Below are 56498 nucleotides of genomic sequence, written 5' to 3'. Positions count from 1 at the left end.
CGCCACGGCATCGAAATGCTGCCAGTGGAAACCGGGGCGGTCTCTCCTGAAGAAGAGCAAGCCACGCGCCAGCACCACGAGGCGCGTATCGCCCACCTGTTCCGCAAGACCGACCCGGACGCCGGCGCCGACTGGGCCACCAGCCTGCTGCAACGCTTCGTGCGCGACTTCCGCATCGGTCGCCCGGAGCACCACCATGAGTAATACTGTCAGCTACGACGACGTGGTGCGCAACCTCGACGACCTGCCCTCGCTGCCGGCGGTGGTAATGGAGCTGCTCAACAGCATCGACCAGGACGACGTCGATATCTCGGTGCTGGCCAAAAAGGTGTCGCACGACCAGGCGCTGACCGCCAAGACGCTGCGCCTGGCCAATTCCTCGACCTACGGCTTGCAAGTGAAAGTGACCACCATCCAGCAAGCGATTACTTACCTGGGTTTCCAGACCACCCGCAACCTGATCACGGCCGCCGCCGTCACCGGCTATTTCGCCCAGGGCCACTGCCCGGGCTTCGACGACAAGGCGTTCTGGCGCCACTCGATCGCCACCGCCGCCTGCGCCAAGGTGCTGGCGCGCCACATGCGCTTCAACCAGGACTACGCATTTACGGCCGGGCTGCTGCACGATATCGGCCGGCTGGTGCTGGTGTCGTGCTTCCCCAACCAGTATTCGACCGCGATCGCCTGGCGCGACGAGCACGACTGCTATCTGCTGGCGGCGGAGCGGCACGTGCTGGGCGTCGATCACGTGCAGGCCGGCGTGGCGCTGGCCGAACACTGGAATTTTTCCGACACCATGCGCCAGGCCATCGCTTATCACCACGACCCGGAAGTGCCGGGTGCGGGCTTTTTGGCGGCCATCATCCACGTGGCGGACGCAATGGTGCACGCGCTCGACCTGGCGCAGGTGCAGGACGACCTGGTGACGCAGGTGTCGAACGTGGCGTGGACAGCGTTGGGGTTGGACGAGGAAATTTATTTGCAGATATTCCGCGAGACGGAATTGCAGTACGACGAGATTTCGATGGTGTTGCTCAGCTAATCAGCTGATCGGCCGACCTGGCAGCCTCGGCTCCCTGCCATGCCGGTCAAAGACCGGCGCGACAGGTGCGGAGCGCGGGGCGCATTAGTGGTGTGCTACGTTTCCGGCCGAGGCCTTGTCGTTGTTGTTGCGGTCTTCAGGCTTCGGACGGCCCTGGGCGTCGGACAGGCGGTACTTGGTGCGGCGGTCGCCCATCAGGTCGCGCAGGTCGCGGATGCTCATGCCGGTCACTTCGTGCATGCGGATCAGCAGCGAGGCGCCTACCGGCAGGCGGTGGTGGCGGATCTTGCTGATGACCGGCGGCGCCACTTCCAGCAAGCGCGAGAGCGCAGCGTCGTTTTTCAGTTGCATCTTGCCCAGCAGAATGTCGAGCAGGTGGTTCGGGTTGTAGCTTTCCTGCGATGCGAGTGCGTGGTGTGCCATGATGTGTCCTCGTTGGTTGGGTGAACAGATATTGCTGGTCCGAACTTAAGGAAAACTTAGAGTTTTCAATAATTAACAAATGGACTTTTCCGGACCTTTGTCATGAATTGCATTTAAAGCAATATTATTCTATGCGCAAAAGCCGGGTTGTCCGATAGGCCGCCCGTATCAAGATTGTGCGGCATCAATCGCCATGTAGAAAACATGGCAACCATGCCATTCCAACACAGCGAGCGGCAGCGCGGCGCACGCAAGGGCGGCGGTCGGTCGTTTTACGCTAAACTAGCGGCTGCGCGCACCGGCGCCCCATCCTCCATAAAGCCCAACGCCATTGAAAACCAAGACCCCAGTCCAGCCGCACTACTTCGTCCCGGAGCCGCTCGATAACACGCGCCTGGCCCACCTGTGCGGCCCTCTCGATGAAAACCTGCGCCAGATCTCGGCGGCGCTGGACGTCACCATTTTCCGCCGTGGCGAGAAATTCATCGTCAGCGGCTACAACGCCGAACGGGCGGTGCAAATCCTCGAAAAGTTCTACGCCATCGCCAACAAGGTGGTGCCGATCGAGGAAGTACAACTGGCGCTGGTCGAGCAACGCGCCGGCCTCAACGCCGCTGCGGCAGCTGCCTCCACCCCGGATGCAGCGGCGCCGGTCAAGGAAGCCGCGCGCGCCGCTGCTGCCGCGCCGTTCGTCGAGCCCGACATCAACAGCCCGGTATTAAAAACCCGCCGCGCCGATCTGCGCGGACGCACGCCGCACCAGATCCGCTACCTGCGCAACATCCTCGAGCACGACATCAGCTTCGGCGTCGGTCCGGCCGGCACCGGCAAGACCTACCTGGCCGTGGCGTGCGCGGTCGACGCGCTCGAGCGCGACGCCGTCAAGCGCATCATCTTGACGCGTCCGGCCGTGGAAGCGGGCGAACGGCTGGGCTTTTTGCCCGGCGACCTGACCCAAAAAGTCGACCCGTACCTGCGCCCGCTGTACGACGCGCTGTACGACCTGCTCGGCTTCGACCGCACCCAGAAGATGTTCGAAAAGCAGGTGATCGAGATCGCCCCGCTGGCCTATATGCGCGGGCGTACCCTGAACCACGCGTTCGTGATCCTCGACGAGGCGCAGAACACCACGGTCGAGCAAATGAAGATGTTCCTCACCCGCATCGGCTTCGGCAGCAAGGCCGTGGTCACCGGCGACGTCACCCAGGTGGACCTGCACAAGAGCCAGAAAAGCGGCCTGGTCGATGCAGTCCAGGTGCTCAAGGACGTGCGCGGCGTAGCCTTCAGCCATTTCACCAGCGAAGACGTGGTGCGCCACCCGCTGGTGGGCCGCATCGTCGATGCCTACGAAACCGCGCAAAACCACGAGGCGGAAATCGCCCCCCTGCTCAAAACCACCGCCCTGAAAAATGTCCGAAAAAAATAGTCCACCGTTCAGTCTGACCTTGTCGGTGCAATACCCCGACCCGCGCCTGAAAGCCCTGGTCACCCGTGCCAAGCTCAAGCGCTGGATCGGCGCCGCGCTGTTCGCGCCGGCCGAACTGACCATCCGCTTTGTCGATGCCGACGAAGGCCGCACGCTGAACCGCGACTACCGCGGCAAGGACTACGCCACCAACGTGCTCACCTTCGCCTACAACGAAGGGGAAGAATTGCCGGACGACGCGCCGACACAGGCCGACATCATCCTGTGCACCGACGTGCTGGAAAAAGAGGCGGCCGAGCAGAACAAGACGGTGGAAGAACACACGGCGCACCTGATCGTGCACGGCGTGCTGCACGCCCAGGGCTACGACCACGAAGACGACGAGGAAGCGACCGAGATGGAAACGCTGGAGACTGAGTTGCTGGGAACGCTCGGTTTTGCCGACCCGTACGCCCAGGAAAAGACGGAACTTCCGCGAACATGACTGGTTTTTTTGACAAAAATCGCTGAACCACACCATTTGGTGTATCCTATACCCCTTCAAAACAATGGCTCACGCCTACTATGCAAGAGCACTCTAGTGGCGTCAAAACTGACGCCAAACCCCATCGGTCGCTGTTCGAACGCCTGACCGCATTTATCTCCCCCGAGCCCGAGAACCGCGCGGAACTGCTCGAGGTTCTCCATGACGCCCACGAACGCAACCTGATCGACGCCGACGCCCTGTCGATGATCGAAGGCGTGTTCCAGGTTTCCGACCTGTCGGCGCGCGACATCATGGTGCCGCGCTCGCAAATGGATGTGATCGACATTTCCCGCCCGATCGAGGAATGGATGCCGATCGTGCTGGAAACGGCCCACTCGCGTTTCCCCGCCATCGAAGGCGAGCGCGACAAGGTAATCGGCATCCTGCTGGCGAAAGACCTGCTGCGCTACTACGCCGAAGAATCGTTCGACGTGCGCGCCATGCTGCGCCCGGCCGTGTTCATCCCCGAATCGAAACGCCTCAACGTGCTGCTGCGCGACTTCCGCGCCACCCACAACCACATGGCGATCGTGGTCGATGAATACAGCGGCGTGTCCGGCCTGATCACCATCGAAGACGTGCTCGAGCAGATCGTCGGCGACATCGAAGACGAATACGACTTCGACGAAGAAGAAGACAACATCCTGTCGATCAAGGAAGGGCCGCGCGGTCCGCGCTGGCGCGTCAAGGCGCTGACCGAAATCGAGCAATTCAACCAAGAGCTCGATACCGAACTGCCAGACGACGACGTCGACACCATCGGCGGCCTGGTCGCCAAGCACCTGTCGCGCATGCCGCACAAGGGCGACGTGTTCAATTACCAGGGCTTGCGCTTCGAAGTGCTGCGTGCCGACGCGCGCCAGATCCACGTGCTGCTGGTGGAAAAACTGCCAGCGGCACCAAGCGGCGGCGACGACCTGTAATGCGCTTTCGCCGCGCCGATCCCAACGCCCCACCCAAGCCACAGCGCAGCACCCAGGGCCGCATGTTGATGACGGCCGTGGCCGGCGCGCTGTGCGTGCTGGGCTTCGCGCCATTCGGCTGGTGGCCGCTGGAAATTCTTGGTCTTGCCACCCTGTTTTACCAGGTACTGCGCAGCAGCAGCGTCAAAGCTGCCGGCCTGATCGGCTGGGCGTTCGGCTTCGGCTGGACTGCCGCCGGCATCCATTGGCTCTACGTTTCCATGCACGACCACGGCGGCATGCCGGCGCCGCTGGCGGTGCTGGCGGTGGCCTTGTTGGGCTGGGCCATGGGCTTTTACGTGGCGCTGGCGATGGGCACGGCCGCCTGGCTGCGCAAACAATGGGCGCTGCCGCTGCCGGCTGCCAACCTGCTGCTGCTGCCTGCCCTGTGGTCGCTGTTCGAGTGGCTGCGCGGCTGGTTGTTTACCGGTTTTCCGTGGCTGTCGTCGGGCTACGCCCACAATCACAGCCCGCTGGCCGGCTTTGCACCGATCATTGGCGTGTATGGCCTCGGCTGGCTGGCGGCGCTGATCGCCGGGGCCCTGCTGCTGGTCTTCCACCGCACCCGGCTGCGCGCCCTGGCGCTGGTCGTGGCGATCTCGGTCGCCGGCGTGGGCCTCAGTTTCATTGCATGGACCCACCCGGAAGGCCAGCCGATCTCGGTACGCCTGATCCAGGGCAATGTGCCGCAGGAAGAAAAATTCGACGGCTCGCGCGTCGCTGCCGTGATGCGCCAGTACCAGGACGCCATCACCGCCGCGCCGGCCGACCTGATCGCCACGCCGGAGACAGCCATCGTCATGCTGCCGCAGCAGCTGCCGCCCGACTACCTGCCCGGCCTGGCGCAGTTCATGCACCAGACCAATAGCAACCTGATCCTCGGCATCCCGATGGCAGACAGCCGCACGGCGTATTTCAACAGCGTGCTCGGCATCAGCGCCAACCCGGGCGCGGCGCAGGTCGCCGGCGGCTACTACCGCTACGACAAGCACCACCTGGTGCCGTACGGCGAATTCATCCCGTGGGGCTTCCGCTGGTTCGTCAACCTGATGTCGATCCCGCTCGGCGACCAGACCAGTGGCCCCGACATCCAGCCGGCGTTCCCGATCAAGGACCAGCGCGTGCTGCCCAATATCTGCTACGAAGACTTGTTCGGCGAGGAAATCGCCGCGCAACTGAATACCCCGGCGCAGGGCCAGCAACCGGCCACCATGCTGCTCAATGTGTCCAACCTGGCCTGGTTCGGCGACACCATCGCCATTCCGCAGCATTTGCAGATCTCGCAGATGCGCACGCTGGAAACGGGACGCCCGATGCTGCGGGCGACGAACACCGGCGCCACCGCCATTATCGATGGCCGCGGCGCCGTGCGCGAACAGCTGCCGGTCAACACCACCGGCACCCTGTCCGCCAACGTCCAGGGCATGGCGGGCACCACGCCTTACATCGTGCTGGGCAATAAACTGTTCCTGGCGCTGGTGCTGCTGTCATTGGGCGGTGCGTGGCTGTGGGCAAAACGGTCGCGGGCGCCGAAAAACGCTGCCACCTCCTGATAGATTAGCTCCAGCCCCCGTAAAACCCGCTAAAATTGCTCCTTTAGTGAAACTGCAACCCGCGCGCCTGCCCTGCTGGCGCGCCCTGGACCACACACGATGCTGACATTCCAACAAATTATCCTGACCTTGCAAACCTACTGGGACCAGCAAGGTTGCGCCCTGCTCCAGCCGTACGACATGGAAGTCGGCGCCGGCACGTTCCACACCGGCACCTTCCTGCGCGCGATCGGCCCGGAGCCATGGCGCGCCGCCTACGTGCAGCCATCGCGCCGTCCAAAGGATGGCCGCTACGGCGAAAACCCGAACCGTGGCCAGCACTACTACCAGTACCAGGTGGTGATGAAGCCGGCGCCGGAAAACATTCTCGACCTGTACCTCGGTTCGCTGGCCGCACTGGGCCTCGATCTCAAGCAGAATGACGTGCGCTTCGTGGAAGACGACTGGGAGTCGCCAACCCTGGGCGCCTGGGGCCTCGGCTGGGAAGTGTGGTTGAACGGCATGGAAGTGACGCAGTTCACGTACTTCCAGCAAGTGGGCGGTCTCGACTGCAAACCGGTGCTGGGCGAAATCACCTACGGCGTCGAACGCCTGGCGATGTACTTGCAGGGCGTGGAAAATATGTACGACCTGGTGTGGACGACCTGGGAAGAGAACGGCGCGGCCGGCGAACCGGTGCAAAAGACGCTGAAATACGGCGACGTCTTCCACCAGAACGAAGTGGAACAATCGGCCTATAACTTCGAGCACTCGAACACCGAGTTGCTGTTCGCGCAGTTCAACAACCACGAGTCGGAAGCCAAGCGCCTGATCGAAGCGCAGCTGACCCTGCCTGCCTACGAGCAGATCATGAAAGCCTCGCACAGCTTCAACCTGCTCGACGCGCGCGGCGCCATTTCCGTGACCGAACGCGCCGCCTACATCGGCCGCGTGCGTACGCTGTCGCGCCTGGTCGCGCAAGCGTATTACGAATCGCGCGAACGCCTCGGATTCCCGATGGCGCCTGCCGCCGCTGCCACTGTCGCCGAATAATCAGAATTGAATAACATGACTCAAACCCTGCTCATCGAACTGCTGACCGAAGAACTGCCACCCAAGGCCCTTGCCAAACTGGGCAAGGCGTTTGCCGACGGCATCGTCAACGGCCTCAAATCGCGCGACTACCTCGACGCCGACAGCGTCGCCACCTCGTACGCCACGCCGCGCCGCCTGGCCGTGGTCATCACCAATGTGCGCGCCACGTCGCCCGACAAATCGATCCGCGAAAAAGTGCTGCCGGTGTCGGTCGCGCTGGACGCCGCCGGCAACCCGACTGCGCCGCTGGCGAAAAAACTGGCCGCCCTGGGCTTCCCCAACCTGACCGTGGCCGAACTCGAGCGCGCGCAGGACGGCAAGGCCGAGAGCTTCTTCTACACCTACACCGCCGCCGGCAGCGCGCTGCAAGCGGGCCTGCAAGCTGCACTGATGGAATCGGTAGCCAAGCTGCCGATCCCGAAAGTGATGAGCTACCAGCGCCCGGACGGCGCCACCGTGCAATTCGTGCGCCCGGCCCACCGCCTGGTCGCGCTGCACGGCGCCACCGTCGTGCCATTGACCTTGCTGGGTTTGACCGCGTCGAACGTCACCGAAGGCCACCGCTTCCTGACCGCTCCCGGCCAGCGCGACGTCACCATCGATGACGCCGACAGCTACGCCGCCACGCTCGAAGCACAAGGTAAAGTCCTGGCAGGCGTGGACCAGCGCAAGGAAAAGATCCGCGCCGAACTGCTGGCCGCAGCCGGCGCCGACCAGGTCCTGATGCCCGAAGCGCTGCTCGACGAAGTGACCGCGCTGGTCGAGTGGCCGGTGGTATACGCCTGCCACTTCGAGGAAGAATTCCTGGCCGTGCCGCAGGAATGCCTGATCCTCACCATGCAGACCAACCAGAAATATTTTGCGCTGACCGACGCCGACGGCAAGCTGCGCTCGCGCTTTTTGATCGTCTCCAACATCGCCACCGACACGCCGCAGGCGATTATCGGCGGCAACGAGCGCGTGGTACGCCCGCGCCTGTCCGACGCCAAGTTCTTCTTCGAGCAGGACAAGAAAAAGACGCTGGAATCGCGCCTGCCGCTGCTCAAGAACGTCGTCTACCACAACAAGCTGGGCACGCAGGCCGAGCGCAGCGAACGCGTGTCAGGCCTGGCCGGCTTCATCGCCACCCAGATCGGCGGCGACACCGCCATGGCCACCCGCGCCGCCAAGCTGTCGAAGGCCGACCTGCTGACCGACATGGTCGGTGAATTCCCCGAGCTGCAAGGCATCATGGGCACCTACTACGCCCGCAACGACGGCGAGCCGGAAGAAGTGGCGCTGTCCGCGTCCGAGCACTACCAGCCGCGCTTTGCCGGCGACGCGCTGCCATCGACCGTCACCGGCACCGCCGTGGCGCTGGCCGACAAGCTCGAAACCCTGGTGGGCATCTGGTCGATCGGCCTGCAGCCCACCGGCGACAAGGACCCGTTCGCCCTGCGCCGCCATGCCCTGGGCGTGCTGCGCATGCTGATCGAAAAGCGCCTGATGCTGTCGATCAGCGGTTTGCTCGAAGCGGCGGCCCAGCAGTTCACCGGCGTGGCTGGCTTTACCGATCCGGCGCGCGAAGTGTCCGCCTTCATGATGGACCGCCTGCGCGGCATCCTGCGCGAACGCGGCTTTTCGCCGAACGAGATCGAAGCGGTCGTGGCGCAGCACCCGGACCGCCTCGACGACATCGTCCAGCGCCTGGAAGCGGTCAAAGCCTTTGCGGCCCTGCCGGAGGCAGCCTCGCTGGCTGCCGCCAACAAGCGCATCACCAACATCCTGAAAAAGAACGAGGCTGCGCTGGCTGCCGCCGGCGAAAGCGCCACCGTGGTCGATCCGGCCCTGCTGCAGGATGAAGCGGAGCAGAACCTGGCCGCAGCGGTGTCGCGCGTGCAGCCCGACATCGACGCCGCCTTCATCCGTGGCGACTTCGAAGACGCCCTGAAAACCCTGGCGCAACTGCGCGACGCGGTCGATGCCTTCTTCAACGACGTGATGGTGATGGCCGAGGACGTTGCCCTGCGCAACAACCGCCTGGCCCTGCTGTCGTCGCTGCACGGCATGATGAATCGCGTGGCCGACATTTCGAAGCTGGCGGCGTAGTGGGTGCGCCGGCCTTCAAGCTGATCATCCTCGACCGCGACGGCGTGATCAATCACGACTCGCCCGACTTCATCAAGTCGCCGGCCGAGTGGATCCCCGTGCCCGGCTCGCTCGAGGCGATCGCGCGCCTGAACCAGGCCGGCTACCGGGTGGTGGTCGCGTCGAACCAGTCGGGCATTGCCCGCGAACTGTTCGACATGGTCACCCTCAACGCCATCCATCACAAGATGCACAGCCTGGCGCAGCAAGTGGGCGCCGACATCGACGCGGTGTTCTTCTGCCCGCATTCGGCGGCCGACAACTGCGACTGTCGCAAACCGAAACCGGGCATGTTTACCGAGATCGCCCAGCGCTACAAGGTCAGCCTCAAGGGCGTACCGGTGGTGGGCGACTCGCTGCGCGACCTGCAGGCCGGCTATGTCAGCGGCTGCACACCGTACCTGGTGTTGACCGGCAAGGGCGAGAAAACCCAGGCCACCGGCGGTCTGCCGCCCGGCACGCAAGTGTTTGCCGACCTGGCCGCCATGGTGGCGCAGTTGCTTAAAACCGCGGCTGCACCGGCGCCGGCGCCTGCCATCAATCAATAAAGTATCTGGAGTCTGCATTGGGTCATCCGATTTTGTTTTTACGTTCGCTGCTGTTCACCATCGTGATGATCGTGGCGACCATCGTCTGGTCGCTGGTGTGCTTCCTGGCCGCGCCGCTGCCGTACAACAAGCGCTTCTGGGTGACGTCGCGCTGGAACGTGTTCATCGTCTGGTGCCTGAAGGTGATCTGCGGCATCCGCTACGAGATTCGCGGCGCCGAGAATTTTCCCGATGCGCCAGCCGTGGTGCTGTCGAAGCACCAGTCGGCCTGGGAAACCATCTTCCTGCTGCCTAACCTGCCGCGCCCGCTGGTGTTCGTGTTCAAGAAAGAGATTTTGTACATCCCGTTCTTCGGCTGGGCCATGGCGCTGATGCGCATGATCCCGATCGACCGCAAGCAGGGCAAGAACGCCTTCAAGCACGTGGTACGGATCGGCAAGCGCCGCCTGGCCGACGGCCAGTGGATCATCATGTTCCCCGAGGGTACGCGCATTCCCGTGGGCCAGACCGGCAAGTACAAGAGCGGCGGCACCCGGCTGGCGATCGCCACCGGCGCGGTGGTGGTGCCGATTGCCCACAATTCGGGCGAATGCTGGCCAAAAAATTCTTTTATTAAACGGCCCGGGCTTGTTACAGTATCGATAGGCAAGCCTATTTCTTCCGAAGGACAAACGCCGGACGGCATGATGCAACAGGTGGAAAATTGGATAGAATCAGAAATGCGCGTCATTTCGCCCCACGCCTACAACGCTGGCTCGACGACCTGACCACGCAGGCGCAGGCGGAGCCAACTCCCGCTCCAGCGGCGGCCCCGCCCGCCGCAGCTGCTGCTATCGACCAGCCCGACCTGTTCGGACGCGAGGCGCCGCCACCGCGTTCGGTGTACACGGCACCGGTCTGGTCGGTGCCACCACCGGCCGCCAAGCCGCCGCCGGTTTCTCCCTATATCACTCCGGCCGCGCCGGTTGCGCCACCCACCGTTGCAGTACCGGTCAAATCCCGCACGCCGGCGCCAACACCTGAACACAGCTCCAAGCGCCAGCTGCAAGTAGGCGAATTCATCCTCGAATACGAATTGCGCCGCTCGACGCGCCGCTCGATCGGTTTCATGATCGACGACGACGGCTTGCGCGTGACCGCGCCCAAGCGTGTGACCATCACCGAGATCGACAACGCCATCCGCACCAAGCAGGGCTGGATCCTGGCCAAGCTCCGCGAGCGCCGCGAACGGCGCGCCGCGCGCCTGCAAAAGCCGCCGGTGGAGTGGATCGACGGCGCCCAGCTGCCCTACCTCGGCGCCGACATCACCTTGCGCCTGCTGGTCGGCGGCCGCTACCGCAGCAGTTTCGACGCCGCCACGCGCGAGCTGACCATGGTGCTGCTGCCGGGCGCCACCGAGAGCGCCCTGAAGGAACGGGTCAAAGCCTGGTACCAGCAGGAAGCCAAGCAGCTGTTCGTGCAGCGCCTGGACCTGTACGCAGACCGCCTGGGCGTGCATTACAGCTCGTTCGGCCTGTCGTCGGCCGGCACGCGCTGGGGCTCGTGCACGGCCGACCGCAAGATCCGTCTGAACTGGAAGCTGATCCACTTCTCGCTGCCGCTGATCGACTACGTGGTCGCCCACGAGCTGGCGCACACGCTGGAAATGAACCACAGCGCCGCCTTCTGGGACACGGTGGGCCTGATCTACCCGGAATACGACGACGCCCGCAACCTGCTGCGCAAGCGGGCCCAGGAATTGCCCGTCCTCTTCAGCTAAAGCTTTGCCTGGCCGAAACGAGTGCGGCATAAAAGGTCGCCGTGTCAAAATGACACTTCATTACTCTCTTGCGAGGCTGCCATGGAAAACACATCCCCCCTCAACCCCGGTGACGACGCGCCCGCCGGCACGCCCGGCACCGGTGAAGATGTCTGCCCGATCTGTCACGGCAGTGGCCAGGTCGAGCAGGATGGCGATAACGTCTCGTGCGCCAATTGCGGCGGCACCGGCATGGTCATCGAGGGTATCGGTGGCGGGTGACCGCGCCGGGTTTACCGATTGAGCAGCGCTGGCAGCAAAGCCAGCGTGCGGGCCGTGGCGCCACGGTGCTGGTTGGCGAACGCCAGCGCCTTGGCGCCCATGGCGCTGCGCACTTCCGTGTCGTTGAGCAGGGTTACTGCCTGCGCCATCAGGTCGGGAGCGTCGGCCACGCGCACGGCGCCGCCTGCTGCCACCGCTTCCTGCGTGACCAGTTCGAAATTGAAGGTATGCGGGCCGATCAATACCGGCTTGCCGAGGGCGGCCGGTTCGATCAGGTTCTGGCCGCCCAGCGGCAGCAGGCTGCCGCCCACGAACGCAACGTCGCATACGTCGTAGTAGGCAAACATTTCCCCCATCGAGTCGCCGAGCACCACGTCGATATGGGCCGCCAGCGGCGTACCCAACTCCAACGTGCTGCGGCGCTGCACGTTCAGTCCCTGCCAGCCGATCAGTTTTTCCACGTCGTCGAAGCGCTGCGGATGACGGGGCACGATCAGCAGCAAGGTCTTGGCCGGCAAATCCGCGCGGGCGCGGCGAAACGCTTCCAGTATCAGGGCTTCTTCACCGTCGCGGGTGCTGGCGCACAGCAGCACCGGCCGCGTGCCAATAGCGGCACGCAGGCTGGCGCCCACGGCCAGCGCCGCTGGGGGCACCAACACGTCGAACTTGATGCTTCCGGTTACTTCCACGCGTGGCACACCCAGGGTGCGCACGCGCGCGGCGTCGGCTTCGGTTTGTGCAGCAACCAGCGTGATGCCCTGCGCCGCTTCGCGGATCAGCACACCAAGGCGCTGCGCCTTGCCCAGCGAACGCTGCGACAGACGCGCGTTGGCCAGCAGCACCGGCACACCGCGCCGGCCACAAATGGCGATCAGGTTGGGCCACACCTCGGTTTCCATCAGGATGCACACCGACGGCTTGAAATGCCGGATGAAACTGGACACCATCAGGCCGGTGTCGTACGGCAGGTACGCTTGCACCAGCCGCGCGCCATGCCTGGCGAACAGGGTGCGACCGGTCGCGCGGCCGGTGGGCGTCATATGGGTCAGCACCACGCGGCTGTGCGGATATTCGGCCAGCAAGGCATCGATCAGCGGCTCGGCGGCGCGGGTCTCGCCCACCGACACGGCGTGCACCCACAATACCGGCGCTGCGGCTGACGAAACAGCCTTACCGTAAAAACCCAGGCGCTCGGCCCAATGCTGGCGGTAGCCGGGTTCGCGGCGCCCGCGCAGCCACAGGCGCGCCAGCACCAGCGGCAACGCCAGCCACCACGCCAACGAATAAAGCAGGCGCATGTCAGGCCCCTGCCAGCAGGGTGCGGGCGGCGGTCAGCACCTGCGCCACCGTCGGCGGTGCGCCGGTGTCGCCGAGGTTGATGATGCGCGGCGACCAGTTGCCCTCGGTCTTCCAGCGCGGCGAGTCGGCGTAAATTTCGACCGTGGGCCGCACGAATGCAGCGGCGATATGGGTCAAGCCGGTGTCGACGCCGATCACCAGGTCGGCGCGGCGCGCCAGCAGCACGGCATCGGCCATCGACAGCTTGGGCAGCAGCTGCGCATTGGGCAGGCCGGCTGCCAGTTGCTCGGCTTCGGCCTTTTCTTTCGGTGAGCCCCACGGCAGCAGGATCGGCATAGGAGCAGGCTCGTCCGCCAAGGCGCGGCCCAGCGCGATCCAGTGCTGCGGCGCCCATTTCTTGGCGTCGCGCGCGGTGCCGTGGAAGAACACGGTATAGGCGGCCGGCATCCAGTCGGGACGCGGGGTGTCGGCAGCGAACGGCGCCAGGCCAAAGTCGGCTGGCGTATCGACAGGGTAGCCGAGCGCGGCGCCGGCGACGATGCGTCCACGCGCCACCGCGTGGGTACGCGGATCGGTCGGCACACTGAGGTTGTGGAAGATGCGCGAAACGCCTTCGTAACCGGAACCTTCGCTGCCGTTGGCCATGCCGACCTTGCGCCCGCCCTTGACGACGCGCGCAGCGCCCATGATCACGCCGGTCTTGAGCAGGCCCTGGGTGTCGAACACATAGTCGTATTCCTGCGCGCGCAAGGTGCGAAAAAATGCCTTGATTTCGGCCCGGGTCTCGGGCTTGCCCAGGCTTTTGCGCCAGCGCCGCAATGCGAATGGAATGATGGTGCGCACCCGGGGGTTGAGCCGCACCAGGCTGACAAAGCCCTCTTCCACCACCCAGTCGATATTGGCGTCCGGGAAGTGGCGGGCGATGTCTGCCACCATGGGCAGGTTATGCAGGACATCGCCCAGCGACGACACGCGCACCAGCAAAATATTCAACGGCTTGCCGCCGCGCGCTTGCGTCACCATGGGTTAGAACGGCAGTTCGGCGTCCGGCTTGGCGGCCAGGATCACGCTGCGGAACTGGCCCTGGATGCGCGCCAAAGCTGCCGGCGTCTCGGCTTCGAAACGCATCACGATCACCGGCGTGGTGTTGGACGAACGCGCCAGGCCGAAACCGTCCTCGTATTCCACGCGCAGGCCGTCGATGGTGATGATCTGCTTATTGCCCGGGAACTCGGCGTTGGCGCGCAGGTGGTCCATGACGATGAAGTTCTCGCCTTCGGCCAGGTGCAGGTGCAGCTCTGGCGTGCTGTCGGACTGCGGCAGCGCGTTGAGCAGCGCCGACGGATCGGCCTGTTTGGTCAGGATTTCCAGCATGCGGGCGCCGGCGTACAGGCCGTCGTCGAAACCGTACCAGCGGTCCTTGAAGAAGATGTGGCCGCTCATTTCGCCGCCCAGCGGGGCGCCGGTTTCCTTCAGCTTGGCTTTCACCAGCGAGTGGCCGGTCTTGTACATCAATGGCACGCCGCCCGATTTTTCGATGTACGGCGCCAGGTGGCGCGTGCACTTGACGTCATACAGGATCTGCTCGCCAGGATTGCGCGACAGCACATCTTCGGCAAACAACATCATCTGGCGGTCCGGATAAATGATCTGGCCATCCTTGGTCACCAGGCCCAGGCGGTCGCCGTCGCCGTCGAAGGCGAGCCCGATCTCGGCATCGGTCTCTTGCAGGCAGCGGATCAGGTCCTGCAGGTTTTCCGGGTGGGCCGGATCGGGATGGTGGTTGGGGAAGGTGCCGTCCACTTCGCAGAACAGCTCGATCACTTCGCATCCCATGCCCCGATACAGGTCGCCGGCAAACGCGCCGGCCACACCGTTGCCGCAATCGACGGCGATCTTGATCGGGCGCGACACCTTGACGTCGCCGATGATGCGCTCGAGATACTGGGCGCGGATGTCGTGGGTGGCGTAGGTGCCCGGCACGGCGGCCGTGGAACCATCGTGATCGACGATGCTCTGGTACAAGGCTGTGATCGAATCACCGTGAATGGCCTCGCCAGCCAGCACCATCTTGAAGCCGTTGTAGTCGGGGGGATTGTGGCTGCCGGTGACCATGATGCCCGACGCCGCACCGAGCACGTTGGTGCCGAAATACACCATCGGCGTAGCGACCACGCCCAGGTCGATCACATTGGCGCCCGCCGCCTGCAGTCCTTGCGCCAACGCAGCCGTCAGGGCCGGGCCCGAGAGACGACCGTCGCGGCCGATCACCACGGTATGCTCGCCCTTGGCCAGGGCGGCCTGGCCGAACGCCTGGCCGATCTGGCGGGCGACGCCCTCGTCGAGGGTTTTATCGATGATGCCGCGAATGTCGTAAGCTTTGAAGATCGTTTTGGATAAGGAAACCATAGTGTGTAGGAGCGCAGGTCGTGCCAGTGCCGGCGGCGCAGACCGTCAAGCAAGAGCGGATTAAAGGGAAGTGGCTGCAGCAGGATGAAGCATGATGTCAAACTGCGATAATGGTGACATAGTAAGTGCGATATCGACGACAGGCAAGCCCTGCCGCCGCAAGCCGAACATTTCAGTTACTTAAATTTTCAGGCCGGCGATATCGTTGCCGCCATCGACCCAGTCCTTGACCCATTTCGGCTGGCGGCCACGGCCGGTCCATTGCTGCGATGCGTCGGCCGGATTGCGGTAGCGCGCTGCGACCGGGCCGGTACGGCCACCACGCACGGGGAGGCTGCCCAGCAGTTCCTTGAGCGGCAAACCGACGCCGCGCGCGATGGCGTGGATTTGCTCGAGCGCCTCGGCCCTGCCCTGGGTGGCGCGCTGCGCCAATTCATCTTTTAACTGGTCCTGCAATTGACGTAATTGCGCGGAAGTTAATTTACTCAGGTCCATGTCGATCCTTTAAGTGATAACGAACTATTTTCGCCGGCAGAATATATTACCTCATCACGGAAAAGTCACGGTTTCTTATGCCGTATCATCCAGCGCGGGGCTTTAAAACGCACGATGCGCACATAAATCCAGATATAGCTGGCCATAAATACCAGGCAACAGCCCATTAACACCGGCGTGTTATTCCAGAACAGGGTGGCCGGTATCACTGCCGAGAGCGAGAACAGCCACAAATAAGGGGAAGTGAGCGAATTGCGGCGCACCAGCGCCCGCGCTTCCTTGCGCCCCACCGCCCATTGCACCACCCGCCGAAAGATCAGGCTATGCAAATGGATGCCATCGGGTATGGCCGGGGATTTTCCGCGAACAAACATTCTGCGGTACACCGAGAACAGGGTTTCAAATGCGGGATAAATTAATAACAATGCCGCGTACCAGGTTGACACCTCGGGATTACGCATCACCAGCAACAAGGCCAGTTCTCCCAGCATGAAACCGATGAAATAAGCGCCGCCATCGCCGAGAAAGATCAGCCCTACCGGATAATTCCAGATCAGGAAACCGGCGGTGGCGCCGGCCACCATCAGCGCGGCCACCAGCACGAAAGTATCGCTCACTTGCAACGCCACATAGCCGAGCGAGAGCAACATGCAGATGCACACCACGCTGGCCAGGCCATTGAAGCCGTCGATGATGTTGACCGCGTTGGCGATGCCGGAGACCGCCAGCACCGTCAGCGGCAAGGTAAACCACCAGTGGCTCAGCGCCAGCACGGCAAACGGCCAGTCGATGCGGTCGATGCGGGCGTCGAGCAGGAAGAACCCGAGCCCGGCGGCAATCATGGTCAGCAGCAGGCGCCGCGCCGGGCTCACCCGCCCCGTGTAATCCTCGATGATGCCGCCGGCGAACGCTACCGCCGAGCACAGCAACAAGCCTGCCAGCCATGCGCCCATGGTGGGCACGCGCCAGACGGAAATGGCGGAACTGAGCGCCACCGCCAGGAAAATCGACAATCCGCCGATGCGCGCCACCCGGTGCGCATGCACTTTCTGCACGCCGGCCACGTCATCGAGCGCGGCCCCGTGCAGCCGCGATTCCTTGATTACCAACAAGGTCAAGAGCGCGGAAGCGATAAAGCTCAACAAGAAAGAAAACATAGATGGTCCATGGTACCGAAGGCGCCTGCTACGTCCGACGTCCTGGTTGTCAGCACGTCAACGCGATTGTACCGGATCGCCGGTAGCCGTCGTGTATTGGTGGGGATCTATGCGCGCAGCAAGGGAGGGGGCGATGCGCGGCGCATAAAGGTGCGCCGCGATCTTAGCAGTGGAAAATCGGTAAAGCTTGCTTGCTTACCAATCGATACAAACTCGCCAAATTTGTAACATGTTGCTGCGATGTTACTGGCCCATGCACAGGTGCAGGGCCTGCTTCCAGTCGGGCAGGCGGCAGAAGCGCGATACCAGGCGTTCGGACGACATCACTGAATATTGCGGACGGCGAGCCGGGGTCGGATATTCGGCGCTACCGATCGGCAGCACGCGGCACGACAGGCCGGCAGCTTCGACGATGGCCTGGGTGAACTCGAACCAGGTGGTCTGGCCTTGTGCACTGAGGTGATACACGCCGCTGTTCTGACCCCACCACTCCGGACCGCCCTGCCGGGCTTGCGCCAGCACCAGGGCCGTGGTGTCGGCAATGGTGCGGCTCCAGGTCGGCGCGCCATGCTGGTCTGCCACAACCTTCAATTCCTCGCGCTCGCTGGCCAGGCGCATCATGGTCAGCAGGAAGTTCTTGCCGCGCATGCCATACACCCAGCTGGTGCGGAAGATCAGGTGATCGATGCCGGCGGCGGCAATCGCCTGTTCGCCGGCCAGCTTGCTGGCGCCATACACGTTGAGCGGGCCGGTGACATCGTCCTCGCCGCGCGGCTGGGGGTTGCTGCCATCGAACACGTAGTCGGTCGAATAATGCACCATGGCAGCGCCCAGCAATTTGGCTTCCTGCGCCATCAGGCCCGGTGCTTCGGCATTGACGCGATACGCCAGTTCCGGCTCGCTCTCGGCCTTGTCCACGGCGGTGTAGGCGGCCGGGTTGACGATCAGTTGCGGACGCACGGTACGGATCACGTCGCGCACCTGGTCGAGGTTGGACAAGTCCATGACGTTGCGGTCGACTGCCACCACGTCGCCCAGGCCTTGCAGACTGCGCGCCAGCTCGTAACCGACCTGGCCGGTGCTGCCGGTCAGCAGGATCTTCATGCGAAGACCTCGGCGTCGGCCAGCAGCGCTGCTACCTGGTCCTTGCCCGACAACTGCGGTTCGCCGTCGAGCGGCCACTCGATGCCGATCGCCGGATCGTTCCACAGCACCGCGCGCTCGAATTCCGGCGCCCAGTAATCGGTGGTCTTGTAGAGGAACGACGCCACGTCGGACGTGACCACGAAGCCGTGCGCGAAGCCGGCGGGTATCCACAACTGGCGCTTGTTCTCGGCCGACAGCTCGATACCGAACCACTGGCCAAAAGTTGGCGAGCTCTTACGCAGATCGACGGCGACGTCGAACACCGCGCCTTCGGTCACGCGCACCAGCTTGCCCTGGGCTTGCTGAATCTGGTAATGCAGGCCGCGCAACACGCCCTTGGCCGAGCGCGAATGATTGTCTTGCACGAAAACCGGATCGACGCCCGACAATTCCTTGAAACGACGGGCGTTATAGCTTTCGAAAAAATAACCGCGGTCGTCGCCGAACACGCGTGGCTCAATCACCAGTACGCCTTCCAGCGGGGTAGTAATCACATTCATCGGGTAACAACCTTATCTTGCAAAATCTGCAGCAAATACTGGCCATAATTATTTTTCTTCAGCGGCTCGGCCAGCTTGCGTACCTGGTCGGCGGTGATATAGCCCTTGCGGTAGGCGATCTCTTCGGGGCACGCGACTTTCAGGCCCTGGCGCTTTTCGATGGTGGCGATGAACTGCCCCGCTTCCAGCAGTGAGTCATGGGTGCCGGTATCGAGCCAGGCCATGCCACGTCCCATCACTTCCACCTTGAGCTTGTTCTGCTCGAGGTAGACGCGGTTGACGTCGGTAATTTCCAGTTCACCGCGCGGCGACGGCTTGATGCTGGCGGCGATGTCGCACACCTTGTTGTCGTAGAAATACAGGCCGGTGACCGCGTAGTTCGACTTTGGCTTGAGCGGCTTTTCCTCGATCGAGATGGCGGTGCGGCCGTCGTCGAATTCCACCACGCCGTAACGCTCGGGATCCTGTACGTGGTAAGCGAACACGGTCGCGCCTTGCGGCTCGTCGTTGGCGCTGCGCAGCAAACCATCGAGATCGTTACCGTAATAAATGTTATCGCCGAGGATCAGCGCCGATGGCGCATCGCCGATGAATTCCCTGCCGATGATGAATGCTTGCGCCAGGCCGTCCGGCGATGGCTGTACCGCGTAGCTGAGCTTGATACCCCACTGGCTGCCATCGCCCAGCAGATCCTGGAAGCGCGGCGTGTCTTGCGGCGTCGAAATCAGCAGGATTTCGGTGATGCCAGCGAGCATCAGCACCGTCAGCGGATGATAAATCATCGGCTTGTCGTAAATCGGCAGCAACTGCTTCGACACAGCCATCGTGACCGGGTACAAACGGGTGCCGGAACCGCCGGCCAGGATGATGCCCTTGCGATTCAGGGTGTTACTTGGGGCGCTCATTGCTGGCCTTCGCGATTGAAGTAGTTGGTTTCTACCCAGTTGGCATAGCTGCCCGACTGCACGTCGGTGACCCAGGCCTGGTTGTCCAGGTACCATTGCACGGTCTTGGCGATACCGGTCTCGAAGGTCTCGGCCGGCTTCCAGCCCAGTTCGCGCTCGAGTTTGCGGGCGTCGATGGCGTAGCGGCGGTCGTGTCCCGGACGGTCTTTGACATAGGTGATCTGGGCGCGATAGCTGCTGCCGTCGGCCTTCGGCTTTTGCTTGTCGAGCATGTCGCACAAGGTGTTGACCACTTCGAGGTTGGCCATTTCATTCCAGCCGCCCACGTTGTAGGTCTCGCCCAGGCGGCCGGCTTCCAGCACGCGGCGGATTGCCGCGCAGTGGTCGCTCACGTACAGCCAGTCGCGCACCTGCTGGCCGTCGCCGTAGATCGGCAGCGGTTTGCCGGCCTGGGCGTTGGCGATGATCAGCGGGATCAGCTTTTCCGGGAAATGGTACGGACCGTAGTTGTTCGAGCAGTTGGTGGTCACCACCGGCAGGCCGTAGGTGTGGAAGTACGAGCGCACCAGGTGGTCCGAGGCGGCTTTCGATGCCGAATACGGGCTGTTGGGCGCAAACGCGGTGGTTTCGGTAAACGGAGCATCGTCCGGGCCCAGCGTGCCATACACCTCGTCGGTGGACACGTGCAGGAAGCGGAACGACGCTTTTTCTGCGTCCGGCAGCGCCGACCAGTAAGCGCGTGCGGCTTCCAGCAGGCTGAAGGTGCCGTTGATATTGGTGTTGATGAATTCGCCAGGACCCACGATCGAACGATCGACGTGGCTCTCGGCGGCGAAGTGCACCACCGCGCGTGGCTTGTGTTCCTGGAACAGCGCCAGTACCTGGGCCTGGTCGCAGATGTCGCCGCGCACGAAGATGTGGCGCGCATCCTGCTTCAGGGTCGCCAGGTTATTGAGGTTGCCGGCATACGTGAGCTTGTCGAAGTTGATCACTGGCTCATCGGACTGGGCCAGCCAGTCGAGGACAAAATTCGAACCGATGAAACCGGCACCACCTGTAACAAAAATCATTTAGTATCCTGCGGCAAGCGTTAGTTAATATTAGGCGATATTTTATGTGAAACTTCCGTGCTGATGGGCAAAAATCGACATCGTGCCCTGATTTCCCCGTTATTTTCAAATGTCCAAGCAACGATTCCGTGAGTATTTAATATGAAAACCTATGTCATCGGGGATCTGCAAGGCTGCCACGAGCAAGCCTTGTCCATGCTCGACCGCATCCGCGCGCACGCGGCCGAATGCGGTGACATGGAACCTGCCATCCTGTTTGCCGGCGACCTGATCAACCGGGGCCCCGACTCGCTGGCCACCCTGCGCCACGTGCGCCAACTGGCGCTGGCCAGCGACGGTCGCATCGACAGTGTGCTGGGCAACCATGATCTGCACCTGCTGGCGGTGGCCCATGGCATCCGGGCTGAGCACAAGTCCGACACCCTGTCGGCAATTCTGACCGCCCCCGACCGAGACGAACTGATCGACTGGGTGCGGCGCCGGCCGCTGGCGATTGGCGTCCATGCCGCCGGTCGCCAGCACGTCCTGGTCCACGCTGGATTGTTGCCACAATGGAATCCTGAGCAAACCCTGGCGCTGGCCGACGAGGTGCACGCCATGTTGCGCGGTCCCGATAACGAATTTGCAGAATTCCTGGCACAGATGTACGGCAATGAACCGGCGCACTGGTCGGACCGCCTGCAAGGCGCCGACCGCCTGCGCTGCATCATCAACGCCATGACACGGCTGCGGTTTTGCGATGCCGATGGCGTAATGGACTTCAAGATGAAGGAAAGCGGCAAGGCCGACCCGTCGTCCGGGCTGATGCCGTGGTTCGAGGTGCCGGGCCGCCAGAGCGCAAACGCCACCGTGGTGTTCGGCCACTGGTCGGCGCTGGGGCTGACGGTGCGGCCCGACCTGATCGGCCTCGACAGCGGTTGCGTATGGGGCGGGCAATTATCTGCCATGTGCCTGGAAGACCGCAGCTTGCTGCAAGTGCAATGTCCGCAGTTCCAGGAGCCAGGCAAGAAGAAAGCCTAGTGCAAAGAAAGCCTAGTGAACGCCGGCGGATACGCCCAGGGCGGCAGCGACGGCCTGTTGCGCCACCTCGGCCAGTTCGCGCCGGTGGGCGCCCGTGGTAGCGATGGCGGGCATGATGGCCACCCGCGCCGTCACCGGCGGGCCGTCCAGGATCGCCACGATGCTCTCGGCAAACGTCATCTCGCCGATGAAATCGACCGCATGGTGCAGCGCGCCCTTGGCATCGACGTAACGCAGCGCGAACGGCTGCACCGGCACGCCGGCGTCGATCGCCGCTTCGAACAGGTTCGCGTGGAACGGCAGCAACTCGCCCTGCGAGGCGGTGGTGCCCTCGGGGAAGAACGCCACGCGCTCGCCGCGCTGCAAAGTCGCCACCAGTCCTTCGAAAATCAGGCGCAAGTCGCGCCGATTGCCACGCGCAATAAACACCGTGCCGGCTTTTTGCGCCAGCCAGCCGGCCAGCGGCCACGACCGGATTTCGGCCTTGGCCACGAAATGGCTCGGATACAGGCTGTGGATGACGAAAATATCGAGCCACGACACATGGTTCGATACCAACATCGCCTGCGCCAGCACCGGCGCTGGCGCACCCGATAACGCGCCGCCATCCTGCGCCACCGTCACATTGCAGAGCAACAGCAACTTGCGCGACCAGCGGCGAATCTGACCGTTGCGCCGCTCCTGCCCCAGCCACGGGAACACGACAGCGCAAATCGCCATGCCTTGCAGCACGTGCAACAGCACGCGCGCCAGGCGCAACATCGTCGACAGCTTCATGCCATCAAGAACGCTGGAACGCGACGTGACCTGCCACGATGGTGATGCGCACCTGCCCGGCCAGGTTGTAGCCGAGGAAAGGCGTGTGCTTGCCCTGGCTGGCCAGGGCCGACGCCTCCACCGTCCAGTGTGCTTCGGGATCGAACACCACGACGTCGGCCACCGCGCCGACCGACAAGGTACCGGCTGCCAGCCCGGCCACGCGGGCCGGCTCGGACGTGATGCGCGCGATCGCGCGCGCCAAAGGACGGGTAGCGCCAGTATTTTGCTGGGCCGCGTAGTCGGTGGCCCATTTCAGGCTCAGTGACAGCAGCAGTTCCAGGCCGGTGGCGCCAGGCGAGGCTTCGCCGAAGGGCAGCAGTTTTTCGTCGTCGTCGACCGGCGTGTGGTCCGAGCACAGCGCGTCGATGGTGCCGTCGAGCAGGCCCAGGCGGATCGCGTCGCGGTCGCGCTGGCTGCGGAATGGCGGCGTCATGCGGGCATTGGAGTCGAAGAAGCCGATGTCGGCGTCGGTCATGTGCACGTGGTGGGCGCCGACGTCGCAGGTGACCGGCAGGCCTTCGGCCTTGCCGCCACGGATCAGCTCCAGGCCGGCAGCCGACGAAATGCGACACAGGTGCACACGGGCGCCGGTGGCGCGCATCAGCTCAAAAATCGTGTGCAGGGCAATGGTCTCGGACATGACCGGCACGCCGGACAGGCCCAGGCGCGAGGCCAGTGGGCCGCTGGCAGCGATGCCGCCGCGGCCGATGTGCGCATCCTGCGGGCGCAGCCACACGGTAAAGCCGAACGTGGCCGCGTATTGCAGCGCGCGCAGCAGCACGTTGGTGTCTTCGATCGGTTCCTCGGCCTGCGAGAAGCCGATGCAACCCGATTCGGTCAGCTCGGCCATCTCGGTGAGCGCCTTGCCTTTCAGGCCCATGGTCAGTGCGCCCAGCGGGTGCACGTGAGCCTGGTTCAGCGAACGGGCCCGATGTTTCAGCATTTCCACCAAACCGGGTTCGTCGAGCACCGGGTCGGTATCGGGCGGGCACACCAGGCTGGTCACGCCGCCTTGCATGGCGGCCTGCATTTCCGAGTCCAGCGTAGCCTTGTACTCGTAACCCGGTTCGCGCAGGCGCGCGGCCAGGTCCACCAGGCCAGGGGCCACGACCAGGCCGGCAGCGTCGATGGTGTGGTCGGCGGTAAAGCCCACAGGTGCTGTGCCGATGGCGGCGATCTTGCCATCGACAATGTAGACATCGTGCCGGCCATCGATGCCGTTGGCCGGGTCGATCAACTGGCCGTTCTTGATAATGATTTTGTTCATACCTGCGTTCATCCCTGCGTACCTGCCACGATGCTCATCACCGCCATGCGGACGGCGATCCCGAAAGTTACCTGCGGCAAAATCACCGCTTGTGCGCCATCGGCCACGGCCGAATCGATTTCCACGCCCCGGTTCATCGGACCGGGGTGCATCACGATGGCGTCGGGCTTGGCCAGCGCCAGGCGCTCGGGCGTCAGGCCATAGCTCTTGAAGTATTCCTGCGCCGATGGCAGCAGCGCGCCGCTCATGCGCTCGTTTTGCAGGCGCAGCATGATGATCACGTCGACATCCTTCAGGCCCTCATCCATGTTGGTGAAGGTGCGCACGCCCATCTGCTCGAGGCCGCCCGGCAGCAAGGTATGCGGGCCGATCGCGCGCACTTCCGGCACGCCCAGCGTGGTCAGGGCGTGAATATCGGAACGGGCCACCCGGCTGTGCAGGATGTCGCCGACGATGGCCACGCGCAGATTCGTGAAATCTTTCTTGTAGTGGCGGATCGTGTACATGTCCAGCAAGCCCTGGGTCGGGTGGGCATGGCGGCCATCACCGGCGTTGACCACGTGCACGTGCGACTGCCTGGTTTCCATCAGGTGCTTGGCGATCAGGTACGGCGCGCCCGACTGCGCGTGGCGCACCACGAACATGTCGGCGTGCATGGCTGACAGGTTGTCGATGGTATCGAGCAGCGACTCGCCCTTGCTGGCCGACGACGCCTGGATGTTCAGGTTGATCACGTCGGCCGACAAGCGCTTGGCGGCGATCTCGAAGGTGGTGCGGGTGCGCGTGGAGTTCTCGAAGAACAGGTTGAACACCGATTTGCCGCGCATCAGCGGCACTTTTTTCACATCACGGTCGGAAATGCCGACGAACGACGACGCCGTATCGAGGATGTGATTGAGGATGGACTTGGGCAGTCCCTCGATCGACAGCAGGTGCTGCAGTTCGCCGTGTTTGTTCAGTTGCGGATTGAGCATGGTGGTTGGGCGCGGAGTTGAGCGTAGAGTTGAGCGTGGAGTTCAGCGGAGGATTATGCGTGATCGATGGTGAGCGTGAATTGTCCGTCGTCGGCGCGCTTGAGGACCAGCGCCTGCCCTTTTTGCACGGTGACGTGCGCCGCCACGAAATCGGCCGCGACCGGCAGCTGCCGCTCACCGCGATCGACCAGGGCCGCGAGCATGATGCGCGCCGGGCGACCGTAATCGAACAGCTCGTTAATTGCAGCGCGCGTGGTGCGCCCCGTGTACAGCACGTCATCGACCAGCAGGATGTTGGCCGCTGCCACATCGAACGTGATGTTGGTGGGCTTGACCTCGGCCGGCAGGCCCTTCTTGGCATAGTCGTCGCGGTAGAACGAGACGTCGAGCACGCCGCAGCGGTCGGACAGGCCGAGGTCGGCTGCCAGGCGTTCGGCGATCCAGGCGCCGCCGGAGTGGATGCCGACGATGGCGACATCGGCCACGCCGGCCAGGCCGGCCTTGACGTCCGCCAGCAGCGTCGCGTACAGCGCTTCGGCATCGAGTTGGTTGGGGTTTGTTGTAGGCATATTCAAGGGCGTCAAAAATGAGCGTCGAAATATTGTTGCAAGATGATAGCAGCGGCGCGGTCGTCGATCACTTCGCCGCGTTTGGCGCTGATCACGGCCGAGCTATAGCGCTCGTCGACCAGTTCCACCGGCAGATTAAAACGGCCGTGCAGCTGGTTGGCGAACTTGCGCGCGCGCGCCGTCATGTCGTGGGGGGTACCGTCCGGGTGCATCGGCAGGCCGACCACCAGCAGCGTGGGCTGCCACTCGTCGAGCAGGGATTGAATTGCGGCAAAGCGGCTGGCATTGTCGATGGCGGCAATGACTTTCACGGGCGTGGCCTGGCGGATCAGCGTATTGCCCATGGCCACACCGATGCGCTTGACGCCGAAGTCGAAGGCAAAGATGGTATCCGCGCTCACCGGGAAGTCACCGTGTACAGCGCTTTACGCATGACCGGCCTCGGACGCGAGCATCAAAGGGTCGATACCCAGCAGGCGGATGGCCGCCGTGTAGCGTTGCTCGATCGGCACGCCGAACAGGATCTCGGGATCGGCGCCGACCGTGAGCCAGCCATTGCGGCCGATCTCGTCCTCGAGCTGGCCCGGGCTCCAGCCCGAATAGCCTATCGACACCAGCATGCGCGGCGGACCGTCGCCGGACGCAACCGCTTCGAGCACGTCGATCGACGTGGTAAACGCCACTTCTTCGGTGACGGTGAGCGAGGACGAGTAGCGCTGGCCCGGCGTGTGCAGGACAAAACCGCGATCGTCCTGCACCGGGCCGCCAAACATGACGGGCTGATCGACTGCGCTGTCCTGGTCACCTTCGAGTGTCAGGTCGATACGCTCGAACAACACCTGCATGGTCATGTCGGTAGGCTTGTTGATCACCACGCCCAGCACGCCGTTCTCATTGTGTTCACACACATACACGACGGTGCCGCCGAATACCGGGTCTTGCATGGAAGGCATGGCGATCAGGAAATGATTGGCCAGGTTCAGTTGCGGGACCGGGCTGTCACCTTCGGTGGCGGCTGAACCTGCGGGGGCCAACGGATCTTCCTGTAACAAGCCGGGGACAGGAAGCGTTTTGCCGATTTTGCTCTTCTTCATACGCATTGCTCTCTGTGTGCGGGGCCGCTCGGGGCGGTCGGTGCTAGTATTCGCCTGCAAGAAACCAGCAAATCACCGCGTAGTTTACACTGAAATCACGGCGCACCCACGATTGCGTTGCCCCACAAGATAGACACAGACTAAATGAAACACGATTCCACCCTGGTATGGCTGCGCCGCGATCTGCGGGTTTTCGATCACGTTGCCTTGCACCAGGCGCTGCAGGACAGTGACAAAGTCTACTGCGTTTTCATTTACGACAGCACCATCCTGGACGCCCTGCCGCGCCAGGACCGGCGCGTGGATTTCATCCACGCCAGCGTGGCCGAAGTGGATGCAGAGCTGCGCCAGCTCGGAGGCTGCCTGCTGGCGCGCCACGGCGACCCGCTCAAGGAGATTCCGGCGCTGGCCGCCGAGTTGAACGTCGCTGCGGTCTATTGCAACCACGACTATGAACCGCAGGCAATCGCCCGCGACGCCGCCGTCCATCAAGCATTGCAAGCCGATGGCCGCGCGCTGGCCGGTTTCAAGGACCAGGTGGTGTTCGAAAAAAGCGAAGTGCTGTCGCAAACCGGTGGCGTGTTTTCCGTCTTCACTCCATACAAGAACGCCTGGCTCAAAAAGCTCGAGGCCGATCCGAGCGTGATCGCGCCGTACCACATCGAGCCGCACGCGGCGCGCCTGGCGCCGCCGCCCTTCCCATCCTCCACGCTGCCCACCTTGCAGCAGCTTGGCTTTGAGCCGAGCAACCTGGCCGAACTGAAAATCCCCACCGGCATGTCGGGCGCCGCACAATTGTTCGATGATTTTTTACCGCGCATCGCCCACTACAAGACCGCGCGCGACTTCCCGGCCGTCAAAGGCCCGTCTTACCTGTCGCTGCATTTCCGTTTTGGCACCCTGTCGGTGCGCCACCTGGTGCGCACCGTGGTGGACCTGATGGCGCGCGGCGGCGGCGGCGACGGCGCGCCGGTGTGGCTGGCGGAACTGATCTGGCGCGAGTTCTACGCCATGATTTTGTTCCACAATCCGCACGTGGTGGGTAGCGCGTTCAAGCCCGCCTATGACGCCATCGCATGGGAGACGGGGCCGGAAGCCGATGAGCTGTTTACCGCCTGGTGCGAGGCGCGCACCGGCTACCCTCTGGTCGATGCGGCCATGCTGCAACTGAACCAGACCGGCTATATGCACAACCGCCTGCGCATGGTGACCGCCTGTTTTTTGATCAAGGATCTCGGCATCGACTGGCGCCGGGGCGAAGCCTATTTTGCGCTGCACCTGAACGACTTCGACCTGGCGTCGAACAACGGCGGCTGGCAGTGGGCCTCATCGTCGGGGTGCGACGCGCAACCGTACTTTCGCATCTTCAACCCGATCACGCAGTCGGAAAAATTCGACGGCGCCGGCAAATTCATACGCCGCTACCTGCCGCAGCTGAAACACCTGGGCGACAAGGAAATCCACGCGCCGTGGCTGCACCCGCGCATGGAGCCGCTGGCCTACCCCGGCCCGATCGTCATGCACGACGAGGCGCGCAAGCGTACGCTCGAGCGCTACGAGGTCGTCAAAAAGGTCAAGCCTCCTGAGGATTGAGCAGTTCCTGCATCGTCGCCAACAGTTCGGGCTCAGGGAACGGCTTGCCGAAGAAGGCATTCACGCCCAGGTCCAGCGCGTAGTTGCGGTGCTTGTCGGCGCTGCGCGACGTGATCATGATGATCGGGATGGCCGCCGTGCTGTCGTCGCCGCGCACCTGGCGCGTGAGGTCGAAGCCGTCCATGCGCGGCATTTCGATATCGACCAGCAGCATGTCGGGCTTTTGCTCGCGCAGCTGTTCGAGCGCATCGACGCCGTCCTTGGCCAGCAGCACGCGGTAGCCTTCGCGCTCGAGCAGGCGCCCGGTTACGCGGCGCACCGTCATCGAATCATCGACCACCATCACCGTCGCTGCGTGTGCGCCCGCCACCGCACCGGTACCGGGGTCGGCGCCGCCTTGAGCCGCCTGGGCATACTGCTCGCGCGCCTCCGGGTGTTGCGCCAGGTGCTGCACCAGCGCCACCGGGTTAAGGATCAACACGATATCGCCCGATCCCAGCACGGTGGCGCCGGCGATGCCGGCCATGCGCGCGAGCTGCGGACCGATATTCTTGACCACCACTTCGCGGTTGCCCAGTACCTGGTCCACCTGCAATGCCAGCCGCTCGGTGCCGTTCTTGAGCATCATCACCGGCGCCGACTGTTTCACCTGCGGCTGCGCGGCCACGGCGCCCAGCAGCGCGGGCAGGTAGTGCAGCGCGGCCTGGCGGCCCTGTAGCGTCACGTGACCCGACCGGTGGGCGGCGGCCAGTGCCTCCTCCTTCATCTGCTGCACCTGCTCGACCAGGATGGCCGGCAAGGCGTAGCTGCGGCCACCGGCGGCCACCAGCACAACCTGGGTAACAGCGAGCGTGAGCGGCAGGCGGATCACGAAACGCGTGCCTTTGCCCGGCGTCGATTCCAGGTCCACCCGGCCGCCCAGTGCCTGCGCCTCGGACTGCACGATGTCCATGCCCACGCCCCGGCCAGACAATTCGGTCAGCGCTTCGGCGGTGGTAAAGCCGGGTTCGAAAATCAGGTCGGCCACCTGGGCTTCGGTGACATCTTCGCCGTCTTCCAGCAAGCCGCTGGCCACGCCCTTGGCGCGGATGCGCGCCAGGTCGAGGCCGGCGCCATCGTCAGAGAATTCGATCACGACCTCGTTGCCCTGCTGCGTCACTTCCATCAGCAGCTCGCCGGTTTCGCTCTTGCCTGCGGCGGTGCGCGCGGCGCGCGGTTCCACGCCGTGGGCGATCGCATTGCGCAGCAGGTGTTCGAACGGCGCGACCATGCGCTCCAAAACGCCGCGGTCGATTTCCACGCTGCCGCCGCGCAGGTCGAGGTTGACGCGCTTGTCCACTTCCTTGGCGCTCTGGCGCGCCACCCGGAACAGCCGTTCGGCAATGCTGGAAAACGGCACCATGCGCACCCGCATCAGGTCGCGCTGGAGGTCGCGCGTCACGCGCGCCTGCAGCACCAGGTCGTCGCCGGCGTGATGGACGCTGTGCGACAGGTGCTCGTGCAGGCTGGCTGCATCGTTGACACTTTCGGCCATCATGCGGGTGAGTTCCTGCAAACGGGTAAAGCGGTCGAATTCGAGCGGATCGAAATCGCGCTCGTTGATGTCGGCCATGCGCGACATGCTCGAGGCGATCTGGGACTCGGCCTGCATCTCGATTTCGCGCAGTTGCCGGCGCAAGCGGGACAAGTTGTCGGACACGTCGCCCAGCGTGGCGCGCATGGCGCCCACTTCGTTTTCCAGCCGCGAGCGGGCAATCGACACTTCGCCGGCCTGGTTCACCAGGCGGTCGAGGATGTCGGCGCGCACCCGTACCAGCGGCGATTTACTGGCCGGCTGGTCGTCGGTGCACGGTGGCGCCGACAGTTCGGCACAGGGCGCCGCAGCCGGGTCGCCCACTTCAGCGGCAGCAGCCATGCCACCCTTCTGCAACTGCTCGAACAGCAGCAGCGCATGGTCGTAATGGGCCAGCAGTTCGTCGAACGCCTGCGCCGTGGCAGAACTGGCGTGCACCATGTTTTCGATATGGGTTTCGATCTCGTGCACGTGCTGGCCCAGGCGCATGGCACCGGCCATGCGCGCGCTGCCCTTGACCGTGTGCAGCAGGCGCAGCAAGCCTTGCGCGTGACTGGTGTCGAGCGGCGCGCCCTGCCAGGCGCGCAGGGCTTCACCCACTTGCGGCAGCAGGTCGGCGCCCTCCTCCAGGAACACGGCCAGCAGTTCCGCGTCCAGTTCATCGTTGAAGATGGCAGGCGGCGCATCGTGCTGCGGCGGCGCGGCCAGCGGCAGTTCGGTGATGCCGGTGTCGGCGGCGTTGAATGACGCTGGCTCTGGATACAGTTCCGGTCCCGGTTCCGGTTCCGGTCCCGGTGCCACTTCGGACTCCTGGCCTGCGTCCATGGCAGGCGTGGGCACCGGTTCCGGGGCGGTTTCGGCGGCCGGCGCGGCGATGTGCAGCGGCGGCTCGGCAAAGGTTTCGTCGAAGGCAGTGTTGAACAGGTCATCGATGTCGTCGTCGACGCGCGGCTCGACGTGGCGCCAGCCGCGCTTCGGCGCCGGGGCCGGAACTTCCGAAGCCGGCACGGTGCCGCTGAGCTGTTCGTACACCTGGCGGAACATGGCGTCCAGCGGCGACTCGTCCTGTGCTGGCGCGGCGCTGCCGGCCTGCTCATTTGCCTGCTCTTCCGCCACCAGCTGGTCGAGCTGCGCTTCCAGCGCCGGGTTGGCGGCTGGCGCGGCCGCGTGCAACTGCGCGCGCAGCGCCGCCAGTGCGGCGATCAGTTCCGGCTGGGCGGACGGCATGGCGCCGCCGCCCACGGTATCGACCATTTGCCGCAAGCGCTGCGCCGTGAAATCGAACAGGTCGTGCTGCGCCTGGTCGAGGAACGGTGCGGGCGCCTGCAGCGCTTCCAGGGTGTTTTCCAGCGCCAGCGCCAGTGCGCGCAGCGCGGGTACGCCCACGGTGCCGGCAATGCCGGCCAGCGTGTGCGCCGCCCGCAGCGACTGCGGCTCGGCCGCGCGCTGCGGGACGTGGCGCCAGGCGCCGAAGTCGTGCGACAGCTGGTCCACCAGCTGGCTCGCTTCCGCCACGAAAATGGCGAGCAGCGGACCCGGTGCGGTCAACTCACCGGCAGCCGTTGCTTCGGTGGCGTGCGGGTCAGCGGCAATGTCAGCGGCCTCAGTGGCATCAGCGACATCAGCCACATCAGCCACATCAGCGACAGCAGCGGCGTCGGCAATCCGGGGCGATTCAGTGGCGTCTGGTATCGCCGGCAGGCCACCCTGCACGCGCGCAGCGTCTGCAGCCAGGGCTTGGGCGCGGTGGCTCAACGGTACTTCTGCGCCGTCACTTGCCAGCAACGCGGTCCAGGCGCGCAGTTCGCGGGCCGCGCGTTCGAGCAGCGCCGCCAGCGCTTCGTCCACCGGCCGCTCTTCGGCCAGCCAGGTATTCATCACCCGCTCGACCGCTTGCGCGCCGTCGGCAAAATCGTCCAGCGCCACGGTGCGGGCGCTGCCCTTGAGGGTATTGAAGGCGCGGCGCAGCACGATCAGGCGCTGTTCGTTCGCGGCGGCGCCCAGCGTGGCATCGACAAAGTCGAGCGACTCGCGCGCCTCGGACAGGAACAATGCCAGCAGTTGCGGCGTGTTGGCGGCAGTCTCCATGACCGGCACAGCGTCCTGCGGCGGCGCGGCGGGCGGCGGCGCCGGTACCGCGTCGTCGAGCACGGGGATCGATTCCGCGCCCGCCATCTTGGCAAACGGCACCGCGCGGAAGCTTCCCTGCTGCGCGTCGAAGGCGAAGCGCTCGCGCGCGCCGGCCGCGTTATGGGCCAGCAGCTCGGCAAAAAAACCCAGCGCGCTGACATTTTGCACCACGTCGTCGAGCGCTTTGAGTTCCTGCGCCGGCTCGGCGCCGTCTTGCGCCAGCGCGGCCACCTGCGCGCGTACCTGCTGCGCGCCCTGCGCGGCGGCCGGCTGCTCCAGTTCGGCCAGCGTCGCGTGCAGCACATCGAGCACCGGCGCCATGCTGGCCAGCGCTGCGCGCTGCTGCGGATCGGCATGGAAGCGGTCGAGCGCGTGTTCGACCGCGCGCAGCGCTGCCTTGATCTCGGCGGTGGTGTGCTCCGGCGCGGCGTTCTGCCAGCTACGCGCCTGCGCGGGCGCCAGCGCATCGCGCTGGCCGTAGCGGCGGCTGTCGTAATCGGGCGGCGCCAGGCCGTCCAGCGCAAAGGCCGCGAACAGCGCGCGCGCCGTGGCCGAGCTGCTGGCCGGACCGGCCACGGCGATGAAGAACAAGGCGTCGCGCAGCATGGCGTCCGGTTGCGCGGCAGTGCCCTGGGACAGGCGCCGCAGCTGCAGGTTGATCATGCCGAACAGCTGCTTGACCTGCACGCTGCCGGCGATGTCGCCGCCGGCCACCAGTTCGGCAAAGGCCTGCAGCGCCAGCCAGAACGCGCGCGGCCCGGCCTGCTCCTGGGCGCCGGCCACCGCCGCCACGGCCTCGGTCAGGGCGGCGGCGTGTTCGCGCTGCTGCGCCGGCTCCGGGCTTTTCAGGTACGGCAGCAGCGCGCGCTCGAAGCGCTGGCGGCAGGCGGCGTAGTCCTGCTCCGCTGCGGGCGCCGGGTCGGCTGGCGGCAGCGTCACCGCGCGCCCCAGGTCGGGGAAAAACAGGTCGGCCGGGTGGATCCGTTCCGCCCCGACGATTTCCTGCACCGCGCGGTAGTACGGGTACAGCCTGGCCGGTTGAGACGGTGCGCCGCCGAGCAGCTCTTCCAGGTACTCGACCAGCGCCTGGTACAGCTGCGTGACCGCTGCCACGTGGTCGGGGCTGCACTTGACGGCGCCCGACTTGAAACGCTCGAGCGCGGTCTCGGCCAGCGCCGTGACCTGGCCCAAGCCTTCCACGTCGACCATCTGCAACGCGCCATGGGCCTGGTGCAAATGGGTTTTGGCCAGTTGCAGCTGGGTGGCCTGGTCTTCCGGGGCGCGGCCGCCGGCTTCGTGCAGGGCGGTGCGCGAACGGGCCAGCGCTTCGCGGATTTCTTCCATTACCCACGACAGCGGGCCAGTGTTTGCGATAAAAGTATCAGTCATGCGGGTACCGGCCTTTCAATGTTGTGCCGCTCAGGAGGCGATGCGAAACCGCGCCACCGAGTTTTTCAGTTCCTGCGCCAGCACCGACAGTTTATGGATCGACTGCGCGGTGTGCTGGGTGCCGTCCTGGGTCTGTTCGGTCACCGTCAGGATCAGCTGGATGTTGCGCGCCACGCCGCTGGCCGACGTGGCCTGTTCGCCGGTGGCCTGGGCGATGCCGGAAATCAGTTCCGCCAGGCGGTGCGACACCTGCGAAATATCGTTCAATGCCGCGCCGGCGGCGTCGGACAGGCGCGTGCCCTCCACCACACCGCGCGTGGATTTTTCCATGGCCGCCACCGCGTCGTGGGTGTCGTTCTGGATGGTGCGCACCAGCGCGCCGATCTGCTTGGCGGCGCCGGCCGAGCGCTCGGCCAGCCGCTGCACTTCCTCGGCCACCACGGTGAAGCCGCGCCCTGCCTCGCCGGCCGATGCGGCCTGGATGGCGGCGTTGAGCGCCAGCACGTTGGTCTGCTCGGTGATGTCGGAAATGAGCTCGGTAATCTCGCCGATTTCCTGCGACGACTCGCCCAGGCGCTTGATGCGCTTGGAGGTATCCTGGATCTGGTCGCGGATCTCGTGCATGCCGAAGATGGCGTTGGCCACGGCGGTGGAGCCCAGGTTGGCTGCCGCCACCGACTGCCGCGCCACGTCGGCCGATTCGCTGGCCGAGCGCGAGACGTCGGTAATCTGGTCGGCCATGCGCACCACGGTACTGCTCACGCCCTGGATTTCACGCGACTGCTGCTGCGAGGCGCGCAGCAAATCGTTGGAAATGCTGTGCGCGTGCAGCGAAGCGCGCGTGACCTGTTCGGCGGTGGCCGTCACGCGGCCCACCAGCACCCGCAACTCTTCCACCGTGTAGTTAACGGTGTCGGCAATCGCCCCGGTGACGTTTTCCGACACCGTGGCGCGCACGGTCAGGTCGCCGTCGGCCACTTTTTGCAGCTCGTTCATCAGGCGCAGGATGGCGGCCTGGTTCTGGGCGTTGGTTTCCCTGGCCGCTTCCTCCTTGCGCTGCGACTCCATGCGCATGGCATCGGCCTCGCGGCGGCGGCGGTCGGCGCCGCGCGTGCGGTTGTTGGAATCGACCAGCAGCACGCGGCCAATCGCCACCGCCATCACCAGCGTGAACATGCCGCAGCCCACCATCAGCCAGAAGGTCAGGCCCAGCGAATCCTGTTCGGCGCGGTAAGCCTGCTGCAAGGTGTACAGGCGCTGGCGCAGCGCCTCGTTCTCGTTGAAGATCAGGCGCTCGGCGTTTTTGGCGGCGCTGAATTTATCGAGTTTGTCGAGGATGGCGGCCACCAGCTTCTGGTAATCCTCGAACTGCGCCTTGAGGGCGACGATTTTCTCGCGCAGCTCCGGCTCGCGCACGGCGCTCAGGCCCTGCGCGGCGCTGCCGCTCAAAAAGCCGTCCAGCGTGGTGCGGAACACGGTGGTGTCGCGCCCCAACTGGAACGCGGTTTCGGAACTGATGCCGCCGGCGGTGAGAAATTCGCTGGCGCTGCGGCTCATGCGCTGGGTGAGCATGGTGAGCTTGCCCAGCGCGGCCACCTCGCGCGCGGCGCCGCCGCCGGCCACGCGCAATGCGCCGATCTCCTCGGTGCGGGCCAGCAGGTCGGGCGACATGGCATTGAGCTTGTGCAGGGTCTGGTCGACGCCGCTCAAATCGGTCTTGAGGGTAAGGATGGTGGCGGCGGCCAGGTCGGTGGCGCTCCACTGCTTGCGTACCGAGTCCACGGTGGCGGCCAGGTCGGCGCCCGGCGCGTGCAGCTGACGGCCCTGCACCTTGCCGCCCTGGGTGAGCAGCTTGATGTCGTTATTGAGTTCGCGCCGGCTTTCCTCGAGCTGGCGAAACGCTTCGTCGCTGCCCTGCACAGCGTTGGGCGCGGCCTTGCCGATGCGCTGCGAGTGCATCAGCGCGTCGCTGGCGACCTGGGTTTGCGCCGACCGGTTGGCGCTGTGGATGGTGTTGAGGGCAACGCAGGCGGCCGACACGCTCAGGCTGATGCCGAGCGCGGTGGACAGGATGCTCAACTGGCGCTGGGTGGGCAGGCGGCCGATCAGCGGCAGCCGCCGCATGCCGGGCTTGGCCTCGTGCTGGGCCTCGTGCATTCCGGCGGCAGAACCGAGGCGGTCGAGCGCATGACGCAGGCGCACCGGCCCGCCCTGGCTCACGCGGGCGGCAGCGATGTGATCGAACGTCTCCTGGTCCAAAACCCGTCCCTTCCCTTAAAAGCCGACCAGCGCGAAGCGCGGCTCGCGCACCAGTTGTGCCAGGTCCAGCAGCGTCCAGCGCCGGCCGTCGGCATCGTCGAACTGGCGCCCGGCCCAGGCCGGCGCTGCGGTGGCGGGCTGGGCCACCGCCTGCATCTCGGACGAGGTGCGCAAGCCCAGCACGCGATCGGCCAGCAGCGCGCAGTTGAACCCCAGTTTAGGCGAAAAGGTGATCAGGCGGCGCTCGGCCGGCGCACCAGGCACCGCAGCGGCGGGCTGGTCCAGGTAGCGCGCCAGGTCGATCACGCCGGTCAGGTCGCCACGTATATTTGCCAGGCCCAGGTACCACGGGCGCGCCAGCGGCACCGGCGAAACCGGTTGCGCTGTGACGATCTCGCCGATCTGGGTGAGGTCGAGCAGGTAGTGCCGCCCCCGAATTTCCACGCCGAGATCGCGCACGCCGGCGGCGGCGCCGCTCTTGGCCGCCTGCATGCGTTCGAGCAGCTGCACCTGGTACTGGCGCAGGCTGCTGCGGCGCTCGCCGGATGGCGGAGCGCCGGCCGGGTCAGGCGGTGCGGGCGTGTCGGCGTCCATCGTTTAACCGAGGGCGGCGAGGGCGGCGATCTTGTCGAGCAGGTCGCCCGGCTTGACCGGCTTGACCAGGTAGTCGCGCGCGCCCTGGCGCATGCCCCAGATACGGTCGGTCTCCTGGTCCTTGCTCGAGCAGATAATCACCGGCACTTCCTTGAGCACCGGGTCGCGCGCGATCGCGCGCGTGACCTGGAAGCCGTTCGCACCCGGCATCACCACGTCCATCAGGATCAGGTCGGGCTTTTCGGCGCGCAGCTTGAGCAGCGCTTCCTCGCCGCTGTCGGCGGTGTCCACGATGTAGCCGTGCTGGACCAGGATGTCGGTCAGGTAGTAACGCTCGGTGGGCGAGTCGTCGACGATCAGTATGCGTTGTATGGCCATGGTTCCCCCTGCGGGTCTCCTAGTCTGGTGAACTGGTGGTGTGCGCGCGGACCGCTGCGAGCATGCCGTCCCGGGTGAATGGTTTGGCCAGGCACGCGGCGGAACCGGCCATGGCGCCGCGCGCGCGGTCGAACAGGCCATCCTTCGAGGACAGCATGACGACCGGCGTGGCGTGGAATTGGGTGTTCTGCCTGATCAGCGCGCAAGTGCGGTAGCCGTCCAGGCGCGGCATGACGATGTCGCAAAACACCAGCGCCGGCCGGTGGTCGGCCAGCTTGGCCAGCGCATCGAAGCCGTCGTCGGCCAGCAGCACCTGGTAGCCGGCATCGGACAGGAAAATCTCGGCCGAGCGGCGGATAGTGCTGCTGTCGTCGATTACCATGATCGTCAGGGCTTCAGTCATGACGACACCATAGCATATGCGGCAGCAGGCGCGCGCCGGCGCCGCTTCAGATGGCGACCATCTCGAAATCGTCCTTGCGGGCGCCGCATTCCGGGCAGCTCCAGTTCATCGGTACGTCGGCCCAGCGGGTGCCGGGGGCGATGCCTTCGTCGGGCAGGCCGGCCTGTTCGTCGTAGATCCAGCCGCAGATCAGGCACATCCAGGTCTGGAAGTCCTGCGTTGTTTCATTGCTACTCACGTTCTGCCCCCCTTCAATCAAGTAAAATGCCGAATCAGGTATCTTAATCTACCAGCCGTGCAAATCCAAACTTCTCCTCTCATATTAAGCTTCGGCGCTGCCGATCCCGCCGGCGCCACCGGTGTCCAGGCCGACCTGGCCGCATTTGCAGCCCTCTCGTGCACCGGCCTGGCCGCCACCACCGCGTTGCTGATCGGCGACACCGCCCGCATCGAGGACACCCAGGAAATCGACCCGGACTGGGTGGCCGACCAGGCCCGCGTGGTCCTCGAAGACATGACCATGGCCGCCTTCAAGGTCGGTGCGCTGACCAATGTCGAGCAGGTGGCGGCGATCGCCGAGATCCTGTCCGACTACCCCGATGCGCCGCTGATCCTCGATCCGTTCAGCTCGCGCCTGCCCGACATGGCCGACGACGAGGCCGAAGAACTGCTCACCGCCGTGCGCCAGCTGCTGGTGCCGCAGGCGACGCTGTTGATGCTGTCGGTGGTGGAACTGGGCCGGCTGGCCGAAACCTGGCGCGACGGCGGCGATGGACTCGACAACATGCTGCAGTCCGACGTCGAATACCTGATCGCGCTCGGCTGCGAATACGTGCTGGTGACCGGCACCCAGGCCGGCGCCATGCAGGCCAAGGTAGGCAACCGCGTGGTGCCCAATACCCTGGCCAACACCCTGTACCACTCGGACGGCATGGTCAGCCACGACGCCTGGCAGCACCTGCCCGGCCCCTTCATCGGCGCCGGCGGCACGCTGTCGGCCGCGATCACCGCCTTCATGGCGCGTGGGGTGGACGCCCCGGAAGCGGTAAAAGCGGCGCAGGAGTACACTGTAGGCGCCCTGGCCCACGCGCAGCGCTACGGCATGGGCAAGTTCGTGCCCAACCGCTTCTTCCACCTGCTGACGACCGCCGCCGACATGCAGTAACGCCGGCTGTTTTATCCATACATTACAAGATACCGCCATGACCACGATCTCCAACAACGACACGCTGTTCGCCCGCGCCCAGAAAACCACGCCCGGCGGCGTCAACTCGCCGGTCCGCGCCTTCCGCTCGGTGGGCGGCACGCCGCGCTTCATCACCCGTGCCGAAGGCCCGTACTTCTGGGACGCCGACGACAAGCGCTATATCGACTACATCGGCTCGTGGGGCCCGGCCATCGTCGGCCACGCCCACCCGCAAGTGGTCAAGGCGGTGCAGGACGCGGCCACGCGCGGCCTGTCGTTCGGCGCGCCGACCCTGGGCGAAGTGGAAATGGCCGAGGAAATCTGCCGCCTGGTGCCGTCGATCGAGCAGGTGCGCCTGGTCTCGTCGGGCACCGAGGCGACCATGAGCGCGCTGCGCCTGGCGCGCGGCGCCACCGGCCGCGACAAGATCGTCAAGTTCGAGGGCTGCTACCACGGCCACGCCGACTCGCTGCTGGTCAAAGCCGGCAGCGGCCTGCTCACCTTCGGCAACCCCACCTCGGCCGGCGTGCCCGAGGACTTCGTCAAGCACACGCTGGTACTCGACTATAACAACGTGACGCAACTGGAAGAGGCATTCGCCAACTTCGGCGACGAAATCGCCTGCGTGATCATCGAGCCGGTGGCCGGCAATATGAACCTGATCAAGGCCAACGCCGACTTCCTGCAGGCCACGCGCGACCTGTGCACCGAGCACGGTGCGCTCCTGATTTTCGACGAAGTGATGTGCGGCTTCCGCGTGGCCCTGGGCGGCGCCCAGGAACTGTACGGCATCACGCCCGACCTGACCGCATTGGGCAAGGTGATTGGCGGCGGCCTGCCGGTGGCGGCGTTTGGCGGCAGCGCGCAGCTGATGTCCCACATGGCGCCTCTGGGTGCGGTGTACCAGGCCGGCACCCTGTCGGGCAACCCGGTGGCGGTGGCGGCAGGCATGACCACGTTAAAACTGATCCAGGAACCGGGCTTTTACGAATGCCTCGGCGCCACGGCCGAGCGCCTGGCCAAGGGCCTGACGGCAGCGGCCAAGGAAGCCGGCGTGGTGTTCTGCGCCGACTCGGTGGGCGGCATGTTCGGCCTGTACTTCAGCGAGACGCCGCCGAACAACTACGCGCAGATGATGGCGGGCGACCGCGAACGCTTCAACGCGTTCTTCCACGCGATGCTGGACGAAGGCGTGTATTTTGCGCCGGCGGCGTTCGAGGCGGGGTTCGTGTCGGCGCAGCATAGCGATGCGGTGATCGACGAGACCATTGCGGCAGCTGCCCGCGTGTTCAAGAAGCAGGCAGCTTAACCCCGCACGGCCAGGCCGGGGTCGGACCCGATGGGTCCGACCCCATACCTTAGCGGCGGCCCATCGCTAAGTGGTTGCGGGGTGAGGGCCCGAACCCTGAATCACCCCCGTATTGAAATCGTACTCGAACAAATCCCCGTAGCGCCCCCACTCGATCGCCACGCGCAGCGCGCGTTCGGCCTCCTCTGCGCTCAAGGTAAACCGCAGCAGCTTGAGGAACAAGTCCTCCGGCAAGTCCCCGGACCGATCCTGCGTCAATCCATGGCAGATGTACGCGATCAGCGGCACGTGCTCCAACAGCTGCTTGCCGAACACCGCTTGCCGCGCGCCGCTGTCTGCGGTCGCCACGTAGCGCGCGCCCAGCTCCGTCAGCAGGATGTCGCCATCGAGCAGGTGGGCAAAACCCAGCAGCAGCAAGGCGTTGGTCACTTCCAGCAGCTCGGCGTCGGTAAGGTCGGTTTCCTCGGCCAGTTGCGGCAGGTCGGCGCGGCCGGCGAACGGTTCTTCGGCCAGCAATTCCAGGATGCCTTCCATGTGGGCGATGTCGGCCTGCGGCAGGCGGTCGCCCAGTTGCAGTTTCACTTCCTTTTCGCTGATCGGGCCGCGCCGACCGGCGCCGGCCGTCATCAGCTCGTAGACCTTGTCGATCAGGTGGCGCACTTCGGCGCCTTCGGCCTTGCGCGGCTGCGGCAAGGCGATCGGCAGTTCGGCGCGCACCCGGCCAGGGTCACTGGCGAAGATCAGCACGCGGTCGGCCATCATCACCGCTTCCTCGATATTGTGCGACACCACCAGGATGGCCTTGGTGGGAATCCGGCCCGACTGCCACAGGTCGAGGATTTCCTCGCGCAGCCGTTCGCCGGTAAGCACGTCGAGCGCGGAAAACGCTTCGTCCATCAGCAGCACTTCCGGCTCCATCACCAGCGCCCTGGCAATGCCCACGCGCTGGCGCATGCCGCCCGACAGCTCGCGCGGCAGCGCGCCCTCGAAGCCGGACAGGCCGATCAAATCGATCACGGCCGATGCGCGGCGCGCCCGTTCGGCGGCCGGCATGCCCTGCGCTTCCAGGCCGAGCTCCACGTTTTTTTGCACCGTGAGCCAAGGGAACAGCGCAAACGACTGGAACACCATGCGGATGCCGCGCGCGGTGCCGTACAAGGGCATGCCGCGATACAGCACCTGGCCGGCGTCGGCCTGGATCAGCCCCGCCATCAGGCGCAGCATGGTCGATTTGCCGGAGCCGGACTGCCCCAGCAGCGCGACGATCTCGCCTTCGTGCAGGGTGAAATCGACGCCTTCGAGCACCGCGCGGGCAGAGCCGTCGGCTGCGCGGAAATGCTTGGCGACGCCTTTGAGTTCGACGATGGGAGTATGGTTCATGCTGTGCTCCTAGAAATGCAGCCGGCTCTCGGCCATGAGGTACAGGCGGCGCCAGACGAAGTGGTTAAAGCCCATCACGAAGATGCACATCACGCCGATGCCCAAAGCGATGCGCGGAAAATCGCCGGTGGCGGTCATCTCGGCGATGTAGCTGCCCAGGCCATGGGCCTTGACGGTGGTGGAACCCCAGCTGACGTATTCGGCCACGATGCTGGCATTCCACGAGCCGCCCGACGCGGTAATGGCGCCGGTGACAAAGCTGGGGAAAATCGCCGGCAGCAGGTAGCGCCGCCATTTGAGCCAGCCCGTCAGGCCGAAGTTCTGCGCGGCGTGGCGCAACTCGGTCGGGATGGTCGATGCGCCGGCAATCACGTTGAACAGCAAGTACCACTGGGTACCGAGGATCATCAGGGGCGAGAGCCAGATATCGGGATTGAGCTGGTAGCGCATGATCACGATCACCGCCACCGGGAACACCAGGTTGGCCGGGAAGGCGGCGAGGAACTGCGCCACCGCCTGGGTGCGCGAGGCCCAGCGCGGGTTCATGCCAATCCACACGCCCACCGGTACCCAGATCAGCGCGGCCAGCACCAGCAGGCCAATCACGCGCAGCATGGTGTAACAACCCAGCACCAGCACGTGCCCCACTTCGCCCCAGCCCACCTCGGTGCTGATGAAGTGGCCCAGGCTCCACAAGGCGTAAAACACTACGGCGACGATCACCGCGTCCCACACGCGCTGCGGCACCAGCGACGGATGGTCGCGGCGGGCGCGGATCGAGGTGCCGTCATGGCCGAGGCGGAACAACGCGATGGAGCGCGACAGCAGCCGGCCGCACCACGCCACGAATTCCTGGGTGCGGTCGGTGCGGCGCAGCCAGGTCAGCAGCCAGGAGTTTTGCGCGGTGTCGCCGCCGGTTTCCTCGAAGCGGAACTTGTCGGCCCAGGCCAGCAGCGGCCGGAAGAACAGCTGGTCGTACATCAGCACCGCGATCAGCATGGCGAAGATGGCCCAGCCGATGGCGCCCAGGTTGCTCTGCTCGATGGCCAGGGCGATGTACGAGCCGATGCCGGGCAGCTTGATGTTCTGGTTCGAGACCGAGATCGCCTCCGACGCCACCACGAAGAACCAGCCGCCCGACATCGACATCATCATGTTCCACAACAGGCCCGGCATGGCGAACGGCAGTTCCAGGCGCCAGAAGCGCTGCCAGCCTGAGAGCTGGAACACCTGTGCCGCCTCCGACAATTCGGCCGGCACGTTGCGAAAGCCCTGGTAGGCGGAAAACGCCATATTCCACGCCTGCGACGTGAAGATGGCAAAGATGGCCGCGCACTCCACGCCCAGCAGGTTGCCGGGAAACAGTGCGATAAAAGCAGTGACCGTGATCGACAAAAAACCGAGGATGGGAATCGACTGCAGGATGTCGAGCAGCGGCACCAGCACTTTTTCGGCCAGCCGGTACTTGGTGGTGAGCGCGGCAAACACGCAGGCGAACACCACCGACGCACCGAGCGCGATAAACATGCGCAAGGTGGTGCGCAGCAGGTAGTAAGGCAGGTTGGCGGGATCGAGCGACAGCGGCAGCGCCTGGCCCAACTGGTACGGGCGCGCCATTTGCTGGCCGCCATAGGCCAGCAGCACGAACACGGCCAGCACGATGGGCAGCAGCGCCCAGTCCCAGCGGTTGCCGCCGGCTTCCACCACCTGCCGGGGGAAAAATTGCCGTTTCTTGTACATGGTCGTGGCTCCCGGACACTGAGATTGGCCGCCATTCTAAGTGAATCCGGCATGCAACAATATTACAGTTGTGAAAGTCCAGGAAGGTTGTTCGGGCTACTTGAAATAAATGACGGAAATGATGACCAATATCAAAATTCACGCATAAAAAAGTTATCTCTAGAAATTTCATTGCTGTACAAACATAAAAACGTCATTTTCGTCAATTTCGATTGTTTCCACTTGGAAATTACAGTACACTGGCCTCATTCGCTGCCTTGCCGGCAGTCCACGTTTGCGAGTCCCAGATGCCCAACAGTAAAGATTCCGTCCTGACCACCCGCGCGACTGCAGAGTTGCTGGGCGTGGCTGTCAGCACGGCGCAACTGTGGATCGAGAACGGCGCGATTCCTTCGTGGAAGACGCCCGGTGGCCACCGCCGCGTGCGCCTGTCTGCCGTCAAACGCCTGATGGAACAGCGCGGCCTGGTGGCACCGGTGGCGGCTGCAGTGGCGCCGGCAGTGGCCAGCAGCGCGGAATTCCTGCCGCTGCCAACGGCAGCCTACCCGGTACCGCACGACGAGGCCCAGCGCCTGCTGGCGCTCGACGCCGCGCGCATTGTCGACACGCCAGCCGAGTCCGTCTTCGACCGCCTGACCTGGCTGGCCAGCCAGGTGACCGAGTCGCCGATGGCGCTGATCAGCTTGTTGACGTCGAAGCGCCAGTGGTTCAAGTCGCGCATCGGGGTGGAAGTCGTGGAAACGCCGCGCGACTGGGCATTTTGCAGCCACGCAATTTTGCAGGACGGCCTGTTCGTGGTGGAAGACGCCACGCGCGACCCACGCTTCCAGGACAATCCACTGGTGATCGGCGAGCCGCATATCCGTTTTTACGCGGCCTTCCCGCTGTTCGACGCGAACAAGGTTCCACTTGGCACTTTATGCGTGCTGGACCGCGAACCGCGCCGCCTGCGCGATCGCGAAATCCGCTCGCTGCGCGAACTGGCCGCCATCGCCTCGGAAGAAATCCAGCGGCGAACGCGACCGTAATACCGAATTTGACGGCATGCCGCCCCCCTCCCCGCCGGCACGTCGCAGTTGTTAAGCCGCAGTTTTCAAGCAAGCAGCAACCGCAGCAATCCTGTCGTTCCCGGCGCCGCCCAATTCTCGCGACTGCCACAAAAAAATAATACAACCACTGTCGCCGCCTTGCGGTCACGTTTCCCCTAGCCGCATGGCGCCTGAGGAAACGTTCAACGTTTCCAGGAAGAAGATTATGAACGCATTCAAAAAACTCAAGATCGGTACCCAGCTGTCGCTGGGCTTTGGCATGGTGACGGCGCTGCTGCTGCTGCTGGCGGCGGTTTCCATCTTCGGTGTCACGGCGATCAACGCCGCTTTCAAGCAGCAGGATAAAATCAATACCGAGCACCTCGAGCCGCTGGTGGAAGCACGCGAAGCGCTGGCGCAAACCGGCCTGGCTGCGCGCAACGCCTTCATCTTCAACGACAAGGCGCAAGCGGCCAAGGAACTGACGATCGTCGATGAGCAAAAAGCGATCTACCTGAAGGCACTGGAAAAAATGACCCCGGCCTATGCCGGCAACGCCCAGTTCGACAAGGTACGCACCGGCCTGCTGTCGATGGCGCAGGAACTGAACAAGCCGCGCAAATTCCGCGATGCCGACGAGATGGAAGCGTACGGCAAGTTCCTGGTCAACGAGTGCAGTCCGCTGCGGCGCCAGATCGTGGCCGACATGGCCGTGCTGCTGACCACCGCCCAGCAGGAAGCGGCAGCGGCCAGCGAATTGTCGGAACAGCGCGCCGAAAGCGCCCGCTTCTGGACGATCGCGCTGGCCATCACCGCCTTCATCCTCAGCATTGCGATCTCCTGGATGATCAAGCACGTGCTGTTGCGTCAGCTGGGCGGCGAGCCGGCCTACGCCACCAAGGTTGCCGGCCAGATTGCCAATGGCGACCTGGCCGTGGCCATCAACGTCAAAAATGGCGACCAGAGCAGCCTGCTGTATGAAATCAAGAGCATGCGCGACAGCCTGGCCGCCATCGTGGGCAAGGTGCGCGAAGGCACCCACGCGATCGACACCGCCTCGAGCGAAATCGCTGCCGGCAACGAAGACATGTCGAACCGCACCGCGCACCAGGCCTCGTCGCTGGAAAAAGTGGCCACCGCCATGGAAGAACTGACCTCGACCGTGCGCCAGAACGCCAGCAATGCCCAGCAAGCCAATACCCTGGCCCAGACCGCCTCGTCAGTCTCGGAACAGGGCGGCGTGGTAATGCAGCAGGTCACCGATACCATGGCGTCGATCAACGAGTCGTCGCGGAAAATCGTCGACATCATTTCCGTCATCGACGGCATCGCCTTCCAGACCAACATCCTGGCGCTGAACGCGGCGGTGGAAGCGGCCCGCGCCGGTGAACAGGGTCGCGGATTTGCCGTGGTGGCCACCGAAGTGCGCAACCTGGCCCAGCGTTCGGCCTCGGCCGCCAAGGAAATCAAGGCGCTGATCGACGATTCGGTGAGCAAGGTGGGCAGCGGCACCGAGCTGGTGTCGAAAGCCGGCACGACGATGGAAGAGGTCGTGACCAGCGTCAAGCGCGTGACCGAAATCATGAGCGAGATCAGCGTGGCCAGCGCCGAGCAGAGTATCGGTATCGAACAGGTGAACGGCGCCATCGGCGAGATGGACGGCATGACCCAGCAAAACTCGGCGCTGGTGGAAGAAGCCTCGGCTGCCGCCCACGCGCTCGATCAGCAGGCCTCGGCGCTGTCCGAAGTGGTCGGTGTGTTCAAGCTCGAACATGACAACGGCATGGCGCGGCAGGCAGTGCAGGCGCCACAGCGCGCTGCGCAACCGAAGCGCGCCAGCAACCTGCGCCTGGCGCGCGGCTAAGGTTCTATTTCAGCCAGCCGCGCCGGCGGAAGTACCAGAACGGCGCGATCGCGCTGGTCACCATCAGGGCCAGCGCGAAAGGGTAGCCGGCCTGCCATTCCAGTTCCGGCAGCCACTTGAAGTTCATGCCGTAGATCGAGGCGATCAGCGTCGGTGGCAGGAAGGCCACGCTGGCCACCGAGAAGATCTTGATGATCTTGTTCTGGTTGATGTTGATGAAGCCGACGGTGGCGTCCATCAGGAAGTTGATCTTATCGAACAGGAACGAGGTGTGGCCGTCCAGCGATTCGATGTCGCGCAAAATCTGGCGCGCTTCCTCGAACTGGTCGGCGTTGAGCAGGCGGCCGCGCATCAGGAAACTGACTGCGCGGCGCGTGTCCATCATGTTGCGGCGGATGCGGCCGTTCAAGTCTTCCTCGCGCGCGATCGAGTTCAGCGCGGCCGCCGCGTCGTCATCGGTGAAGTGCTTTTGCAGCACGCGGCCGCTGACTTCTTCCAGGCTCAGGTAAATGCCTTCGAGCGCATCGGCCGAATACTCGGCGTCGGTCGCGTACAAGTCCAGCAGCACGTCCATGTAGTCGCCGATCGAGCCGGGCCGCGAACGGGCGCGCATGCGCACCAGGCGGAACACTGGCAAATCGTCGGTATGGACCGAGAACAGCATCTTGCGCGCCAGGATGAACGCCACCGTGATCACGCGCGACGGGCCGTCGTCTTCTTCCAGCAAAAAGTCGGTGCGCAGGTGCAGGTCGCCGTTTTCCGCCTCGTAGTAACGGGCCGACGCTTCGATATCCTTGACTTCGTCTTCGCCCGGCAGGGTCACGCCATAAATGGTCTTGACCCACAGCCGCTCGTCGTCCGTCGGGTCGGTCAGGTCCACCCACACCGGCTCGGCGTTGACGAGGTCTTCGCGCGTGTCGATCGGTACCTGGTTGAGCCGGCCATTCTGGAGAACGAAAACATTAATCATCGGTGGGGAGCCTTCTGGAAACAGCGCAAGTGTACTCGGAAAGGCACTGGCTAAGCCAGCCTGCCCTGTTGGTTCGGCCGCATTTTATCTTACGGTACCTCGACTGCGTTCATGCGTGCCAGAATTGTGGAAGTTCTGCGGTTCAGATAGCTGGTATCACGGTGCTTGTCGTAGTAGCGCGGATTGGGCAGCATTACCGCCAGCCGGGCCGCCTGGCCGGCGCTCAGGCTGGCCGCGCTGGTGCGGTAATAGTGGCGCGACGCCGCTTCCGCGCCGAACGTGCCGGTGCCGAACTCCACCACGTTCAGGTAGATCTCGAAGATGCGCTGCTTGTCCATCAGCATTTCCAGCATATACGTGATCACCAGTTCCTGGCCCTTGCGCACATAGCTGCGCGAGCCGGACAGGAACAAATTCTTGGCCAGCTGCTGGGTAATGGTGGAACCACCGGCCACCACCTTGCGCTTCCTGGTGTTCTTTTCGTAGGCTTTTTGCAGGGCTTCCCAGTCCACGCCCTCGTGCTCGGAAAAATTGGCATCTTCCGAGGCGATGATGGCGCGCTTGAGATTGTTCGAGATGCGGTTGTACGGCACCCAGGTCTGGCGGATTTCGGCCTTGGGATTTTTGTCTTGCAGGACCGACTGCTGCTCGCGCATGAAGCTGGTCATGCCGGGATTGTGGTCAACCCACCACCAGATCTGCAGGAAGAAATACAGCTGCACCACCAGCACCAGCAGCACCGGCACGATGAAGACCCACTTGACCCAGCCGAAGCGGCCGCCGGACTTGCCGGTTTTCGCGGCAGGCTTCGGCGATTTTTTGGCCGCCTTCATAGCTGCCCGCGCAGCGACTGCAATACCGGCGCCGTGTCGGGATGGACGCCGCGCCACACGGCAAACGCCTCGGCCGCCTGCTCCACCAGCATGCCCAGGCCGTCGCGCACGACCGCACCGTGGCTGGCGGCAAACTCGAGGAACACGGTCGGCTCCTTGCCATACATCATGTCCAGCGCCAGCGCGCCCGGTGCGAACGCGGTGCCCGGCACCGGCGGCAGCTCGGCGCCAAGGCTGGCGGCCGTGGCGTTGATCACCAGGTCGAACGCGCCATTGATATCGGCGTAGCCACAGGCCGATACCACGCCCTCGCCGCCCAGCGCGGCAAACTGGTCTGCCAGCGCCTGCGCGGTGGCCACGGTGCGGTTGGCGATCACCAGTTGCGCGGGGCTGTGCTCGAGGATCGGCAGCACCACGCCGCGTGCGGCGCCACCGGCGCCCAGCAGCAGCACGCGGCGGCCACTGATCTGCACGCCGGCGTTATTGACAATATCGGCCACCAGGCCGGCGCCGTCGGTGTTGTCGCCAATGATGCCGTCATCGGTGAAGTGCAAGGTGTTGACGGCGCCGGCGGCCTGGGCGCGGATGGTCAGGGCATTGGCCACTTTGACCGCCTCGAGCTTGAACGGCACGGTGACGTTGGCGCCGCGCCCGCCTTCGGCGATGAAGGCCTGCACGGCAGCGGCAAAGCCGTCCACCGGCGCCAGCCGTTTTTCGTACACGATGGCGTGGCCGGTCTGGGCCGCGTAGGCGGCGTGGATGTCGGGCGATTTGCTATGGGCAATCGGGTTGCCGAACACGCAGTAGCGGTCCGCTGGCGCCGGGGTGGCTGTCATTATTATTGTGCTCCGCCGAGCATGTCGGCTTCCAGTTTATCGTCGCGGGTGAAGCGGAAGGTGGTGACGATGACCCACAGGTCATCGCGGTCGCTCGAACGCATATTGGCCGGGAACTTGCCGAACGGCGCGGCGCGCCGCACGATATCGATCGCGGCCTGGTCCAGCGCCGGGTTCTTCGAGCTGGTGGTGACTTCGATGCCGCCTTCCTTGGTGTAGATGGTGCCATCCTGGAATACGGGTATCGAGAGCACCAGCTGGCCGTACAGCTTGCGGCCGTTTTTTTGCGGGAAGTTCAGCGTACCGACGTCCTCGATGCGTTTTTGCAGGGTCTTGTAATACATGGCGTAACCGACGCCCCGGGTGCTGGGACTCAAAAACGTCTTGCGCGGGCGCTTGTTCTGGTCTTCGATGGTTTCGCTGATCTCGGCGGCGCGGCGGGCAATCGCCTTGCTCGACTCGAGCAAATCGGCGCCGCTGGCCAGCGGATCGGGCTTGGCGTCTTCGGTCACCTTGGGCACGGCAAACGGGTTCTTGCGCTTGACCTGGTTGAGCAGGTTGCGCTGCTGCTCTTCGAGCGCGGCGATGCGGCGCTGGGTGGCGACGATGCTGTCGCCGGTTTCCATCTTGCGCATGTCGGGCAGCGGCGACTTCGACCGGCCTTTATCGACCGTGCCGCCGCCGTCGAGGTTGGCCTGGGCCAGCGCCTCGGCCTTGAGCGGGGCGTTCTTGTGCTTGGCGTTGACCAGGATCACTTCCAGGCCGGGGTCGGTGGGCTTGACCGGGCTGGGCGGAGGCGCGACAAAGCGCACCGCCAGCAACGCGCCATGCGCCAGTAGCGAAACGCCGATGGCGGTGTAGAGGAAGCGATTTTGTTGGAATGACTTCACGCGGTGCCGTGGGGTTGGGGAGTTAGGGCAATTTTACGTTAAAACAATTCGCTGGCGTCAGCACCGTCATCCCCGCGTACGCGGGGATGACGGATCACCGGTTTGCAGTGTTCATGGCGCTGCTGGCTGGTCGGCTTCGGCTTGTGCTTCGGCTTCGGCCTCGGCTTCCACCGCCACCTCGGGCGCATCGACCGCCTCCTCCGGCACCTCGACTTCGTCGTCGTCGAAGTCTTCTTCGGCGCCGGTCGGGGCGGTGGCTGCCGGTACTTCCAGCAGGCGCGCTTCGATCGTCAGCTCCACTTCATCCCAGCGCAGGATGTCGATCTTGACCTCGGCGCCGCGCGCCACCGACGGCATGCCCGGCAGGCGGATGATCAGCGGCAGATCGACCAGGCGCAGCACTTCGTCCTTGAGCACCACGGCTTGCACCTGGCGCGCATTTTCCTGGCCCAGCCAGCGCAGGCACCAGTAGCGTTCCATGTTCGACTGGTGGTCGCCGTAGGCGGCGTACGCAGCGTCGAACTGCGAGACGATGGCGAACAGCGCCGAATCCTTGTGCTTGAACTTGGCCACCAGCGGCGCGGTCACGCCCTTTTCGGCGCAGGCCAAAATCTGCCACTGGTTGACCAGGTCGGTATACCGGCGCAGCGGCGACGTGCTCCACGCGTACTGGTCCACGCCTAGGCCCTGGTGCGGCGCCGCGTGCGTGAGCATGCGTACCTGCATCTTGGCGGCCCAGCCGCCCACGCCCTGGCCCTGGCTGCGATAAATGCCGGGTACGCCGCAGTCGTGCATCAGCTTGCCCCAGGTGCTGTTGGCGAAGATCATCAGCTCGGCGACGATCTTGTCGAGCGGCGCGCCGCGCTTGCGGCGGCTGACGGTGACCACGTCGTCTTCCACGTAGAAATTGAAATCGACGCGGTTGTTCTGTTCCGGCTTCAGGCCGAACGCTTCGCGCTTGACCATGCGCGCCGCTTCCAGTACTTGCGCCCACTGCCAGATCAGGCCCAGCGCTTCCTTGTGCGGATAGTCGCCGGCGCCGCTGGCCAGGGTTTCTTCGTTGACCAGGTCGTCGAGGTCGTTGTGGCGCAAGTTGTTGGCGATCGGTACCAGCTCGGCGCGGGTCTCGGTGGCCAGCACCGACCAGTCGGCCGGGTTCAGGGTGGCGTACAGCGACAGCGCCGGGCAGGTCTTGCCTTCGGCCAGGGTGAATGCTTCGACCACGCTGTCGGGCAGCATGGTGATCTTGTCGCCGGGCATATACACGGTGGACATGCGCGCGCGCGCCATCTTGTCCACGGCGTCGTCCGGCTTGATGGCCAGGCCCGGTGCGGCGATGTGGATGCCGATGCGGATATTGCCATCGTCCAGACGGGTGACCGAGAACGCATCGTCGATCTCGGTGGTGGTGACGTCATCGATCGAGAATGCCTGCACGTCGGCCACCGGCAGATTGGTCGGCGGCACGGGAACTGTCACGTCCGGGAAACCGGCGCCGCGCGGGAAGTTCTCGAACAGGAACCTGGCCATGTGGAAGTCCTTGGGCGAGGCCAGGCCACCGACGTCGAGCATCAGGCGCTGCGGGTTGGTGTGCAGCTCGTTGCAGGCCGCTTCCAGCGCCTTGTATTCGATGCCGTTTTTTTCGGGCTTGAACAGCAGTTGCAGCACGATCGGCTGCATCGCTTCGGGCAGCTTGCCTGCTTTCAGTTCTTCCACGTACTGGGCCTGGATCACGGCCTGCTGTTTCTTTTTCTCGATACCGGCCTGGGCGGCGCGCAGCGACTGCTCCGGGGCGGCCTTGTAGCGACCCCGGCCCTTCTTGTAGAAATAAATCGGCGCCGAATGCAAACTCAGGATCAGGCCGGCAGCTTCGGCCGGCAGCGGCGCGTGGCCGAAATACTCGGCGCCCAGCTCGGCAAAGCCGAATTCTTCTTCACCGGCCACTTCCCACAGGAAGTCGAGATCGATGTCGGCGGACACGGCCTTGGCTTGATCCATCAGATCGGTGGGCGACGGCTTTTCGTATTGCAGCAGCACGTCCTTGATCTTGACCTTGGTGCGCTTGCCGCTGGCCATTTCAACCTGGTAGGCCTCGCCTGCTTGCGACATGATGGCGCCAACCTTGAAATCGCCGGATTCTTCGAAAAATAGATTCATTGCTCTTCTTTATATATTGATTTGTTTCAGTTCCATCACAGAAGGCAAGAACACTTCCGTAACCAGCAGGGTACCGCGCCGGCGCCGATATAAACAGCGCCGTGCATATAATATGTTCGGCTGGGCCGCTTCTTCACCAAGCGCTGCCCGCGCACGCTGCGCCAAGGGATGACCTTCGCGCAATTTTGCAAATTCAAGCACACTGCGCCGCACCAGCGGATCGCCGAACAGCGTGGTGCCCAGTGACCGCTCGCCCAGCGCACCGAACAGCGGCCAGTCGCTGGCCGTGGCCGTCATCGGCACCACCGTGTGCGCAAACACCGCCGCCGTATTATCACACCGCAGCAGCACTTCCCTCTCCCACACCCGGCCGGGCCGGGGCAGACCGATGGCTGCCGCTTCGTCGGCCAGGCAGCGCGCCGTGTGCTGGTGCAAGCATTGCACGCGAAAGGCGCGGCTGTAGGCTTTCAACCTGGCAGTCAGTGAGCCGGCGGTGGTGAGCCAGTCGCGCAGCACGGGCGGCGCGTTGAGCGAGAGCACTTGCGGATGCCACACGGCCTGGCGCAACGACGCGCCGCGCACGCGATCACTCGTCAAGTTGCCGCCTCGATGCCGCAGAACGCCAGCACCGCGTCGCGGTATTGAACAACCTCGGCAAACTCGGTAATGCCGTGGTCGCTGCCGTCGATCACGTGCTGGCGTGCGCCCGCATAATGCTTGACCATGTCGCGATAGTCCAGCACTTCGTCGCCGGTGGCGGCGATCAGGAAATAGCGCTCGGGACCGGTGATGCGGTCCACCGCCAGCGCCCGCAATTCGTCGATGTATTCGCGCTTGAATTCGAACGGCTCGTCGGAGTGGTACTGCGTGGTCACGCCCACGTGCTGATCAAGATCTTTCAGCGGCACCACGGCCGGGTTGAGCAGCACCGCGCGGCAACCGAGGCGCTCGGCCAGCCAGGTGGCGTAATAACCACCGAGCGACGAGCCGATGATGGCCAACTCGCCGGCCGGCACGCCTGCCACCAGCGACAGCGCGAGTTCCATCGCCAGCTTCGGCGACGCCGGCAATTGCGGATTGGCCAGTTGGTCCGACAAGCCGAGTTCGGCCATGCGGGAGGCAATCACGCGCGCCTTCATCGACTGCGGCGAGGAACGAAAACCATGCAGGTACAAGATCATGCGAGCGCTTTCAACAGCTTGGCATGAACGCCGCCAAAGCCGCCGTTGCTCATCACGATGATGTGGTCGCCCGGTTGCGCGGCCTGCGCCACGGCCGCGACCAGGGCGCCCAGGTCTTCAAAGGCGCTGGCCTTGTCGCCCAGCGGCGCCAAAGCATCGCCCAGGCTCCAGCCCAGCGACTCGTGGCTGCCGAAACCGAAGACCAGGTCGGCATCGACCAGGCTGCCCGGCAGCGCGTCCTTCATGGCGCCGAGCTTCATGGTGTTCGAGCGCGGCTCCAGCACGGCCAGGATGCGGTTGTTTGCGTGATCACTGTTGCCCAGCTTCTGGCGCAGGCCACCGACCGTGGTGGCGATCGCCGTGGGATGGTGGGCAAAGTCGTCGTAGACGGTGATATCGCGCACCACGCCGCGCACTTCCATGCGGCGCTTGACGTTTTCGAACGTGGCCAGCGATTGCGCGGCCTGCGCCACCGGCACGCCGACATGGCGGGCGGCAGCGATGGCGGCGAGCGCGTTGGCGCGGTTGTGCTTGCCGGTCAGTTGCCAGGCGACGTGGCCGGCTGTTTCACCCTTGAAGACCACGTCGAAGCTGCCGTCGTCGTGTTCGACCAGCGTCCAGTCGGCGCCTTCGGCGCGGCCGAAGTTTTCATGTTCACTCCAGCAGCCGCGCTTGAGCACGCGCGCCAGCGAGTCCTCGTCGGCGTTATGGATCACGCGGCCGATGCCGGGCACGGTGCGCACCAGGTGGTGGAACTGGGTCTCGATGGCGCCCAGGTCGGGGAAGATGTCGGCGTGATCGTACTCGAGGTTGTTGAGGATGGCGGTCTTGGCGTGGTAGTGGACGAACTTGCTGCGCTTGTCGAAAAACGCCGTGTCGTACTCGTCGGCCTCGATCACGAAGAAGATCGATTCTTTATCGCCCTGGATGCGCGCGGAGACACCGAAGTTGCGCGGCACGCCGCCAATCAGGAAGCCCGGCGCATAGCCGGCGTCTTCGAGGATCCAGGTCAGCATGGCGCTGGTGGTGGTCTTGCCGTGCGTGCCGGCCACGGCCAGCACCCAGCGGTCTCTTAATATGTGTTCGCCCATCCACTGCGGACCGGACACGTAGGGCAGGCCACGGTTGAGGATTTCTTCCATCAGCGGGTTGCCGCGCGAGACCACGTTACCCACCACATACAAATCTGGGTTGAGCGCGGTCTGCTCGGGGCCGAAACCCTGGATCAACGCGATGCCCTGGGCTTCCAGTTGCGTGCTCATCGGGGGATAGACATTGGCGTCGCAGCCGGTCACGCGGTGGCCCGCTTCTTTTGCCAGGACCGCCAGGCCGCCCATGAAGGTGCCGCAAATGCCGAGTATATGTATGTGCATGGTGAGTAAGACTGTGAGGACGCACGCAGAGACGCGCGATGGAATACACGATTTTACCTGAGCCGACGCCTATTTCCCGGATCAGGGTATTATCTCGTCCATGACGCCTACCGTGATCGATGAAGTCCAGCTGCTGCGCGCGGAAATTGCCGCTGCCGCCGCGCGCCTGGTCGCCGAGGACGGCGCCGACTACGGCACCGCCAAGCGCAAGGCCGCCAGACAAATCCTGGGCGACCAGCAGCCCGCCGCCAACATTCTGCCCGATAACGCCCAGATCGAAGCCGAAGTGCGCGTGTACCAGTCGCTGTTCCACGCCGACACGCAACCGGCCAGGCTGTTCCGCCTGCGCACGCTGGCAGTCGAGATCATGGACAACCTGGCGCAGTTCAAGCCGTTCTTGACCGGCGCCGTGCTGGGCGGCACCGCCGGCCCGCACGACGACATCCATTTGCAACTGTTTGCCGACAGCGCCAAGGAAGTCGAAATTTTTCTGCTCAACCGCAACGTGCAGATCGAGATCTCCGAAACGCCCCACTTCAAGGGGCCGCGCTACGATCCGGTCGAGACCGTCAGCTTCCTGTGGCATGGCGAGGGCGTGCATGCCGAGCTGTACGAACTCGACGACTTGCGTGGCGCGGTCAAGCCGCGCGGCGACAAGATGCAGCGTGCCGATATCGCTGCCGTGCGCGCACTACTAGTTAACACTACTTATCCATCCGAACCCCATGAATAAAAAACATCTTGCCGTCTATGCCGGCGTGGCCGTCCTGTTTGCCGCCGCCGGTGCTTACACCGGCATGAAGAAAGAGGCGGCGCCCATTACCGCCACCGCGCCGGCCGGCGTGACCGGCCCGGTGCAGACGCTGCTGGCGCAAACCATGCCCAACGCTGCCGGCAAGGCGACGCCGCTGGCGCAGTACCAGGGCAAGGCCATGCTGGTCAATTTCTGGGCGACCTGGTGCGCACCGTGCGTGCAGGAAATGCCGGAGCTGTCCGCGCTGTCGTCGGGAGAAGCGGGCAAGAAGCTGCAAGTTATCGGAATCGGCATCGATTCGCCCACCAATATCGCCGAATTTAGCGCCAAGTATAAAATTACCTACCCGGTGCTGGTGGCCGGCATGAGCGGCACCGACCTGTCGCGCCAGTTTGGCAACGTCAATGGCGGCCTGCCGTTCACCGTGCTGATCGGCGCCGATGGCCAGGTCAGGAAGACTTACCTGGGCAAACTGAACTTTGACGAACTGAACAAGGACTTGGCTTCTCTTTAATCCAGTTGATCCCGTCCACACGCATTTTTTTCTCTTGCCAATGCCAGCAGTTGGCGGCAAAATGCGAAACTTTCGCGGAAAACAGTCTCGAACATGGCAAAAAACCTCCTCCTCCTGAACGGCCCCAACCTGAATTTACTGGGCACCCGGGAGCCGGAGATTTATGGCGCCGCCACCTTGGCCGATGTCGAACACGCAGCCAGGGAGCAAGCGCAGGCCGCAGGCGCCGCATTGTCTTGTTTTCAAAGCAATCACGAAGGAGCGTTGATCGACCGCATACACGCCGCCCGTGCCGAGGGCGTGGACGCCATCGTCATCAACCCGGGCGGTCTGACGCATACCAGCGTGGCGCTGCGTGACGCCCTGGCCGGCGTCGCCATCCCGTTTGTAGAAGTACATATTTCAAATATTTACCAGCGCGAGTCGTTTCGCCACCATTCATTCCTGAGCGCGATCGCGGTTGGCACGATCTGCGGACTCGGTATCGAAGGATATCGGTTTGCCATCGACTTCGTCCTTAAAAAACGATAATCTACGCGATCTGCGCGCAATTTAACGCGGTTCCGCCCAAAAGGCGTCGCCGTCATCACTTAAAAACAAGATATTCCTGGGGGTTACATGGATCTACGCAAACTGAAGACCTTGATCGATCTGGTCGCAGAATCCGACATCGCAGAGCTCGAAGTGACCGAAGGCGAGAGCAAAGTCCGCATCGTCAAATCGTCGGCCATGCCGCAAAACCAGATGGTGATGATGCAGCCGCAAGGCATTCCTCAATACCACGCAGCGCCGGCGCCAGCCGCCGCCCCGGCCGGAGCAGCACCAGCAGCCGCGCCTGCCGTAGCTGCCGAGCCAACCGGCCACATCGTCAAGTCGCCGATGGTCGGCACCTTCTACCGTTCGTCGGCGCCAGGTTCGCCGGCCTTCGTTGAAGTGGGCGCCACCGTCAAGGAAGGCGAGACCGTCTGCATCATCGAAGCGATGAAGCTGCTCAACGAAATCGATGCCGACAAGTCCGGCACGATCACCCAGATCCTGGTCGAGAACGGCCAGCCGGTCGAATTCGGCCAACCGCTGTTTGTGATAGGCTAAGACGGCCAGGGTACGCCCTTGCGCCCGCCCCCGCCGCACAGTCGGTGCCGGGCGCGCCGTCTTCCGCATCCCCTCCCTACTTGATGTTACCGGCCTCGGCCGGTGATCACAGAAATACGCGAACCTACCATGTTTGAAAAAATCCTCATTGCCAACCGTGGCGAAATTGCCCTCCGTATCCAGCGCGCTTGCCGTGAACTGGGCATCAAGACGGTCGTGGTCCACTCGGAAGCGGACAAAGACGCCAAGTACGTCAAACTGGCCGACGAGTCGGTCTGTATCGGCCCGGCATCATCGTCGCTGAGCTACCTGAACATGCCGGCCATCATCAGCGCGGCCGAAGTGACCGACGCCGAAGCGATCCACCCCGGCTACGGCTTCCTGTCGGAAAACGCCGACTTCGCCGAGCGCGTGGAAAAATCGGGCTTCGTGTTCATCGGCCCGCGTTCGGAATCGATCCGCATCATGGGCGACAAGGTTTCGGCCAAGCAGACCATGATCAAGGCTGGCGTGCCGTGCGTGCCCGGCTCGGAAGGCGCATTGCCGGACGACCCGAAAGCCATCGTCCAGATCGCCCGCAAGGTCGGTTACCCGGTCATCATCAAGGCCGCCGGTGGCGGTGGCGGACGCGGTATGCGCGTGGTGCA

The 56498-nt window shown here is 64.3% G+C and carries 55 protein-coding genes (2 of these 55 cut by a window edge); 23 read left to right on the top strand and 32 right to left on the bottom strand.

Features of this window, described 5'->3' with window-relative positions; genetic code table 11:
* Positions 1-204 carry the 3' portion of a hypothetical protein gene (locus tag J2X54_RS14550; RefSeq protein WP_070248294.1) on the top strand. It extends 141 nt beyond the left edge of the window, so the window shows 204 of its 345 coding nt (coding positions 142-345); its start codon lies off the left edge, out of view; its stop codon occupies positions 202-204.
* Positions 197-1042 carry an HDOD domain-containing protein gene (locus J2X54_RS14545; RefSeq protein ID WP_310181549.1) on the top strand — a complete coding sequence of 282 codons (846 nt, stop codon included), beginning with the start codon at positions 197-199 and terminating at the stop codon, positions 1040-1042. Before J2X54_RS14550 ends, J2X54_RS14545 begins: the two co-directional genes overlap by 8 nt.
* An 84-nt stretch (positions 1043-1126) precedes the next feature.
* On the opposite strand, the gene J2X54_RS14540 is transcribed toward J2X54_RS14545, so the two are convergent.
* Positions 1127-1465, bottom strand: coding sequence for a hypothetical protein (locus J2X54_RS14540; RefSeq protein WP_070248298.1), 339 nt, complete (start codon positions 1463-1465; stop codon positions 1127-1129).
* Between the two features lie 331 nt (positions 1466-1796).
* On the opposite strand from J2X54_RS14540, the gene J2X54_RS14535 reads away from it, so the two are divergent.
* From J2X54_RS14535 to J2X54_RS14490, 10 genes are all read left to right on the top strand, one after another.
* Complete coding sequence (locus J2X54_RS14535) at positions 1797-2891, top strand: PhoH family protein (protein ID WP_310181547.1); 1095 nt, start codon at positions 1797-1799, stop codon at positions 2889-2891.
* A complete protein-coding gene (ybeY, locus tag J2X54_RS14530; RefSeq protein WP_310181545.1) occupies positions 2875-3375 on the top strand; it encodes an rRNA maturation RNase YbeY in 501 nt (166 codons plus the stop codon). The genes J2X54_RS14535 and ybeY overlap by 17 nt, the downstream gene beginning before the upstream one ends.
* A gap of 80 nt (positions 3376-3455) precedes the next feature.
* Positions 3456-4340, top strand: coding sequence for a transporter associated domain-containing protein (locus J2X54_RS14525; RefSeq protein ID WP_310181543.1), 885 nt, complete (start codon positions 3456-3458; stop codon positions 4338-4340).
* Positions 4340-5932 carry an apolipoprotein N-acyltransferase gene (gene lnt, locus J2X54_RS14520; protein WP_310181541.1) on the top strand — a complete coding sequence of 531 codons (1593 nt, stop codon included), beginning with the start codon at positions 4340-4342 and terminating at the stop codon, positions 5930-5932. Before J2X54_RS14525 ends, lnt begins: the two co-directional genes overlap by 1 nt.
* 99 nt (positions 5933-6031) lie before the next feature.
* A complete protein-coding gene (gene glyQ, locus J2X54_RS14515) occupies positions 6032-6964 on the top strand; it encodes a glycine--tRNA ligase subunit alpha (protein ID WP_070248307.1) in 933 nt (310 codons plus the stop codon).
* 15 nt (positions 6965-6979) lie between these two features.
* Positions 6980-9094 (top strand): glycine--tRNA ligase subunit beta, encoded by a 2115-nt coding sequence (gene glyS / locus J2X54_RS14510; protein WP_070248309.1) that lies wholly within the window; start codon positions 6980-6982, stop codon positions 9092-9094.
* On the top strand, positions 9094-9681 hold the full coding sequence (gene gmhB, locus J2X54_RS14505) for a D-glycero-beta-D-manno-heptose 1,7-bisphosphate 7-phosphatase (protein ID WP_310181540.1): 588 nt from the start codon (positions 9094-9096) through the stop codon (positions 9679-9681). The genes glyS and gmhB overlap by 1 nt, the downstream gene beginning before the upstream one ends.
* 65 nt (positions 9682-9746) lie before the next feature.
* Entirely contained in the window at positions 9747-10448 is a 702-nt protein-coding gene (locus J2X54_RS14500) for a lysophospholipid acyltransferase family protein (RefSeq protein ID WP_371851784.1), read from the top strand.
* Positions 10449-10513: 65 nt separating this feature from the next.
* On the top strand, positions 10514-11440 hold the full coding sequence (locus J2X54_RS14495; RefSeq protein ID WP_310182074.1) for a SprT family zinc-dependent metalloprotease: 927 nt from the start codon (positions 10514-10516) through the stop codon (positions 11438-11440).
* 81 nt (positions 11441-11521) lie between these two features.
* On the top strand, positions 11522-11701 hold the full coding sequence (locus tag J2X54_RS14490; protein ID WP_071651623.1) for a hypothetical protein: 180 nt from the start codon (positions 11522-11524) through the stop codon (positions 11699-11701).
* Positions 11702-11712: 11 nt separating this feature from the next.
* Here the strand turns inward: J2X54_RS14490 and waaA are convergent, their stop codons facing one another.
* The 9 genes from waaA to rfbB form a co-directional block, all read right to left on the bottom strand.
* Entirely contained in the window at positions 11713-12999 is a 1287-nt protein-coding gene (gene waaA / locus J2X54_RS14485) for a lipid IV(A) 3-deoxy-D-manno-octulosonic acid transferase (RefSeq protein ID WP_310181538.1), read from the bottom strand.
* 1 nt (position 13000) lies between these two features.
* Complete coding sequence (waaC, locus tag J2X54_RS14480; protein ID WP_310181537.1) at positions 13001-14023, bottom strand: lipopolysaccharide heptosyltransferase I; 1023 nt, start codon at positions 14021-14023, stop codon at positions 13001-13003.
* Positions 14024-14026: 3 nt separating this feature from the next.
* Positions 14027-15409 carry a phosphomannomutase/phosphoglucomutase gene (locus tag J2X54_RS14475; protein ID WP_310181536.1) on the bottom strand — a complete coding sequence of 461 codons (1383 nt, stop codon included), beginning with the start codon at positions 15407-15409 and terminating at the stop codon, positions 14027-14029.
* Between the two features lie 180 nt (positions 15410-15589).
* Positions 15590-15904: an H-NS histone family protein gene (locus tag J2X54_RS14470; protein ID WP_310181535.1), complete on the bottom strand. Its 315-nt coding sequence runs from the start codon at positions 15902-15904 to the stop codon at positions 15590-15592.
* Between the two features lie 65 nt (positions 15905-15969).
* Positions 15970-17061: a glycosyltransferase gene (locus J2X54_RS14465; RefSeq protein ID WP_070248327.1), complete on the bottom strand. Its 1092-nt coding sequence runs from the start codon at positions 17059-17061 to the stop codon at positions 15970-15972.
* 243 nt (positions 17062-17304) lie between these two features.
* Positions 17305-18165, bottom strand: coding sequence for a dTDP-4-dehydrorhamnose reductase (gene rfbD, locus J2X54_RS14460; protein WP_310181534.1), 861 nt, complete (start codon positions 18163-18165; stop codon positions 17305-17307).
* Complete coding sequence (rfbC, locus tag J2X54_RS14455; protein ID WP_070248332.1) at positions 18162-18707, bottom strand: dTDP-4-dehydrorhamnose 3,5-epimerase; 546 nt, start codon at positions 18705-18707, stop codon at positions 18162-18164. Before rfbC ends, rfbD begins: the two co-directional genes overlap by 4 nt.
* Positions 18704-19612 (bottom strand): glucose-1-phosphate thymidylyltransferase RfbA, encoded by a 909-nt coding sequence (gene rfbA, locus J2X54_RS14450; RefSeq protein WP_310181533.1) that lies wholly within the window; start codon positions 19610-19612, stop codon positions 18704-18706. Before rfbA ends, rfbC begins: the two co-directional genes overlap by 4 nt.
* Complete coding sequence (gene rfbB / locus J2X54_RS14445; protein WP_310181532.1) at positions 19609-20682, bottom strand: dTDP-glucose 4,6-dehydratase; 1074 nt, start codon at positions 20680-20682, stop codon at positions 19609-19611. The genes rfbA and rfbB overlap by 4 nt, the downstream gene beginning before the upstream one ends.
* Positions 20683-20823: 141 nt before the next feature.
* On the opposite strand from rfbB, the gene J2X54_RS14440 reads away from it, so the two are divergent.
* Positions 20824-21702 carry a symmetrical bis(5'-nucleosyl)-tetraphosphatase gene (locus J2X54_RS14440; RefSeq protein ID WP_310181531.1) on the top strand — a complete coding sequence of 293 codons (879 nt, stop codon included), beginning with the start codon at positions 20824-20826 and terminating at the stop codon, positions 21700-21702.
* Between the two features lie 12 nt (positions 21703-21714).
* Here J2X54_RS14440 and J2X54_RS14435 read toward each other — a convergent pair whose 3' ends face one another.
* Genes J2X54_RS14435 through J2X54_RS14410 form a run of 6 tightly spaced genes read right to left on the bottom strand, consistent with a single transcriptional unit; the run spans position 21715 to position 26425 of the window.
* Positions 21715-22479 carry a lysophospholipid acyltransferase family protein gene (locus J2X54_RS14435; RefSeq protein ID WP_310181530.1) on the bottom strand — a complete coding sequence of 255 codons (765 nt, stop codon included), beginning with the start codon at positions 22477-22479 and terminating at the stop codon, positions 21715-21717.
* A 4-nt stretch (positions 22480-22483) separates the two neighbouring features.
* Positions 22484-23788, bottom strand: a complete 1305-nt coding sequence (locus J2X54_RS14430; protein WP_310181529.1) for a dihydroorotase — start codon at positions 23786-23788, stop codon at positions 22484-22486.
* 8 nt (positions 23789-23796) lie between these two features.
* Positions 23797-24762, bottom strand: a complete 966-nt coding sequence (locus J2X54_RS14425; protein WP_310181528.1) for an aspartate carbamoyltransferase catalytic subunit — start codon at positions 24760-24762, stop codon at positions 23797-23799.
* A gap of 53 nt (positions 24763-24815) precedes the next feature.
* Positions 24816-25331 (bottom strand): bifunctional pyr operon transcriptional regulator/uracil phosphoribosyltransferase PyrR, encoded by a 516-nt coding sequence (gene pyrR, locus J2X54_RS14420; RefSeq protein WP_310181527.1) that lies wholly within the window; start codon positions 25329-25331, stop codon positions 24816-24818.
* An 11-nt stretch (positions 25332-25342) separates the two neighbouring features.
* Positions 25343-25732 carry a Holliday junction resolvase RuvX gene (gene ruvX / locus J2X54_RS14415; RefSeq protein ID WP_310181526.1) on the bottom strand — a complete coding sequence of 130 codons (390 nt, stop codon included), beginning with the start codon at positions 25730-25732 and terminating at the stop codon, positions 25343-25345.
* 24 nt (positions 25733-25756) lie between these two features.
* Positions 25757-26425 (bottom strand): YqgE/AlgH family protein, encoded by a 669-nt coding sequence (locus tag J2X54_RS14410; RefSeq protein ID WP_310181525.1) that lies wholly within the window; start codon positions 26423-26425, stop codon positions 25757-25759.
* A gap of 144 nt (positions 26426-26569) precedes the next feature.
* Between J2X54_RS14410 and J2X54_RS14405 the strand changes: the two genes are divergently transcribed.
* Positions 26570-28018 carry a deoxyribodipyrimidine photo-lyase gene (locus tag J2X54_RS14405; RefSeq protein ID WP_310181524.1) on the top strand — a complete coding sequence of 483 codons (1449 nt, stop codon included), beginning with the start codon at positions 26570-26572 and terminating at the stop codon, positions 28016-28018.
* Here J2X54_RS14405 and J2X54_RS14400 read toward each other — a convergent pair.
* Genes J2X54_RS14400 through J2X54_RS14375 form a run of 6 tightly spaced genes read right to left on the bottom strand, consistent with a single transcriptional unit; the run spans position 27999 to position 36943 of the window.
* Positions 27999-33110, bottom strand: a complete 5112-nt coding sequence (locus J2X54_RS14400; protein WP_310181523.1) for an Hpt domain-containing protein — start codon at positions 33108-33110, stop codon at positions 27999-28001. The genes J2X54_RS14405 and J2X54_RS14400 overlap by 20 nt on opposite strands.
* A gap of 30 nt (positions 33111-33140) precedes the next feature.
* A complete protein-coding gene (locus tag J2X54_RS14395; RefSeq protein ID WP_404990915.1) occupies positions 33141-35369 on the bottom strand; it encodes a methyl-accepting chemotaxis protein in 2229 nt (742 codons plus the stop codon).
* Between the two features lie 15 nt (positions 35370-35384).
* A complete protein-coding gene (locus tag J2X54_RS14390) occupies positions 35385-35963 on the bottom strand; it encodes a chemotaxis protein CheW (RefSeq protein ID WP_310181522.1) in 579 nt (192 codons plus the stop codon).
* 3 nt (positions 35964-35966) lie between these two features.
* Positions 35967-36341 carry a PleD family two-component system response regulator gene (locus tag J2X54_RS14385; RefSeq protein WP_070250323.1) on the bottom strand — a complete coding sequence of 125 codons (375 nt, stop codon included), beginning with the start codon at positions 36339-36341 and terminating at the stop codon, positions 35967-35969.
* Positions 36342-36360: 19 nt separating this feature from the next.
* Complete coding sequence (locus J2X54_RS14380) at positions 36361-36744, bottom strand: response regulator (protein ID WP_070250321.1); 384 nt, start codon at positions 36742-36744, stop codon at positions 36361-36363.
* 46 nt (positions 36745-36790) lie between these two features.
* Positions 36791-36943 carry a rubredoxin gene (locus tag J2X54_RS14375; protein ID WP_020701174.1) on the bottom strand — a complete coding sequence of 51 codons (153 nt, stop codon included), beginning with the start codon at positions 36941-36943 and terminating at the stop codon, positions 36791-36793.
* 96 nt (positions 36944-37039) lie between these two features.
* On the opposite strand from J2X54_RS14375, the gene J2X54_RS14370 reads away from it, so the two are divergent.
* Both J2X54_RS14370 and hemL read left to right on the top strand, forming a co-directional pair.
* Positions 37040-37909 carry a bifunctional hydroxymethylpyrimidine kinase/phosphomethylpyrimidine kinase gene (locus J2X54_RS14370; protein WP_070250319.1) on the top strand — a complete coding sequence of 290 codons (870 nt, stop codon included), beginning with the start codon at positions 37040-37042 and terminating at the stop codon, positions 37907-37909.
* 37 nt (positions 37910-37946) lie between these two features.
* Positions 37947-39239, top strand: a complete 1293-nt coding sequence (gene hemL, locus J2X54_RS14365) for a glutamate-1-semialdehyde 2,1-aminomutase (RefSeq protein WP_310181521.1) — start codon at positions 37947-37949, stop codon at positions 39237-39239.
* 66 nt (positions 39240-39305) lie between these two features.
* Here the strand turns inward: hemL and J2X54_RS14360 are convergent, their stop codons facing one another.
* The gene (locus J2X54_RS14360; RefSeq protein ID WP_310181520.1) at positions 39306-40619 is read right to left on the bottom strand and encodes a nitrate/sulfonate/bicarbonate ABC transporter ATP-binding protein; all 1314 of its coding nucleotides are present in this window, start codon (positions 40617-40619) and stop codon (positions 39306-39308) included.
* A gap of 9 nt (positions 40620-40628) precedes the next feature.
* The gene (locus J2X54_RS14355; RefSeq protein ID WP_310181519.1) at positions 40629-42359 is read right to left on the bottom strand and encodes an ABC transporter permease subunit; all 1731 of its coding nucleotides are present in this window, start codon (positions 42357-42359) and stop codon (positions 40629-40631) included.
* 287 nt (positions 42360-42646) lie between these two features.
* Here J2X54_RS14355 and J2X54_RS14350 point away from each other — a divergent pair, with 287 nt between their 5' ends.
* Complete coding sequence (locus J2X54_RS14350) at positions 42647-43387, top strand: GAF domain-containing protein (RefSeq protein ID WP_310181518.1); 741 nt, start codon at positions 42647-42649, stop codon at positions 43385-43387.
* 226 nt (positions 43388-43613) lie between these two features.
* On the top strand, positions 43614-45251 hold the full coding sequence (locus tag J2X54_RS14345; protein ID WP_310181517.1) for a methyl-accepting chemotaxis protein: 1638 nt from the start codon (positions 43614-43616) through the stop codon (positions 45249-45251).
* Positions 45252-45255: 4 nt separating this feature from the next.
* On the opposite strand, the gene corA is transcribed toward J2X54_RS14345, so the two are convergent.
* The 8 genes from corA to mpl form a co-directional block, all read right to left on the bottom strand.
* Positions 45256-46221: a magnesium/cobalt transporter CorA gene (gene corA / locus J2X54_RS14340; RefSeq protein ID WP_019921324.1), complete on the bottom strand. Its 966-nt coding sequence runs from the start codon at positions 46219-46221 to the stop codon at positions 45256-45258.
* Positions 46222-46310: 89 nt separating this feature from the next.
* The gene (gene mtgA, locus J2X54_RS14335) at positions 46311-47054 is read right to left on the bottom strand and encodes a monofunctional biosynthetic peptidoglycan transglycosylase (protein WP_310181516.1); all 744 of its coding nucleotides are present in this window, start codon (positions 47052-47054) and stop codon (positions 46311-46313) included.
* Positions 47051-47890: a shikimate dehydrogenase gene (aroE, locus tag J2X54_RS14330; RefSeq protein ID WP_310181515.1), complete on the bottom strand. Its 840-nt coding sequence runs from the start codon at positions 47888-47890 to the stop codon at positions 47051-47053. The genes mtgA and aroE overlap by 4 nt, the downstream gene beginning before the upstream one ends.
* A 2-nt stretch (positions 47891-47892) precedes the next feature.
* Positions 47893-48780, bottom strand: a complete 888-nt coding sequence (locus J2X54_RS14325) for a TonB family protein (RefSeq protein ID WP_310181514.1) — start codon at positions 48778-48780, stop codon at positions 47893-47895.
* Positions 48781-48891: 111 nt separating this feature from the next.
* Positions 48892-50937 (bottom strand): RNB domain-containing ribonuclease, encoded by a 2046-nt coding sequence (locus J2X54_RS14320; protein ID WP_310181513.1) that lies wholly within the window; start codon positions 50935-50937, stop codon positions 48892-48894.
* A 9-nt stretch (positions 50938-50946) separates the two neighbouring features.
* The gene (locus J2X54_RS14315) at positions 50947-51519 is read right to left on the bottom strand and encodes a chorismate--pyruvate lyase family protein (RefSeq protein ID WP_404990925.1); all 573 of its coding nucleotides are present in this window, start codon (positions 51517-51519) and stop codon (positions 50947-50949) included.
* An 11-nt stretch (positions 51520-51530) separates the two neighbouring features.
* On the bottom strand, positions 51531-52118 hold the full coding sequence (locus tag J2X54_RS14310; RefSeq protein WP_070250299.1) for a YqiA/YcfP family alpha/beta fold hydrolase: 588 nt from the start codon (positions 52116-52118) through the stop codon (positions 51531-51533).
* Complete coding sequence (mpl, locus tag J2X54_RS14305; protein WP_310181510.1) at positions 52115-53491, bottom strand: UDP-N-acetylmuramate:L-alanyl-gamma-D-glutamyl-meso-diaminopimelate ligase; 1377 nt, start codon at positions 53489-53491, stop codon at positions 52115-52117. The genes J2X54_RS14310 and mpl overlap by 4 nt, the downstream gene beginning before the upstream one ends.
* Positions 53492-53591: 100 nt before the next feature.
* On the opposite strand from mpl, the gene J2X54_RS14300 reads away from it, so the two are divergent.
* The 5 genes from J2X54_RS14300 to accC form a co-directional block, all read left to right on the top strand.
* Entirely contained in the window at positions 53592-54224 is a 633-nt protein-coding gene (locus tag J2X54_RS14300; RefSeq protein ID WP_310181509.1) for a hypothetical protein, read from the top strand.
* Entirely contained in the window at positions 54217-54759 is a 543-nt protein-coding gene (locus J2X54_RS14295; RefSeq protein WP_310181508.1) for a TlpA disulfide reductase family protein, read from the top strand. Before J2X54_RS14300 ends, J2X54_RS14295 begins: the two co-directional genes overlap by 8 nt.
* Positions 54760-54852: 93 nt before the next feature.
* Positions 54853-55290, top strand: a complete 438-nt coding sequence (gene aroQ, locus J2X54_RS14290) for a type II 3-dehydroquinate dehydratase (protein ID WP_070250291.1) — start codon at positions 54853-54855, stop codon at positions 55288-55290.
* 87 nt (positions 55291-55377) lie between these two features.
* The gene (accB, locus tag J2X54_RS14285; protein ID WP_070250289.1) at positions 55378-55851 is read left to right on the top strand and encodes an acetyl-CoA carboxylase biotin carboxyl carrier protein; all 474 of its coding nucleotides are present in this window, start codon (positions 55378-55380) and stop codon (positions 55849-55851) included.
* Positions 55852-55980: 129 nt separating this feature from the next.
* A protein-coding gene (accC, locus tag J2X54_RS14280) for an acetyl-CoA carboxylase biotin carboxylase subunit (protein ID WP_070250288.1) crosses the window boundary here: on the top strand, positions 55981-56498 show its start. Its footprint extends 868 nt past the window's final position; 518 of the gene's 1386 nt are visible here — the first part of the coding sequence; it begins with the start codon at positions 55981-55983; its stop codon lies off the right edge, out of view.

It is taken from the genome of Duganella sp. 3397 (assembly GCF_031456625.1).
Taxonomy (GTDB): domain Bacteria; phylum Pseudomonadota; class Gammaproteobacteria; order Burkholderiales; family Burkholderiaceae_D; genus Rugamonas; species Rugamonas phyllosphaerae.
Note: the sequence above shows the minus strand (reverse complement) of the source record. Positions and strands in the feature narration are given on the sequence as shown.

Bases quoted from the DNA above. Each gene is read 5' to 3' on its own strand.
- J2X54_RS14295 (WP_310181508.1), top strand. From the start codon at position 54,217: ATGAATAAAAAACATCTTGCCGTCTATGCCGGCGTGGCCGTCCTGTTT.
- J2X54_RS14525 (WP_310181543.1), top strand. From the start codon at position 3,456: ATGCAAGAGCACTCTAGTGGCGTCAAAACTGACGCCAAACCCCATCGG.
- J2X54_RS14545 (WP_310181549.1), top strand. From the start codon at position 197: ATGAGTAATACTGTCAGCTACGACGACGTGGTGCGCAACCTCGACGAC.
- J2X54_RS14355 (WP_310181519.1), bottom strand. From the start codon at position 42,359: ATGTACAAGAAACGGCAATTTTTCCCCCGGCAGGTGGTGGAAGCCGGC.
- corA (WP_019921324.1), bottom strand. From the start codon at position 46,221: ATGATTAATGTTTTCGTTCTCCAGAATGGCCGGCTCAACCAGGTACCG.
- J2X54_RS14500 (WP_371851784.1), top strand. From the start codon at position 9,747: ATGATCGTGGCGACCATCGTCTGGTCGCTGGTGTGCTTCCTGGCCGCG.
- rfbD (WP_310181534.1), bottom strand. From the start codon at position 18,165: ATGAAGATCCTGCTGACCGGCAGCACCGGCCAGGTCGGTTACGAGCTG.
- J2X54_RS14320 (WP_310181513.1), bottom strand. From the start codon at position 50,937: ATGAATCTATTTTTCGAAGAATCCGGCGATTTCAAGGTTGGCGCCATC.
- J2X54_RS14425 (WP_310181528.1), bottom strand. From the start codon at position 24,762: ATGCTCAATCCGCAACTGAACAAACACGGCGAACTGCAGCACCTGCTG.
- mpl (WP_310181510.1), bottom strand. From the start codon at position 53,491: ATGCACATACATATACTCGGCATTTGCGGCACCTTCATGGGCGGCCTG.
- ybeY (WP_310181545.1), top strand. From the start codon at position 2,875: ATGTCCGAAAAAAATAGTCCACCGTTCAGTCTGACCTTGTCGGTGCAA.
- J2X54_RS14375 (WP_020701174.1), bottom strand. From the start codon at position 36,943: ATGTGCCTGATCTGCGGCTGGATCTACGACGAACAGGCCGGCCTGCCC.
- lnt (WP_310181541.1), top strand. From the start codon at position 4,340: ATGCGCTTTCGCCGCGCCGATCCCAACGCCCCACCCAAGCCACAGCGC.
- J2X54_RS14300 (WP_310181509.1), top strand. From the start codon at position 53,592: ATGACGCCTACCGTGATCGATGAAGTCCAGCTGCTGCGCGCGGAAATT.
- waaA (WP_310181538.1), bottom strand. From the start codon at position 12,999: ATGCGCCTGCTTTATTCGTTGGCGTGGTGGCTGGCGTTGCCGCTGGTG.
- rfbA (WP_310181533.1), bottom strand. From the start codon at position 19,612: ATGAGCGCCCCAAGTAACACCCTGAATCGCAAGGGCATCATCCTGGCC.
- J2X54_RS14385 (WP_070250323.1), bottom strand. From the start codon at position 36,341: ATGGCCATACAACGCATACTGATCGTCGACGACTCGCCCACCGAGCGT.
- accB (WP_070250289.1), top strand. From the start codon at position 55,378: ATGGATCTACGCAAACTGAAGACCTTGATCGATCTGGTCGCAGAATCC.
- J2X54_RS14345 (WP_310181517.1), top strand. From the start codon at position 43,614: ATGAACGCATTCAAAAAACTCAAGATCGGTACCCAGCTGTCGCTGGGC.
- J2X54_RS14390 (WP_310181522.1), bottom strand. From the start codon at position 35,963: ATGGACGCCGACACGCCCGCACCGCCTGACCCGGCCGGCGCTCCGCCA.
- J2X54_RS14490 (WP_071651623.1), top strand. From the start codon at position 11,522: ATGGAAAACACATCCCCCCTCAACCCCGGTGACGACGCGCCCGCCGGC.
- J2X54_RS14405 (WP_310181524.1), top strand. From the start codon at position 26,570: ATGAAACACGATTCCACCCTGGTATGGCTGCGCCGCGATCTGCGGGTT.
- J2X54_RS14470 (WP_310181535.1), bottom strand. From the start codon at position 15,904: ATGGACCTGAGTAAATTAACTTCCGCGCAATTACGTCAATTGCAGGAC.
- J2X54_RS14440 (WP_310181531.1), top strand. From the start codon at position 20,824: ATGAAAACCTATGTCATCGGGGATCTGCAAGGCTGCCACGAGCAAGCC.
- aroQ (WP_070250291.1), top strand. From the start codon at position 54,853: ATGGCAAAAAACCTCCTCCTCCTGAACGGCCCCAACCTGAATTTACTG.
- J2X54_RS14380 (WP_070250321.1), bottom strand. From the start codon at position 36,744: ATGACTGAAGCCCTGACGATCATGGTAATCGACGACAGCAGCACTATC.
- J2X54_RS14465 (WP_070248327.1), bottom strand. From the start codon at position 17,061: ATGTTTTCTTTCTTGTTGAGCTTTATCGCTTCCGCGCTCTTGACCTTG.
- J2X54_RS14350 (WP_310181518.1), top strand. From the start codon at position 42,647: ATGCCCAACAGTAAAGATTCCGTCCTGACCACCCGCGCGACTGCAGAG.
- glyS (WP_070248309.1), top strand. From the start codon at position 6,980: ATGACTCAAACCCTGCTCATCGAACTGCTGACCGAAGAACTGCCACCC.
- J2X54_RS14400 (WP_310181523.1), bottom strand. From the start codon at position 33,110: ATGACTGATACTTTTATCGCAAACACTGGCCCGCTGTCGTGGGTAATG.
- J2X54_RS14475 (WP_310181536.1), bottom strand. From the start codon at position 15,409: ATGGTTTCCTTATCCAAAACGATCTTCAAAGCTTACGACATTCGCGGC.
- rfbB (WP_310181532.1), bottom strand. From the start codon at position 20,682: ATGATTTTTGTTACAGGTGGTGCCGGTTTCATCGGTTCGAATTTTGTC.
- glyQ (WP_070248307.1), top strand. From the start codon at position 6,032: ATGCTGACATTCCAACAAATTATCCTGACCTTGCAAACCTACTGGGAC.
- mtgA (WP_310181516.1), bottom strand. From the start codon at position 47,054: ATGAAGGCGGCCAAAAAATCGCCGAAGCCTGCCGCGAAAACCGGCAAG.
- J2X54_RS14435 (WP_310181530.1), bottom strand. From the start codon at position 22,479: ATGAAGCTGTCGACGATGTTGCGCCTGGCGCGCGTGCTGTTGCACGTG.
- pyrR (WP_310181527.1), bottom strand. From the start codon at position 25,331: ATGCCTACAACAAACCCCAACCAACTCGATGCCGAAGCGCTGTACGCG.
- waaC (WP_310181537.1), bottom strand. From the start codon at position 14,023: ATGGTGACGCAAGCGCGCGGCGGCAAGCCGTTGAATATTTTGCTGGTG.
- J2X54_RS14310 (WP_070250299.1), bottom strand. From the start codon at position 52,118: ATGATCTTGTACCTGCATGGTTTTCGTTCCTCGCCGCAGTCGATGAAG.
- rfbC (WP_070248332.1), bottom strand. From the start codon at position 18,707: ATGAATGTGATTACTACCCCGCTGGAAGGCGTACTGGTGATTGAGCCA.
- J2X54_RS14430 (WP_310181529.1), bottom strand. From the start codon at position 23,788: ATGAACAAAATCATTATCAAGAACGGCCAGTTGATCGACCCGGCCAAC.
- aroE (WP_310181515.1), bottom strand. From the start codon at position 47,890: ATGACAGCCACCCCGGCGCCAGCGGACCGCTACTGCGTGTTCGGCAAC.
- hemL (WP_310181521.1), top strand. From the start codon at position 37,947: ATGACCACGATCTCCAACAACGACACGCTGTTCGCCCGCGCCCAGAAA.
- J2X54_RS14410 (WP_310181525.1), bottom strand. From the start codon at position 26,425: ATGAAGAAGAGCAAAATCGGCAAAACGCTTCCTGTCCCCGGCTTGTTA.
- J2X54_RS14360 (WP_310181520.1), bottom strand. From the start codon at position 40,619: ATGAACCATACTCCCATCGTCGAACTCAAAGGCGTCGCCAAGCATTTC.
- J2X54_RS14540 (WP_070248298.1), bottom strand. From the start codon at position 1,465: ATGGCACACCACGCACTCGCATCGCAGGAAAGCTACAACCCGAACCAC.